51 protein-coding genes (1 of these 51 running past the window's edge) are annotated in these 57,671 nt (G+C 45.2%); 31 read left to right on the forward strand and 20 right to left on the reverse strand.

What is annotated here, in order from left to right; genetic code table 11:
- Positions 1-173: 173 nt before the first annotated feature.
- Positions 174-1,364 (reverse strand): MFS transporter, encoded by a 1,191-nt coding sequence (locus AB4484_RS02880; protein ID WP_372076324.1) that lies wholly within the window; start codon positions 1,362-1,364, stop codon positions 174-176.
- A 281-nt stretch (positions 1,365-1,645) separates the two neighbouring features.
- Between AB4484_RS02880 and AB4484_RS02885 the strand changes: the two genes are divergently transcribed.
- Entirely contained in the window at positions 1,646-2,527 is an 882-nt protein-coding gene (locus tag AB4484_RS02885; RefSeq protein ID WP_372076326.1) for a LysR substrate-binding domain-containing protein, read from the forward strand.
- Between the two features lie 121 nt (positions 2,528-2,648).
- Here the strand turns inward: AB4484_RS02885 and AB4484_RS02890 are convergent, their stop codons facing one another.
- From AB4484_RS02890 to AB4484_RS02905, 4 genes are all read right to left on the reverse strand, one after another.
- A complete protein-coding gene (locus AB4484_RS02890; protein ID WP_333008066.1) occupies positions 2,649-2,939 on the reverse strand; it encodes a putative quinol monooxygenase in 291 nt (96 codons plus the stop codon).
- A 207-nt stretch (positions 2,940-3,146) separates the two neighbouring features.
- Entirely contained in the window at positions 3,147-3,644 is a 498-nt protein-coding gene (locus AB4484_RS02895) for a hypothetical protein (protein ID WP_372076328.1), read from the reverse strand.
- 222 nt (positions 3,645-3,866) lie between these two features.
- The gene (locus tag AB4484_RS02900; protein ID WP_372076330.1) at positions 3,867-4,658 is read right to left on the reverse strand and encodes an oxalate:formate antiporter; all 792 of its coding nucleotides are present in this window, start codon (positions 4,656-4,658) and stop codon (positions 3,867-3,869) included.
- A gap of 152 nt (positions 4,659-4,810) precedes the next feature.
- On the reverse strand, positions 4,811-5,377 hold the full coding sequence (locus AB4484_RS02905) for a dihydrofolate reductase family protein (protein ID WP_372076332.1): 567 nt from the start codon (positions 5,375-5,377) through the stop codon (positions 4,811-4,813).
- A gap of 60 nt (positions 5,378-5,437) precedes the next feature.
- Here AB4484_RS02905 and AB4484_RS02910 point away from each other — a divergent pair, with 60 nt between their 5' ends.
- Positions 5,438-6,001 carry a TetR/AcrR family transcriptional regulator gene (locus tag AB4484_RS02910; protein ID WP_372076334.1) on the forward strand — a complete coding sequence of 188 codons (564 nt, stop codon included), beginning with the start codon at positions 5,438-5,440 and terminating at the stop codon, positions 5,999-6,001.
- Positions 6,002-6,161: 160 nt separating this feature from the next.
- A complete protein-coding gene (locus AB4484_RS02915) occupies positions 6,162-7,694 on the forward strand; it encodes a phospholipase D family protein (RefSeq protein ID WP_248336207.1) in 1,533 nt (510 codons plus the stop codon).
- 99 nt (positions 7,695-7,793) lie between these two features.
- On the opposite strand, the gene nfsA is transcribed toward AB4484_RS02915, so the two are convergent.
- The 3 genes from nfsA to AB4484_RS02930 all read right to left on the reverse strand — a co-directional run bounded on the left by nfsA (position 7,794) and on the right by AB4484_RS02930 (position 11,358).
- Positions 7,794-8,516 (reverse strand): oxygen-insensitive NADPH nitroreductase, encoded by a 723-nt coding sequence (gene nfsA, locus AB4484_RS02920; protein WP_372076336.1) that lies wholly within the window; start codon positions 8,514-8,516, stop codon positions 7,794-7,796.
- 188 nt (positions 8,517-8,704) lie between these two features.
- Positions 8,705-9,817, reverse strand: a complete 1,113-nt coding sequence (locus AB4484_RS02925; protein WP_372076338.1) for an OmpP1/FadL family transporter — start codon at positions 9,815-9,817, stop codon at positions 8,705-8,707.
- A gap of 140 nt (positions 9,818-9,957) precedes the next feature.
- Positions 9,958-11,358 carry a DUF1254 domain-containing protein gene (locus AB4484_RS02930; protein WP_372076340.1) on the reverse strand — a complete coding sequence of 467 codons (1,401 nt, stop codon included), beginning with the start codon at positions 11,356-11,358 and terminating at the stop codon, positions 9,958-9,960.
- Between the two features lie 242 nt (positions 11,359-11,600).
- Between AB4484_RS02930 and AB4484_RS02935 the strand changes: the two genes are divergently transcribed.
- From AB4484_RS02935 to AB4484_RS02960, 6 genes are all read left to right on the forward strand, one after another.
- Positions 11,601-12,752, forward strand: a complete 1,152-nt coding sequence (locus AB4484_RS02935) for an anaerobic sulfatase maturase (protein ID WP_050632751.1) — start codon at positions 11,601-11,603, stop codon at positions 12,750-12,752.
- Positions 12,753-12,769: 17 nt separating this feature from the next.
- Entirely contained in the window at positions 12,770-13,666 is an 897-nt protein-coding gene (locus tag AB4484_RS02940; RefSeq protein ID WP_086968822.1) for a LysR family transcriptional regulator, read from the forward strand.
- A 185-nt stretch (positions 13,667-13,851) separates the two neighbouring features.
- Positions 13,852-15,390: a sulfatase-like hydrolase/transferase gene (locus tag AB4484_RS02945; RefSeq protein ID WP_372076342.1), complete on the forward strand. Its 1,539-nt coding sequence runs from the start codon at positions 13,852-13,854 to the stop codon at positions 15,388-15,390.
- Positions 15,391-15,451: 61 nt separating this feature from the next.
- Complete coding sequence (locus AB4484_RS02950) at positions 15,452-16,129, forward strand: hypothetical protein (RefSeq protein WP_372076344.1); 678 nt, start codon at positions 15,452-15,454, stop codon at positions 16,127-16,129.
- Between the two features lie 12 nt (positions 16,130-16,141).
- Positions 16,142-17,590, forward strand: a complete 1,449-nt coding sequence (locus AB4484_RS02955) for a DUF1254 domain-containing protein (protein ID WP_372076346.1) — start codon at positions 16,142-16,144, stop codon at positions 17,588-17,590.
- A gap of 176 nt (positions 17,591-17,766) precedes the next feature.
- Positions 17,767-19,011 carry an NADH:flavin oxidoreductase/NADH oxidase family protein gene (locus tag AB4484_RS02960; RefSeq protein ID WP_372076347.1) on the forward strand — a complete coding sequence of 415 codons (1,245 nt, stop codon included), beginning with the start codon at positions 17,767-17,769 and terminating at the stop codon, positions 19,009-19,011.
- A gap of 127 nt (positions 19,012-19,138) precedes the next feature.
- On the opposite strand, the gene AB4484_RS02965 is transcribed toward AB4484_RS02960, so the two are convergent.
- The gene (locus tag AB4484_RS02965; protein ID WP_050643423.1) at positions 19,139-19,765 is read right to left on the reverse strand and encodes a TetR/AcrR family transcriptional regulator; all 627 of its coding nucleotides are present in this window, start codon (positions 19,763-19,765) and stop codon (positions 19,139-19,141) included.
- A 124-nt stretch (positions 19,766-19,889) separates the two neighbouring features.
- Complete coding sequence (gene arcC / locus AB4484_RS02970) at positions 19,890-20,798, reverse strand: carbamate kinase (protein ID WP_050647705.1); 909 nt, start codon at positions 20,796-20,798, stop codon at positions 19,890-19,892.
- A 396-nt stretch (positions 20,799-21,194) separates the two neighbouring features.
- On the opposite strand from arcC, the gene AB4484_RS02975 reads away from it, so the two are divergent.
- The 9 genes from AB4484_RS02975 (at position 21,195) to AB4484_RS03015 (ending at position 31,414) form a co-directional block, all read left to right on the forward strand.
- Entirely contained in the window at positions 21,195-22,631 is a 1,437-nt protein-coding gene (locus AB4484_RS02975) for an APC family permease (RefSeq protein ID WP_050620376.1), read from the forward strand.
- A gap of 16 nt (positions 22,632-22,647) precedes the next feature.
- Positions 22,648-23,739: an agmatine deiminase gene (gene aguA, locus AB4484_RS02980; protein ID WP_046223242.1), complete on the forward strand. Its 1,092-nt coding sequence runs from the start codon at positions 22,648-22,650 to the stop codon at positions 23,737-23,739.
- Between the two features lie 170 nt (positions 23,740-23,909).
- A complete protein-coding gene (gene argF / locus AB4484_RS02985) occupies positions 23,910-24,956 on the forward strand; it encodes an ornithine carbamoyltransferase (protein WP_372076350.1) in 1,047 nt (348 codons plus the stop codon).
- Positions 24,957-25,131: 175 nt separating this feature from the next.
- Positions 25,132-26,397, forward strand: a complete 1,266-nt coding sequence (locus tag AB4484_RS02990) for a RidA family protein (RefSeq protein ID WP_248336198.1) — start codon at positions 25,132-25,134, stop codon at positions 26,395-26,397.
- A 177-nt stretch (positions 26,398-26,574) separates the two neighbouring features.
- Positions 26,575-27,558 (forward strand): HAD family phosphatase, encoded by a 984-nt coding sequence (locus tag AB4484_RS02995; RefSeq protein WP_248336197.1) that lies wholly within the window; start codon positions 26,575-26,577, stop codon positions 27,556-27,558.
- A gap of 163 nt (positions 27,559-27,721) precedes the next feature.
- Complete coding sequence (locus tag AB4484_RS03000; RefSeq protein ID WP_061037908.1) at positions 27,722-28,417, forward strand: aspartate/glutamate racemase family protein; 696 nt, start codon at positions 27,722-27,724, stop codon at positions 28,415-28,417.
- Between the two features lie 580 nt (positions 28,418-28,997).
- Positions 28,998-29,870, forward strand: a complete 873-nt coding sequence (locus AB4484_RS03005) for a radical SAM protein (RefSeq protein WP_372076352.1) — start codon at positions 28,998-29,000, stop codon at positions 29,868-29,870.
- Positions 29,871-30,087: 217 nt separating this feature from the next.
- Complete coding sequence (locus AB4484_RS03010) at positions 30,088-30,324, forward strand: YdcH family protein (RefSeq protein ID WP_017067743.1); 237 nt, start codon at positions 30,088-30,090, stop codon at positions 30,322-30,324.
- Positions 30,325-30,517: 193 nt separating this feature from the next.
- Positions 30,518-31,414 (forward strand): LysR family transcriptional regulator, encoded by an 897-nt coding sequence (locus AB4484_RS03015; RefSeq protein ID WP_372076354.1) that lies wholly within the window; start codon positions 30,518-30,520, stop codon positions 31,412-31,414.
- Between the two features lie 103 nt (positions 31,415-31,517).
- Here the strand turns inward: AB4484_RS03015 and AB4484_RS03020 are convergent, their stop codons facing one another.
- The 5 genes from AB4484_RS03020 to AB4484_RS03040 form a co-directional block, all read right to left on the reverse strand.
- The gene (locus AB4484_RS03020) at positions 31,518-32,327 is read right to left on the reverse strand and encodes an SDR family NAD(P)-dependent oxidoreductase (protein WP_372076356.1); all 810 of its coding nucleotides are present in this window, start codon (positions 32,325-32,327) and stop codon (positions 31,518-31,520) included.
- 255 nt (positions 32,328-32,582) lie between these two features.
- Positions 32,583-34,142 (reverse strand): glycerol-3-phosphate dehydrogenase, encoded by a 1,560-nt coding sequence (gene glpD, locus AB4484_RS03025; RefSeq protein ID WP_029224413.1) that lies wholly within the window; start codon positions 34,140-34,142, stop codon positions 32,583-32,585.
- Between the two features lie 270 nt (positions 34,143-34,412).
- Positions 34,413-35,198 (reverse strand): DeoR/GlpR family transcriptional regulator, encoded by a 786-nt coding sequence (locus tag AB4484_RS03030; RefSeq protein ID WP_050651041.1) that lies wholly within the window; start codon positions 35,196-35,198, stop codon positions 34,413-34,415.
- Positions 35,199-35,490: 292 nt separating this feature from the next.
- A complete protein-coding gene (gene glpK, locus AB4484_RS03035) occupies positions 35,491-37,011 on the reverse strand; it encodes a glycerol kinase GlpK (protein ID WP_017064019.1) in 1,521 nt (506 codons plus the stop codon).
- Positions 37,012-37,070: 59 nt separating this feature from the next.
- Positions 37,071-37,925, reverse strand: a complete 855-nt coding sequence (locus tag AB4484_RS03040; RefSeq protein ID WP_012600122.1) for an MIP/aquaporin family protein — start codon at positions 37,923-37,925, stop codon at positions 37,071-37,073.
- Positions 37,926-38,374: 449 nt separating this feature from the next.
- Between AB4484_RS03040 and AB4484_RS03045 the strand changes: the two genes are divergently transcribed.
- The 7 genes from AB4484_RS03045 (at position 38,375) to AB4484_RS03075 (ending at position 47,643) form a co-directional block, all read left to right on the forward strand.
- A complete protein-coding gene (locus tag AB4484_RS03045) occupies positions 38,375-39,043 on the forward strand; it encodes a response regulator transcription factor (protein ID WP_016795398.1) in 669 nt (222 codons plus the stop codon).
- 15 nt (positions 39,044-39,058) lie between these two features.
- Entirely contained in the window at positions 39,059-40,531 is a 1,473-nt protein-coding gene (locus AB4484_RS03050; protein WP_372076359.1) for a sensor histidine kinase, read from the forward strand.
- Complete coding sequence (locus AB4484_RS03055; RefSeq protein WP_372076361.1) at positions 40,528-41,682, forward strand: ABC transporter substrate-binding protein; 1,155 nt, start codon at positions 40,528-40,530, stop codon at positions 41,680-41,682. The genes AB4484_RS03050 and AB4484_RS03055 overlap by 4 nt, the downstream gene beginning before the upstream one ends.
- A gap of 231 nt (positions 41,683-41,913) precedes the next feature.
- Positions 41,914-42,978, forward strand: coding sequence for a 4-oxalomesaconate tautomerase (locus AB4484_RS03060; protein WP_372076363.1), 1,065 nt, complete (start codon positions 41,914-41,916; stop codon positions 42,976-42,978).
- Positions 42,979-43,282: 304 nt separating this feature from the next.
- Entirely contained in the window at positions 43,283-44,461 is a 1,179-nt protein-coding gene (locus AB4484_RS03065) for a tripartite tricarboxylate transporter substrate binding protein (RefSeq protein WP_228012779.1), read from the forward strand.
- A 289-nt stretch (positions 44,462-44,750) separates the two neighbouring features.
- Positions 44,751-46,754, forward strand: a complete 2,004-nt coding sequence (locus AB4484_RS03070) for a tripartite tricarboxylate transporter permease (protein WP_372076365.1) — start codon at positions 44,751-44,753, stop codon at positions 46,752-46,754.
- Positions 46,755-46,770: 16 nt separating this feature from the next.
- Positions 46,771-47,643 carry a universal stress protein gene (locus tag AB4484_RS03075; RefSeq protein WP_372076367.1) on the forward strand — a complete coding sequence of 291 codons (873 nt, stop codon included), beginning with the start codon at positions 46,771-46,773 and terminating at the stop codon, positions 47,641-47,643.
- A gap of 218 nt (positions 47,644-47,861) precedes the next feature.
- Here the strand turns inward: AB4484_RS03075 and AB4484_RS03080 are convergent, their stop codons facing one another.
- Complete coding sequence (locus AB4484_RS03080) at positions 47,862-48,293, reverse strand: PACE efflux transporter (RefSeq protein WP_333912146.1); 432 nt, start codon at positions 48,291-48,293, stop codon at positions 47,862-47,864.
- Positions 48,294-48,423: 130 nt separating this feature from the next.
- On the opposite strand from AB4484_RS03080, the gene AB4484_RS03085 reads away from it, so the two are divergent.
- The gene (locus AB4484_RS03085) at positions 48,424-49,311 is read left to right on the forward strand and encodes a LysR family transcriptional regulator (RefSeq protein WP_372076369.1); all 888 of its coding nucleotides are present in this window, start codon (positions 48,424-48,426) and stop codon (positions 49,309-49,311) included.
- A 126-nt stretch (positions 49,312-49,437) separates the two neighbouring features.
- Here the strand turns inward: AB4484_RS03085 and arsB are convergent, their stop codons facing one another.
- Both arsB and AB4484_RS03095 read right to left on the reverse strand, forming a co-directional pair.
- A complete protein-coding gene (gene arsB / locus AB4484_RS03090) occupies positions 49,438-50,493 on the reverse strand; it encodes an ACR3 family arsenite efflux transporter (RefSeq protein WP_372076371.1) in 1,056 nt (351 codons plus the stop codon).
- Positions 50,494-50,602: 109 nt separating this feature from the next.
- The gene (locus AB4484_RS03095; RefSeq protein WP_048610478.1) at positions 50,603-50,944 is read right to left on the reverse strand and encodes a helix-turn-helix transcriptional regulator; all 342 of its coding nucleotides are present in this window, start codon (positions 50,942-50,944) and stop codon (positions 50,603-50,605) included.
- Positions 50,945-51,266: 322 nt separating this feature from the next.
- Between AB4484_RS03095 and AB4484_RS03100 the strand changes: the two genes are divergently transcribed.
- Positions 51,267-52,064, forward strand: a complete 798-nt coding sequence (locus tag AB4484_RS03100; RefSeq protein WP_372076373.1) for a Cof-type HAD-IIB family hydrolase — start codon at positions 51,267-51,269, stop codon at positions 52,062-52,064.
- A 90-nt stretch (positions 52,065-52,154) separates the two neighbouring features.
- Here the strand turns inward: AB4484_RS03100 and AB4484_RS03105 are convergent, their stop codons facing one another.
- Positions 52,155-53,354 (reverse strand): MFS transporter, encoded by a 1,200-nt coding sequence (locus tag AB4484_RS03105; protein WP_372076375.1) that lies wholly within the window; start codon positions 53,352-53,354, stop codon positions 52,155-52,157.
- A gap of 220 nt (positions 53,355-53,574) precedes the next feature.
- Between AB4484_RS03105 and AB4484_RS03110 the strand changes: the two genes are divergently transcribed.
- On the forward strand, positions 53,575-54,222 hold the full coding sequence (locus tag AB4484_RS03110; RefSeq protein ID WP_372076377.1) for a DsbA family oxidoreductase: 648 nt from the start codon (positions 53,575-53,577) through the stop codon (positions 54,220-54,222).
- Between the two features lie 34 nt (positions 54,223-54,256).
- Complete coding sequence (locus AB4484_RS03115; protein ID WP_372076379.1) at positions 54,257-55,450, forward strand: winged helix-turn-helix domain-containing protein; 1,194 nt, start codon at positions 54,257-54,259, stop codon at positions 55,448-55,450.
- Positions 55,451-55,478: 28 nt separating this feature from the next.
- Here AB4484_RS03115 and AB4484_RS03120 read toward each other — a convergent pair whose 3' ends face one another.
- On the reverse strand, positions 55,479-56,336 hold the full coding sequence (locus AB4484_RS03120) for a LysR substrate-binding domain-containing protein (RefSeq protein ID WP_372076381.1): 858 nt from the start codon (positions 56,334-56,336) through the stop codon (positions 55,479-55,481).
- Positions 56,337-56,442: 106 nt separating this feature from the next.
- Between AB4484_RS03120 and AB4484_RS03125 the strand changes: the two genes are divergently transcribed.
- Together AB4484_RS03125 and AB4484_RS03130 are read left to right on the forward strand one after the other, a co-directional pair.
- Positions 56,443-56,766, forward strand: coding sequence for a putative quinol monooxygenase (locus tag AB4484_RS03125; RefSeq protein WP_372076484.1), 324 nt, complete (start codon positions 56,443-56,445; stop codon positions 56,764-56,766).
- 3 nt (positions 56,767-56,769) lie between these two features.
- On the forward strand, positions 56,770-57,671 hold the 5' portion of the coding sequence (locus AB4484_RS03130; RefSeq protein ID WP_372076382.1) for a Gfo/Idh/MocA family protein. Its footprint extends 73 nt past the window's final position; only the first 902 of its 975 coding nucleotides appear in the window; its start codon is at positions 56,770-56,772; the stop codon falls past the right edge of the window.

The following is a 57,671-nucleotide window of genomic DNA, read 5'->3' on the forward strand; positions in this document are numbered from 1 at the left end:
AACTAATTGATATTAAAAAAATACATTTGATAGTATCCATACTAATTATTTCTGAAGCAATGTTGATTCGCTTATATCAGGTATTAGTGGTGAACTTATCAGTAAGGTGATTTTCAATAAAGAAAAATGGCGAATAGATAGTCTATTCGCCATTTTATTTATTGAGTGACCAACTAGATGTTTTGGATAGGAGAGCCTACTTGTTGACCTCTCTTATCTAACGCACCACTGAATCGAGTCAGAACAAGAGCAATCAAAACGATCACAGCACCTACCCAAGGGGTGTTCATTAATCCAGATTTTGCGACAATCAAACCACCGCCCCATGAGCCTAATGCAATACCGACGTTGAAGGCTGCAATGTTCAATCCAGAAGCGACATCGACGGCGTCTGGTGTGTATTTCTCAGCCAGTTTCACAACATACACTTGTAGCCCCGGAACGTTACCGAATGCAAATGCACCCCAAACCAAAATGGTAGCAACAGCTGCGTAAGGGTTTACTGCGGTAAAGTTGAATACCACCAGTACTGCGGCTAAACCAGAGAAGATAACGGTCAGTGCTTTAATTGGCCCCATCTTGTCGGCCATTTTACCGCCCCAGATGTTACCGACCGCTACTGACACACCGTAGACCAACATGATTAAGCTGATTGAGCTCGAATCAAACCCTGATACATTTTCCAGTATTGGAGCAAGGAACGTAAACGCTGTGAATGTGCCGCCATAACCTAGTGCTGTGATAGAGTAAACCAACAGTAATCGTGGTTGGGTTAGAACCTTTAGCTGTGCCGAAATCTTCGCCGCAGGTGGTTGCTTAAGGTTGCTTGGAACCAAGATAGCGCTACCGATAAGAGCAATAAGACCAAGCAGAGCCACGATCAAGAAGGTTGCTTGCCAGCCAAAGGTTTGGCCGATGTAAGTGCCCAGTGGTACGCCTGTTACCAATGCAACCGTTAAACCCGTAAACATGATCGCAATGGCGCTGGCTGCTTTATCTTTTGAAACCAAACCTGTCGCGATGGTCGATCCAATCGAGAAGAACACACCATGGGCAAGGCCAGTCAAAATTCGTGCGGCGATCAGCGTGTTATAGCCTGGAGCTTGCCACGCCAATAAGTTACCAATGACAAACAATGCCATCACGGTCAGCAACACCGATTTACGATTCCATTTGCCGGTTAATGCCGTTAATACTGGTGCGCCAATAGCAACGCCAAGCGCGTATAAACTGACTAATAGGCCTGCCGATGGCAGAGATACATTCAAGTCGCTCGCCATGGTAGGAATCAAGCCTACGATGACAAATTCTGTGGTTCCGATGGCAAAGGCGCTGAGCGTCAATGCAAGTAATGCTAGTGGCATAATCATCTCTCTTACTGTTCTTTGTTAAATACCGAGCGCGATAAAATGAGGCAGCTTGTGACTGCAATAGGAGCGCTTCGTTTGATGGCGAGGATTATCTAGCAAAATATATTTGTGAAAAATGCCATCATTAACAAATAACCTTTGTGTTATTTGCAATAATTGGAGAGTTAGCCGATCATTGGATTAAGCTGATGAGATCGAAAAGACATAGATGATTTGAGCTGTGATGAGCACAAGCGAGATGACATTAAACAAAATGAAGATAGCGAAGGAGCCTCATGCTAACCCGTTCAGATGATTTAGAAATGGTACTCACCGTTGTCGATGCTGGTGGTTTTTCTGCGGCGGCAGAGACGTTGGATGTGCAAGTCGCCAAGGTATCTCGTTCGGTGAGTAAGGTTGAGTCGCAACTCGGCGTCTCAATATTCAACCGAACAACGAGACGCGTGGAATTGACGGAGGAAGGGCGGCAGTTTGTCGATTCAGTCAGGGTGGGATTACAGATGATTCAGAGCGCGGAAGAAGAAATCGTGTCGCGCGGTGAGTTGCCAAAAGGTCGTTTAAGAGTCGATGCCGCCAGTCCATTCGTATTCCATCAGCTAGTGCCGTTGGTGCAGTCATTCAAAGAGGCTTACCCAGACATTGAGTTGGAACTCACTTCCAACGAAGGCTTCGTTGATCTTCTCGAAAAGAGAACCGATGTTGCGATTCGAATCGGTAAGTTGTCCGATTCAACATTGCACGCTCGCCCGTTAGGAAAAAGTTTACTCCATATTGTGGCGTCACCTGATTATCTCGCTAAGCGTGGGTTACCCACCAAACCTGAAGATTTGAGTTCACATCAAATTGTGGGTTTTGCAGGGAACAAAGTGCTTAACCATTGGCCTTTACCAAACCAAAGTTATGTAGCGCCTACTGTGACAGCCAGTAATGGTGAAACCGTGCGTCAACTAGTCTTAGCTGGAAATGGGATTGCTTGTTTATCGGGGTTTATGGTGCAGGAGGATATGGCAGCAGGGCGACTAATCCCTATTCTGGAACAAGACAAACTTACCAACACAGATCGAGAGCGAGTGAATGCGGTTTACTACAAGTCGTCATCGGTCTCTAAACGTATCTCGGCGTTTATCGATTTTATTCAGCCCCGTTTGAAGCTCTAACTAAGGCAGACTGACGATACCCGCTTAAATAAAAAAGCCCCGCTGACGCGCAGCGGGGCTTTCAAATCGAACTCGATAGCTTGTCAGTGTGCTTTCTAGTAACAGACTACTGAAACTGTACTTAAGCGATCTTAGTCATCTCGTTAAGTGTAAATGACGTAACACTACCGTCGGTTGCTGCCATGTATTCAGCAAGGTGGGTATTACCCATGTGTGTTTGCCAAAGTTCACGCGACGTCCAGTTTTCGTAGAAAGTGAAATGTGCTGGGTTTTCATTGTCTTGGTGAAGGTCGTAGTTGATGCAGCCTTCTTCAGCGCGAGTAATATCAATCAGTTTTAGCAGCTCTGCTTTAACCAATTCAATTTTGTCTTCGTTAGCGACGATGTTTGCGACGATAGTTAGTTGAGTCATGTTCGTACCTATATTATTTTTCACCGAAATGGTGATTTGTCTGTGTATACAGCGCCACTCTTTGTTCATTGAGCTGCAGTCTGTGTCGATGGATAAATAATAGTAGGAATATTTTAAACGATAAACAGTGCTACATTTGAATTATTGTCAAAAAATAATTGATAATAACTTAGGTGTTATGTGCTAATGGGCGTAGGTTAGGAGTGTTTAGAAGCCGCCCGCCCACGCATCAAAATCGTCAATGTTGTCGAGCTCTTCTTTAGTTCTTGGGGCTGGGTAATAAGGCAGAGCCAATCTTTGAGCTGAAGGTTGCAGTTCCCAATCGGGTGTAATCTTGAGTCGGGTTAATTCATCGTTGAGGCGCACAAACATATAGTAGCCGTCGGCATGGGTATTGGCGTAACTTGCGACTGTGGCGATATCGCCAGAGGGTAATTTCACATCTCGACCGAGTGGATAGAGTTGGTGCAATGCGAAACTCACTTTGGGATCTTCAAGTTTGCCTTGCTTAAAGCGTTCTAATCCGATGGCGGTTGAAGTGGTGCGCGGCTTCCACCCTGTGAGGAACAATCCACTCAAGTTATCTTGGAACGGCTTACCCTTTTGATTGCCTTCATTGGTAATGAATTGAACGGTCAGCGTGTCTCCCGATTCTTGCAGAATTTCTAAAAACTGTTCACCAGTGCGATCGACCAAAAGCTTCATAATATCCAATACCATTAAGAATGAGAGACGATAAAGGGTACTACTATAGGTCGGATTTTGATAGGAAAGGCGTTAGTGCAGAGAGATTAATAAGAAGGATTTGAAAGCCAGTGAGGGGGAGCTTTTGGTGCGAAAAAATGAAAACGCCGATAGCTTTCATACTTTCGGCGTTTAATGTGTATTAGTAATTGAACCAGACTGGTTACTGCATTTTCAGTCGCGTTAGCTCAATTCGTCTTGCACGTATTGAAGGCAAAACGACTGAGCATGTTCATCTACAGATACTTGCTCGTTGCTTCTTAATTCTAGGTAAAGCTTTACCGCTTGGTCTAAAGCGGGAATCAACGCATCACGTTCTGGCATTGAAACGGTTTTAGCGAGTTCTTGTGCAAATTCTGGCAAGCGTGCTTCAATTTTTCTCACGCCAGAGGGCGTTAAACCCGCTTGCTTTAGTGTCAGTGGAGACAATACGTTTTGACGCAGGAATGATAAGAATTCAATGGTCTCAAAGTATTCGCCACGAGCAATTTTTGTTGCAGCGTAGTGAGTCCAGATCCAGAAACGATCTTCAATCCATTGCGGGTTTGGCTGAGGGTAATCTGGTTCTGCTGTACAGAATACGTCGCTTAATAAGCTGTCTCGCTCCCACAACACGTGGTTGTTATCGACTCGTGCTGCTGCGTCTGGCAGAGAGACGAATTTGAAATCGACGTGCACTGGCTCAGGGCCGAATATCGACACAATTAAACGTGGTTCACCTACGTGTTCACCCGTGAAGGCTGCGACCTTACCACCGATCTGGTCAAGGATGCCGAATCGTTCTTGCATCACGCTGTTGTAGTCGGCTGGGTTTACCGCAATAACAAAATCTAAGTCGCTGTATTTGTCCATAGAGTCAGAACCAAACGAACCACTTGCGGCAATACCACAGATTCGAGGATCTTGAGACAGGACATCAATCACTTTGATAAGAAGTGCTTTGTGAGGTGCTGGAAGAGTACTTGGGAAGTTCATATTTTACCTATCTTAAAAAGTTAGAACTGCAATACAGTTAGTGCGGTAAAATCAACGCAGCATTATAGAGTGTCAACGTCGGCTTATATTGTCAATAGAATATAAGCCGAATAAGTTTAGAGAACATTAGAAGCTATTATCTGACTGTGTAGCTAACGCTTACGTAAGTAATGCGTTTGCACGATCTCATCAAGGTACGTCGTGACGCCTTTCAACGTAAAGTCGACGGGAGATACTAAGTCACCAAATAACGGGGACCCACCACCAAGCACGACAGGAATGGTCGAGATGATCAGCTCATCAATCAGGTCTTCTTTCATGAAGTTTTGAATGGTGATGCCGCCATCGATGTACAAGTTCTTTAAGCCTTTTTTATTCAAATCCGCGACAATCTGTTTAAGCTCGCCCTTCATCAAAAACACCTTACCTTCAAGCTCTTGAGGTACTTCACTTAAAGTATTGCTCAGTACATAGACTGGCTTGCTGTAAGGCCAATCAATGCCAAAGCTCAACACCATGTCCATTGTATTTCGTCCCATGACCAGTGCATCGATACGATCGGTATGAGCGTTGTAACCCATGTCGTCACCGTCTGGATTTGGAATCGCTTGCAGCCAATCTAAGCCACCTTGTTTGTCCGCAATGTAACCGTCAAGGCTGGTTGCGATGAATACAATATTTGACATTTTTAACTCCGATATCAATGAGAAACTTGGCATCTACACGGTAATAAATTAAAATATTCTACGGTGTAGAAATAAAGTTTAAGAGGTGACGGTATGACTGTCAAGGATCAGAAACGAGGTCGACCAAAGAGTGGATCAAGCCAACTCAGCGCAGAGAGAATTCTCACTATTGCTAAAAGCATGATGCGAGAGAGTGGCAAAGTGCCAAGTGTTCGAGGGTTGGCGACGGAACTCGGGGTCGATGCGATGGCTATATACCATTACTTCAAAAACAAAAACGATCTGCTTGAGGCAATCACAGTTTCTTTGATTGAAGAAGTGGCACAGCCAGAGCTGAATCAAGACTGGCAAGATAACCTATATCGGCTCAGTGTGAGTTACTTGTCGATGCTCAACGAATATAGAGGCTTGTTAGAGACCTTATTGACCATGAAATCCCTCGGGCCAATGGAAGTATTTAGTGAACGCTTTGAAGCGGTGTTGAGCCCGTTAGCGTTAACCGATGAGCAAACCAAAAACGCGTTGGATTTGCTGGTGGATTATTTACACGGCTACGCTTTGGCGTTGAACTGCAACCCAGACCGAACTGAACTCACCATTGAAATGGTCGAAAAGCCGCTGAGTTTATACTGTTTGGCACTCACTCAACTTAAGTGATCTGTAGGCAATTTACTGACCTTTAAATTTATACTGGATAATTACCTATAAATTTCAGGATTTAGCAGTAATAATCAATGAATAGATCGGAATAGCTTGTTCATTGAAAAGCTGTACGAAAAGTTTCTAAAGACGTCATCGTGAAAAGGAAGTCAGATACATGCCTGTGCTCCAACGCATCAGTTTAACGCTAATCTTAATCGCCGTTTTAGGTGGGTGTTCTTCACTTCCTGAAGGCATCGACCACCCGACAGAACCGCCAACCTCTCCTGCACCTAGCACTTTATCGGTTCTAACCAATGAATTTCAGCCTGAAGCTTTAGAGCAAGGCACCACTGCAGTTCGTCTGCAAGAGTCTGGTTGGGATGCCTTGGCACAGCGATTAGCGCTGGTCGAAAGTGCCGAGCACACCATCGACATTCAATACTACATCTGGAACTCTGACGAATCGGGCAGTTACTTAGCCAGTCGTTTGTTAGCCGCGGCCGAGCGCGGTGTGAAGGTTCGTGTAATGCTGGATGATATCAACCTCAACGAACGTGAAGGTTTGCTGTCGGCACTGGATGCGCACCCGAACGTCGAGATTCGTATCTTCAATCCAACACCAACACGCCGTGGCTTCAGTAAATGGCTGAGCTTTGTCGGTGACTTTTCTCGCTTAAATCGCCGTATGCACAATAAGTCGTTTACCGTCGATGGCACTTTGTCTGTGGTTGGCGGCCGTAATATCGGTGATGAATACTTCGACCTTTCTGATGAAATCAATTTCCGAGACCGTGATGTATTAGTCATGGGCTCGGTAGTTAACACCATCCAAACCAGCTTTGTCGAATACTGGAACAGCCGTTGGTCTTACCCTGTCGATATGCTGGGTGATGACGAACAACCTGATCTTTCGAAGATAGATAATATTGTCGTTCCGCATTATCAAAATTACCCTGAATTACCATTAGACCGTGAGGCTGCTGATAGTTTACTGAAAGAGGTGATTGGTGAGATGACATGGGTGAATGCGCGTTTTGTTTACGATCAACCCGTTCCTGATGACTCCGATAATACTGATGAACCGAAAGCGACCGCGATTCTTTTGGGGAAATTAGCGAGCGAATCGAAACAAGAGATCTTGCTGGAATCTGCTTACCTTGTATTCGATGATGGTCAGCTTGAAGAGTGGCAAGTGTTGAACAATAAGGGCGTTGAGATAAAAGCGCTAACGAACTCTATGGCCTCTAACGATCTGGTGACTAATCACTCTGCTTATGCGGGCAGACGTTACGACATGCTGGAGCATGGCATCGATCTGTTTGAGCTAAAACCAGAATCTAAGTTGTGTGAAGCATCGACTCAAGACGTGTCTAAATGTGCGCCTGAGACGGCCTATGGCTTGCACGCTAAATCAGTCGTATTTGATCGTAGCATCGCGAGCATCGGCTCATTTAACTTCAACCTGCGTTCTACCTACCTCAATACGGAATCGGTTTTGATCATCGAGAACAAAGAGATTGCTGAAACGTTAGCTGACACCATTGAGCAAGCGATGAGTGAAGATAATAGCTGGCGCTTGGAACTGGAAGACGGTGATGTGTATTGGTATTCAGGCGATCAACGTTGGGACAGCGAACCTGACACTGGTCAATGGGAACGAATGCAATCAGGTTTCCTACAGTTGTTACCGATTGAGAAATATCTGTAAGCTAGCCGCCTCCGGATAAATAAAAATGTCAGCGTATATTACGCTGACATTTTTGTTTGTACTGTTGTTTGCTGTGGTTTGTTGCAAGCTATTAATGGCTTAACGTTTGGTCAGCTGCTTGCTGTTCAAGTAAGGCAGGATATGCGGGCGAGATTCGCCAGACAGCTTTTGAGTGATCTGTTGTGACCAACTGCTCTGCTTTTGGTTGCTTGAACGGCTTGCGTAGTAGCTTTGCATTGAATCATCGTAGCTGGCAATTTCATCTAGGCTCAGCGGTTGGTATTGGTTTTCGTGCATCACCACATGAGCAGGGAGGCGAGGCTTCACCTCTGGTTGCTGTGCCGGATGACCTAAGCACATTCCGAACAACACGGCGGTGTGCTGTGGCAGTTCTAACAGTTCATCGACTTGTTGTACGCTGTTACGTAACCCGCCAATGTATACGCCACCTAAATCTAGAGACTCAGCAGCCAGCATGCAGTTTTGCGCCATGATGCCAGAATCGACAGCGCCAATCAGGGTCAGTTCAGTAAAGTCGGTTTTCACTTCAGGGTTGATTTGAGCGTGGCGTTGATAGTCGATACAGAACACCAAAAACTCAGCTGCGTTCTCAACGTAAGCTTGATTACCTGCGTATTCAGCTAGCAGTTTACGCTTCTCTGTGTCTGTCACTCTCACAATAGAAACAGCCTGCAGTAAGCTTGATGATGAAGCCGCGAGACCAGCCTGAATAATCACATCAAGTTGTGCTTTTTCAATTGGTTGATTTGTATATTGACGAATGGAGCGGTGCCCCAGAATGGTTTTAATCGTGCTGTTCATAACTCTCAGACAGTCCTTGTGATGATGGCGTAGAGAATCACAATAACGACAATTACCATGAGCGTAAAGGGCGTTAGAGCCTTTCTGGTTGGCAGAATGATATTCATGAATTTAAAAGGATTGCTGTCACAGCCAATCCTTTTTTGTACGGTTTCTTGCTAGAAGCGAATAACGCTTAAGAGTTCGCTTTAATGGCGAAGAGACAAAGTGATGAAGTGAACTCTGTTGGTCGAATAGCTGCCAGAAGGCTGAAATAGTCCTGAGTCAGCATTAATTTCACCATGGCCTAAATCTTGGTATTGGTAGCTCAATCCTAGATGTAAGTCATTGGATATCTTCTTCTCAGCGCCGAATCCGATACGCCACTGTTTATCGAGCGGGAGTAACACATCTCTGTTTTGACTGCTCACAGGGCTCGTGTCACCGCTCAGTCCACTGTACAGCAACCAATCCTCATACGCGTATTCCACACCAACCCCAAGAGAGTAGGTAGTTGAGTATTTGTCATCATAATCTTGCCATGTCTCCATGTTGGAGCTGAGTAGAAGGTTTAAGTCTTCATTTAATGAATGCTTCAACCCTAAGTTTAAGCTTCGAACCCATGTCAGTTCAGAGCTAATTCCAAAAGCGTTGGCGTTATCAAGGGAAAGGTCGTGATCAAATTGGCCCTGATAATTGACACCCAATTGTGTGTTGTCACTGATGTGGTGATTGAGACTCAGGCCAAACCCTAGATCAAGGCTATCTCCTTGAAGCTCTCGACCATTCAATGCTTGAGTTTCAAGCGCAGCGTGCTGCAATATCAAAGAACCACCAAGGGACAGTTGTTCATTGACCTGATATGACAATGACGACGTTAAGTTGAGTGCCGAAATGCTGTTTTCTTTGATCAATAAAGCAGGGTGCGCGCCAACGCCGTGTGAGTATTCAACGCCAATGCCGCCAGCTACGTGCAATGCTGCGCCGACGACCCATTGGTCATTTAACCTTGATGCGTAAGACAGGTGAGGGAGAACATCCGCGCTGCTTCCTGTGGTCGACGCCGAGTTATCGTCACGGACAAAAGTGGTTTCAACATCGAGGTATTGAACGCCGAGAATCCAAGCGCTTTCTTCAATGGCCGATAACCCCGCAGCGTTGGTGATCACGGCGGATGCATCGTTCGCGGTTACGTTCCCTGTGCCGGCCGTACCAACGCTTTTGGTTGTTGCAATCTGAGATAGATTTAACCCTCCCGCATGAGCGAGAGAGCTGACTATCCCTGTTACTAACAGAGACAGTGTGATGAAAGGTGTTTTCAAGAATAGAACCTCATTTTCAGTGTATGAGTTATGTTGCTAGCAGTTTGAGCCATGTATTTAGGGATAGAACGAATTGCCACGAGCGAACAGTAAGAACGCCGTGGCAATTGACTTGATCTACTTAATTGACCTAATTGGGGTTAGAGTTTTTCAACTTGTGGCAGTGGATATTCATTGTCGAGAACGGCTTGAGTTGGCTCATACAGGCGCATGTGAAGATAGAAGTCATCTTGAGGTGCTGGTAGCCAGTTACACGTTGGATCGGACGGTTTTACGTATTGAATGCATATTGGCAAGGTGCCGTCTTCTGCGTATTTCAGCTCATCTTTACGATTGGTTGAGATGGAGTAACGTTGAATGAAGTTCTCAACCATGAACAGGTTTTTAGCGTCGTACATGGTCAAAGACCAAAAGGCGTCAGCGGGTGCATCGGCAGGCATGGTCATTCGATATTGATTGTCTCCCGACAGCTGCTCGCCATTCGAGTCCGTGTATCGATTTGGGTAGAGTGCTCGCTCTGGCACATTCAAACCAGCCGCACGCATATTGATGCTCGCTCGGCTCAGGTAATCATTTCCGTAGCGGCCACCCTCGTACATCATCGACCAGCCATTATTGACATCACCGATGCTTCGACCCGCGTATTGAATGATCTGTTGTGAAGACTCAATCGCGCGCATTAGCCCTTTTTTCTGCGCTGAAGTTAGCGCTTCAGGGTTAAAGGGGGTCGATCCTCCAATACCAATTTGTTGGAATTGATCAACGATGGCAGCATCTTCTGGAATCGGGTTTTTACGTAGTTCACGGTCAATCAATGAATACCACTCTAACCCTTCAGGCCTCGCCATTGGTGGGATGCGACCTGTCGAAGCTTTGAGTTCTACGATGTCATGCTCTGCGCCGAGTTGTTCGAGTGGGTAGCTGAGGAATTTATCGTGAGTAACCAGTGCGTCATTGAGGTCTTGCTCGCCAAACACGCCCGTTCGTTGAATTAACCAAACCATAGGAGTGCGAGACTCTACGACACGATCAATCCCCTCTGGCACTTCGCCAGCCCATCCTTTGTTGATCAAAAGCACTTTGGAACCTTGGTCGCCGACATTCTTCACGTGCAGATCTTCAATCGAATCTGAGTAAGCATCCAATAGCTGAACAATGTAATAACGGTTATCGGTGCGAGGAATATCAATCACCATTGGACCTGATAAATCGAGATCGTAGTGAGCTTGTGAGTAGAGCGTATCGTTGTTGACGGTAGGTACAATTCTATCCTGAGGACCGGATAGAACGCGTGTTTTACCCATCTCATTCAATGGTGCCATGGCGTTGTCCATCGGTGCATCAACAGATGTGGTCGTTTGCCTAACCGCCGCCACGGTTAATGGGCCTGTACCATAGATAAATGCTTGAACACCGAGATTGTAAGCGAGCTCTTCTTCAGGATTAATAGATTGTTGGGCAAGGGATGGCATCGCGATAATACTGGATAAAGAACACACTAAACTGGTCAGTACACTTTTCTTATAGAGGAGCTTTCTCATGGAACACCTTAGATCGTAGGAACAGAATTAGGCATTTATCATATGAGCAAGTGAGATTAAGGAGTGTAATAGCCGATATTAAGGATGTTAATAGTCTATTTTAGCTCTTCAAGTGGTTGTTTTAATTAATATTGATTCAGGGTGGTGAAGCGACTCTACGACGTGTGCAGGTAGGGTGCTTGAGGCGCTATTGTTTGATTGATTTTCGGTTGATATGTTGGCAAAAAAGTACGGGAATCGATATGAACACATCTACTTATCCTTTTAGCTTATTCATTAAAGCAGAAGGGGCTCAATGTAATTTGGATTGTAGCTACTGCTATTATCTCAATAGACAAGATGTCGATAAGAGGTCTTCAATGTCTTTGGACATGATGGAGCAAATTGTCGGTGCTCATATCGACGCGCAGCCCATGAAAGATCAGCAAGTGGACTTTATCTGGCATGGTGGCGAGCCTATGTTAAGAGGGCTCGATTTCTATGAAGCTGCGATGAAAACGCAAGCAAGCAAAGCGACAACCAAGCTCGTCGTGAATACGATGCAGACTAATGGAACCATGATTAACGATCGCTGGGCGAGTTTCTTTGCTAAACACAATTTCATGATGGGCATCAGTATCGACGGGCCTAATATTCTGAATGACATCGCTCGGATCGACAAAAATGGCGAGTCGTCTTTTGAACGCACAATGCGTGGGATGTCTTACCTAAAGAAGCACAATGTTGATTTTAATACGTTAACGGTCGTGAACAATAAAACCTACAAACACGGTAAAACGATCTATCAATTTTTGGTTGAAAATGGCAGTGGTTACATGCAGTTTCAGCCTTGTATTGATCATGAGTTGGACAGGCGAACTGGGCATGATTGGTCGTTAACGGGGGAGCAATGGGGGCAATTTCTTTGTGACTTGTTTGATGCATGGAGTGCCAATGATGTCGGTAAAGTGTATATCCAGTTTTTTGAAAACTGTTTAATGGTGTTGATGGGCTACCAAAGCCAAATGTGCCATCACAGCGCGACTTGCGGGCAGCAATTAATGGTTGAGCATGACGGCAATGTTTACAGTTGTGACCATTATGGGTATCAAGATCATCAATTGGGCACCATGAACAGTGATAAGCTTGCAACCATGGCGAGCTCACCTGAACAAATCGCGTTTGGCACCAACAAATATGAAGAGTTAAACAGCACTTGTCGACGTTGTGATTTTGTTGAACTCTGCCAAGGTGGTTGTCCTAAAAACAGAATAGCAACAACCGAAGATGGCAGTCCGATGAATCATTTGTGCCAAGGGTATGAGATGTTTTTTCGTCACGCATTACCCAAATTATTGCCAATGGTAGAAGCGATGAAAAAAGGGTATTCGCCAGCGTACTTTCCACTTTTCTAAATCACTTGGAGTAGGGCATGACCAAAGACCTAAACTTACTGCGGCTCATTTTGGTGCTTAATGAAACTCGTCAAACGGTGAGTGCAGCCAAAGCCTTGAACGTAAGTCAGCCGACGATCAGTGTCATGCTTCGTAAGCTCAGAGAACAATTTGATGATGAGTTGTTTGTTCGTGATAAAGCAAGGCTTGAACCCACCCCAAAATGCTTGAAGCTCATCGAAACTTTGCCCCTGCTATTAGAACAGCTAGATAACCTTTACATACCCAATGATGAGTGGGGGTTGGAAGATTTAAGAGGGGAGGTTCAAATCATGCTGCCTTCCCCGCTGTTGATCCCAGTGGGTGTGCCACTAATCAAAAAGCTGACCAAAGAAGCGCCGCAAGTGACTTTTCAATGCTCACCTTGGTTAGATAATGGTGTGCAGTCCCTAGAGACCAACCGAATGTGTTGGGGAGTGAGCTATCTTCCTATGGACGTCAATAAAACCCTGACTGAACGCCCAGTTGGTTTTGATAAGTTCATGTTGGTGCTAAGAGCTGACCACCCAATTCAAGGCAACTCCCTTGAGGAAATTCTGAAATACCCACTCTGTATCAATATGATCCCTGGTTACATTCAGCCGTCCAAGACGGAAATGTTGATCAAAAAATACGACTTAGATAAACACATCGGGCTCAGAAGCAACAATATGAATTTGATGCTAGAAGTCGTTAAGGACAGCGACTTCATCTATGTGACATCGTCGAAATGCCGCTATTTGCTTGATCACTCTTATCGTTGTATCGATTTACCGCCGGAACTGTTGAAAGACACCTATCGTCGAGAGTTGGCACTGTTTACTCATCAAGCTAACCGCAATAACCCGTTCACGGATTGGCTTCAAAAAGAAATCACGTCGATTATTCAATCTTAGTATCACGCTACTATTCCCTTTAAATAACTCCCCTTTCTAACAGCCACTATTAAGAATCGTAATAGTGGCTATCAAGCCATTTTTGGCGTCTTTCTTATACCATTTACCTCAACAATGGTTCGCTGAGACATGCACAATTTTCGTTGTGACTTCAGCGATTTACTCATAGTGAATGAGGGTTATAAATGTATAAGTCTTTTGTTAAATCCGCTCTGGCGCTCTCGGTACTGGCGAGCGCCAACGTACATGCAGCGAGCCAACCCAATGTGGTTGCCATCATGCTCGATGATGTGAGCCCAACAGATCTGTCAGCCTACCACCGTGGTTTAGGCGCAGTGGATACGCCGAACATTGATCGAATTGCCGAACGCGGCATGATGGTCAGCGATTACTACGCACAAGGCAGCTCTACCGCGGGGCGTTCTGCCTTTATCACGGGTCAATATCCATTCCGAACAGGCTTAACTTCTGTCGGTCAGCCGGGTTCTTCACTTGGCCTTCAAAAAGAAGATCCAACCCTAGCCGAAATGTTGAAAGACAAAGGCTATGCGACCGTGCATGTCGGTAAAAGTCACTTAGGCGATAACAATAGTCACCTGCCAACGGTGCACGGCTTTGATGAATTCTTCGGTTTCCTTTACCACCTTAATGTTATGGAGATGCCTGAACAGCCTGAATTCCCAACAGACCCTAACTTCAGAGGTCGCCCTCGCAATGTTCTTCACACTGTTGCTACCGAGAGTGTGGACATGCAAGAAGACCCAAGGTTTGGTGTGGTTGGAAAGCAAACGATTGAAGATAAAGGTCCTTTAGGCGCTAAACGCATGCAAACCGTTGATGGCGAATTTTTGGAGTTTGCTACGAATTGGCTTGATAGACATGAAGCAGAGAAAGACGAACAGCCTTACTTCATGTGGTACAACCCGACTCGTATGCACCAAAAAACGCACGTGCGCCCGGAGTACCAAGGCGCGAGCCAAATCAACACTTACTACGATGGCTTGATCGAACTGGATGACCAGATCGGTGTGCTGCTCGATAAGCTTGAAGACTTGGGCGAAATCGACAACACCATCATTCTCTTCACCTCTGACAATGGCGTAAATCTAGATCACTGGCCTGATTCAGGCTCCGCATCATTCAGAGGACAAAAAGGCACGACATGGGATGGCGGTTTCCGTGTGCCTATGCTGATCAGCTGGCCAGATAAAATCCCTCAAGGTGAATACACCGATGGCTTCATGACTTCTGAAGACTGGGTGCCAACCATTATGGCTGCAGTGGGTGAAGGCGACATTAAGCAAGAGTTGCTAGATGGAAAAGAGTTAAACGGCGAGCGTTACCAAGTCCACTTGGATGGTTATAACCAGCTGGATATGTTGACCAAAGGCGAGCCGAGTCAACGTCATGAGTTCTTCTTCTACAACGAGCAAGATTTGAATGCGTTCCGAGTTGATGATTGGAAAGTGCACCTAAAAACCAAAACGGAGTGGATTGCGCCTCCTGAAGAGTGGCCACTAGGAATGCTCATCAACATCAAGGCTGATCCTTACGAGCGTAGCCCTGATACTCGTGGTTGGTTCTTATGGATGAAAGAGAAGTCTTGGGTATTACCAAAGCTGCAAAAATCAGCGGCGGAATATCAGAAGTCACTCAAAGCGTTTCCACCAAGACAGAAAGCCGGTGGTATTGGTATGGCAGACAAATCAGTGGTTGCTGACTAACGCCAAATACGACTCATACAAGGTGTGCTGTAACAAGCGCACCTTACTATCGGACAATAATATGAAGAAACCGTTACGTCTGCTCACGGGCACCTTTTCCACTTTTACACTCTCTATCTTTGCGCTTATCCCCTTTGCATTTTGTGTTTCCGCTCAAGAAGAACCTGCCAGTGACATGGCTGATCCAATGGCTGTTTATACGGGAGGTGAAATTATTGCGGGCAATAAAGGGCTTGGCGCTACCTTCCAGTTTGGCGTGAATCGTGGCGATTGGGGTGTGTTGGGTAAGCTGGAAGGCAAAAACAACTTTGAAAACTATCGAGCACGATTCTTCACACCCAATAAGAAAACGGGTACCGGCTTATTTGTTGATGCTGGACACGACTTCTCCAACGACGATCTAACATCGAACTACGCCTCTATTGGTGTGATGCAAGCATTCAAGTTAAGCGACAAATTTAAACTCTATAGCGCCATAACGTACGGACAAATGTGGGAGGAGGAGAATAAGTTTGAGGACACGCAAATCATCAGCAGTATCAACTATCTAAAGTACGATTTTGCTGAACAATTTTATCTTCTACTCGCCCCTCAATACACCTACGGATTGGATGGTGAGAACACTCGAGATTTCTCTGCTGAAATGCAGCTGGGCTACAAGGTCGATAGTGACAACATCATCATTTTTAGTGGTGATACTGACAACAACACTTGGATCACCTTCCGTACTCGTTTTTAGTTAGGACATTAAATGATGAAAAAAAACATACTTGCGGCAGCACTGGCTTGTGCTTTCATGGTTGCACTTCCGTCTCCGGTACTCGCGAGCCAATCCGTGGACGCGACGAGCGTAGCTGTGGCAACAAAAACAGCAATGGAGATAAAAACGGAAACTCTACCCGTTGAGATGGCGAGTTTAGCGTCGCTCAAAAAGGATCATCAGTTATTGGCACAACTTGCCTACGAGTACGCGTACTCGATAGATGAAGCCTACAAATACTTTTACAAAACCGTCGTTGAGCAAGACTACCCTTTGAATCGATTCCAAAATATTCGAATACTTGCTGACGACACTTACACTGCGCACCCGACGATTAACAATGACACGTTACACTTGATGGGTTGGATGGACCTAGCGGCAGAGCCGGTCATCATTACGATTCCAGACCATGATGACAATCGATACTGGTTGTTCCATACCATGAATATGCAGCACTTTACTGACTCGGCTTTTGGCTCTCCACAGCGAGGCACAAAAGGCGGCAGCTTCATGTATGCAGTTGAAGGGTGGAAAGGTGAAGTGCCTGCGAGTGTCGACCAAGTCATCTATGTCGAGCACCCGTTGGTCAAGATGATGGGTCGAATTATGGACCTTGGCGGTGACGATTCTGCAACTGCTCAAAAGCTAATGGATCAATGGAATATTAGGACGTTGTCGGAATACTTAGGTCAGAAAGGGCCAGATCCTGTTGAGCGCGAGTATCCAGACCCTGAAGACTCTAATTGGGTTGAGCGAACCAATTTCATCCTGTCTGAAGGAACAATGAAGACGCATGGCAAAAAGCTGATTGAACTGTTCGAGTACATTGGCTTAGGAGATGTTGAATTAGGCAAAGCCAATCATCCATTTACGGCAGAGCAGCTTAGTATGATCGAGTCTGGTCAAAAAGACGGACTGGAACGAATCATTAATGCGGGCTTTGATGATTCACGTGACGTGTTAGGCACTCGCGATGAAATGACTAAGGTTCCAAGCTTTCAACACGCCTACGGCACCTTAATGGGCCAATGGGGGTTGCCTGCAAAGCACACTATGTATAGCGGTGACTTCTTTGATAGTGAAGGTGCTGCGCTCGATGGCGGGAAATATGATTACACGGTGACCTTCGACGCGCCACCGCTAGAAGAGGGCGGTTTTTGGTCATACACGGCCTACAGTGGTGAAACTCGATTGATGGAGAAAAACGACTTAAACCGTCATTCCCGTGGAGACAGAACGCTAACGCCTAATGCTGATGGCAGTTACACCATTTACATGAGTAGCGATGTAAAAGGGCATGAAGATGATCCTAACTTCTTACCTATCCCCGATCACCAATGGTATTCAGTGTTACGCATGTACACGCCGGGTGAAGAGGTGAGAACAGATAAATGGAAATCGACACCGTTTACCAAGGTCAAAAAAACCACGATAAAGTGATGCCTTAAATCACCTGATTAAGGTTTTGTTTATTATCGATTAATGCCAGCTGCCATGCCGCTGGCATTTTTTATTGAGCGAAACTTGCTTCGAAATAGGCATTAAATGCTCAGAACTGTCGGATAAAATAGGGCATACTGGACTGAATATACAAATCCAAGAAAGTAACCACGCGCATGAATCCAATCTGCCTCAATGACCCTTTTTCTCTTCCTAATGGTCAAGTGATTAAAAATCGTCTGTTCAAATCGGCAATGAGTGAACAGTTAGGTGATAAACACCATAACCCTAAGCAAGGTTTGGTCACGCTCTATCAGCGTTGGGCTCAAGGAGGAATTGGCTTATCCATGACGGGTAACGTGATGGTCGATAGAGGCGCGCTTGGTGAACCTAAAAACGTTGTGTTGGATGAGCACAGTGACTTAACCGTATTTCGTGAGTGGGCGAGTGCCGGAACACAGAATGGTTCGCAGATATGGATGCAACTGAATCACCCAGGTAAGCAAATTCCTAAATTCTTATGTGATAGCCCGGTTGCGCCTTCGGCTATCTCTTTAGAGCGTGGATTAGAAAAAGGCTTCAATACGCCACGAGCTCTGACTGAAAAAGAAATAATCGCGATTATTGATAAGTTCGCGCTGAGTGCAAAGCTGTCAAAACAAGCGGGTTTTACCGGCGTGCAGATTCACGGTGCTCATGGTTACCTAGTGAATCAGTTTTTGTCTTCGAGACACAATCAACGCCAAGACAAATGGGGTGGCTCACTCGAAAACAGACTTCGTTTCGTGCTTGAGGTTTATCGCGCGATTCGAAAAGAGGTCGGTGAAGATTTCCCTGTCGGAATTAAGCTTAACAGCGCTGACTTTATGAAAGGTGGCTTCACTGAAGAAGAGTCGATGCAGGTTGTGCAAACATTGAGTGATAACGGTATCGACCTGATTGAGATCTCTGGCGGCACCTATGAAAGCCCATCAATGATGGGTTCAAAGAATAAGGCTGAATCAATCAAAGCCAGCACGGTAAAGCGTGAAGCGTATTTTATGGATTACATGGTGAAGGCGAGAAAACTCGTCAGCACACCGCTGGTGGTCACGGGTGGTTTTCGAACCGCGCAAGCAATGAACGAAGCATTAAACACCTCGGCGACCGATTTTATTGGTATTGCACGCACAATGGCGGTTGATCCTGATTTCCCTAATAAGTTAATTGAAGACCCTAACCACGGCATGCCACTAACGGTGCCAACCACAGGAAAACCTGCATTAGACAAGGTGGCGATGGTCGGGCTGGTTTGGTATGAACATCAGATGTGGCGTATCGCCTCTGGCAAGAATGCCGACCCTAAACTAAGCGCATTAAGTGTGGTGGTAAAAACAATTCTCAGCGCCGGCTGGCATGCGTTCAAGAAGCGCAGAGCGTAAGCAGTAATGGATTGTTGAAGCAGAACTTTGAGAAATTGAAGTTCTGCTTTTTTGTTTGGTCAGCGAGTTTAGTCAGGTCATCAAGCGAAAATAGAAAGGCAAGACGTTATCGGGATTACAGCTTCACTTAATGCGTATGCAGCATGTTGGGTTCTGTTCTTTGACAGATATGAGGAATATACAGCTGAAGGTAAGACTCAGTCAGTCGGATAGCTTCATTGGCAAGTTCTGGTGTGATGCAACCATGTTGGCGATAAGATAACGAGTATATTTTATCTGCGACTTGCAGTGAGATAGCGAAGACATTGATGGATTGTGGTAACTGAGGAACATCAAAAAACTGTCGATAAATCGTTTCTACTTCTTTACCAAGGATTAAGTCATTCTCGGTGTCTGCATGACCTAACTCCGTGAACGTATGACGACCTAATATAAGCTTTTTGGCAATAGGGTGATCGTTGTAATAATTAACATACGCTGTTTCAATCATGCGGTTGATGTCAGTCCAATGATTAACATGCTCGGCATCTATACACTTACCTAACAGAGAGTCGAAATCAATAAAAACGTCATCTAATAGATTATGGAATAAGTTCTCTATATTTGGGTAGTGATGATAAACCGTGGATGTTGCCATTCCACACTCTTTAGCAACATCATACATTGAAATATCAGTAGCTTCGCGGCGTTCCATTAGTTGCACAACAGCATCATGAATTCGAATTAACTTTTCTTCGGTGGTTACTTTGCGCATCTAATGATCCTCACTGTTATTTGGAACACAAAAAACATAAAGGGTTTTCAAGCAAAGTTCCAATTGAAATATCAAAACTTAGACTTTATTACCCTTTATTTATATAAAACATTATAACCCAATGTTAGGCGTTAATATGTGTCCCCGTTTTACCTTCTATGATCTCTAGTGCGCTAGATAGATCACCAATGTGTCCGTGTTGTTTTGTTTTTTCAACAAAAAGACAGCATGCGTCTACCTTCGGCCCCATAGAACCAGCTGGGAATGTGTATTTCTTCATTTGTGCGACAGATACGTTTTCAAGCTTCTCTTCCTTTGGAGTTCCCCAATCTAAACAAACATGAGAGCCGTCAGTGAGGATCAGTAAATGTTCTGCGCCGATTTCTTCTGCGATAAGAGCAGCAGTCATGTCTTTGTCGATTACTGCTTCGAAACCCACATAGGCGCCATCTTTTTCGACGACTGGAGCACCGCCACCACCGCCACAAATAATTAGGTGCTCTTTCTCTAACAAGTCTTTGATGGCTTTTATCTCTAGCACTTCTTTTGGCGAAGGAGATGGAACCACACGACGCCAGTGTGCGCCGTCAGGTTTCACAATCCATTGGTTGGCTTCTGCGAGTTGTTTAGCTTGTTCTTCTGTATAGACAGGGCCAATAAACTTGGTTGGGTCGGCGATCGCAGGGTCGTTCTCGTCAATCACAATGCGAGTCAGAATTGTCGTAGTAAAGCGGTCTTGAATCGCAGCGTTCAACCCTTGTTGAATAAGGTATCCAATCATTCCCTGAGTCTCAGCTCCAAGGACATCAAATGGGTAAGGAGGACAATCTTTGTAAGCATTGTTCTGTAATGACAGTAGCCCTACTTGAGGGCCATTTCCGTGCACAACCACTAAACGGTAGTCTTTACTGAGTTCAGCCAAAGAGCTGGCGGTTTGCGCGATGCTCTTTTTTTGGTTTTCACAACTCATCACTTCACCACGTTGTAGTAAAGCGTTCCCACCGACAGCAACAACAATAATAGGCTTCGACATGTTTAATTCTCCAAATAATATTTTGCTCTTGGCAAATAAGTTGGTTTGAATTGTATTTAAATATTGTCGGAGTCGTGGGGATAAAAATCACAATTCGATTTGTGCTTAATATTTGATGTTTTTAGTCGCCTATATGTCACAGAAAGCCTTAATTATCTCTAGATTAACTAGATATGTGATCTTGGTTTTGAAATAGAAAATGTATTTATTAATCGAATGGTTATTGACCAAAATCAAATATTCCGACTTTTAGCATTATAAATCTAATATTTGTTGGGTTTATTTTGTTTTTGCTCCGAACTCGTTTGTGTAAAACCGATATTCAATTTTCATCCCAGTTCACTTCATCGCTTTGCCGTTTAATTAATCCCGAATTAGAGATTAAGGAGCTAAGAGATGAGTAACGAAACGCAAGGAAAAATGGGGGTTACGGGAATTGCACTCTTTACACTATGTGCAGTGTTGGTGGTCGACACATTAACCGCGTCAGCCAGTATTGGTGTCAGTGCCATTGGTTGGTGGGTGTTAATGCTGGTCTTCTTTGTCATTCCATATGGCTTAATTACTTCGGAATTGAGTACCACCTACCCTGGTGAAGGTGGGATATACGATTGGGTAAAACAAGCTTTCAATTTTAAATGGGCAGTGAGAACAACGTGGTTTTACTGGATTAACGTTGGTTTGTGGATGCCTGCGGTATACATCATGTTTGCAGGGATGTTTGCCGAACTCTTTATGCCAGGTCTGTCTTTATGGGGACAAATCGCCATCTGTATATTACTGACGTGGTTAACGGTTTGGATCTGTAATGTGTCTGCCGACATCGGTGTTTGGGTCACGAATATTGGTGCAATATTGAAAATTGTCGTGATCAGCACATTGGGTGTGGGCGGCTTTATCTATGCAATGAAAAACGGCGTTGCCAACGAATTTACGTTGCCAGCTATGATGCCTTCATTGGATTCAGCGGTCTCTTTCTTGCCAGCGATTGTGTTCAACCTAATGGGTTTTGAACTGGTTGCGACCATGACTAAAGAAATGAAAGATGTTCGCGACATGCCTAAGGCCGTCTTCCTTTCTATCGGTATCACCGCTTTCTTATACATCTTCGGTACGGTAGGCATCTTGATGGCGCTTCCTGTTGAAAGCATTGGCTTAGTGTCTGGTCTTATCGATACATTCAAAACACTCTTCGGTGCTGGCGTGTTTGGTACAGCCATGGTGTACATCTTCGGTACTTTCGCTCTGCTAACGCTTATCGGCAACATGGTGAGCTGGACAATGGGTGCGAGCCGAGCAGCAGCTGAAGCCGCTCAAGAAGGTGAACTTCCAGCGCCTGTCGCGAAAGTATCAGAGAAAGGTTCTCCAGTTGGTGCAAACAACATCACAGGCACTGTATCAACGGTCGTCATCCTGTCTTACGCGCTGTTTGCCCAAGGTAATGATGATCTGTTCTGGTCGATATTTGCCTTCTCTAGCTGCATTTTCTTACTGCCTTATCTGTTCATGTTCCCTGCATACCTAAAGCTTCGTGTGGTTGATGGTAAACGTGAACGCCCATTCAAAGTACCTGGTGGTATGGCGGCTCAGTGGGTGATGTCCATTGTTTGTTTCTTCGTCATCCTTCAAGCCGTGATTTTATTTATCTTCCCCGAGGCTCTTGATCTAACCGTTGCTGATTGGGGATACACAGGACCTGTTTTGATTGGCGTGATTGCCACCATCCTTGCTGGTGAATGGATTCTTCTAGGCGCTCTAAAGCGCAAGAAGCAGCAAGGTTCGGACGATAACGACACAGCCGATACGCAAGATAAAAAAGAAGCTCAAGCATAATTTAGGGGACATAACGATGAAAAAATTGATTGAGACTACTCCAAAACATGATGGCTTTAGAATGCCAGGGGAACACGAGCCACACAGCGAGATTTGGATGGCTTGGCCAGAGCGCACCGACAACTGGCGCAATGGCGCAAAACCAGCACAAGCGGTGTTTGCAGACGTTGCTACCAAGATCAGCCATACAACACCAGTCACAATGCTCGCGAGTTCAGATCAATACGATAACGCAGTATCTCGTTTACCAGAGGATATTCGAGTATTGGAAATCTCGACTGATGACTCTTGGATGCGTGATATCGGTGCGACTTATGTTGTTGATGACAGCGGTGAACGCCGAGGAGTGGATTGGGAATTCAATGCATGGGGCGGGTTTGTCGATGGTTTGTATTCACCGTGGAACCGCGACAACCAAGTTGCTCAAAAGATGTGTGAAACCATTCGTGACTCTCGATACCGCGCTCCAATCGTACTCGAAGGCGGTTCAATTCACGTGGATGGCGAAGGCACGCTCTACACAACAGAAGAGTGCTTATTACACGAAAGCCGTAATCCAGACATGAGTAAAGAAGAGCTGACGGAAGTACTTTGCGAACACCTCAATGTTGAAAAGGTAATTTGGCTACCTCGTGGTTTATACAACGATGAAACCAATGGTCACGTCGATAACATCCTTCACGTCGTGAAGCCGGGTGAAGTCGTTTTAACGTGGTGCGATGACAAGAATGATCCTCAATATGAGATCAGCAAAGAAGCCTATGACTACATCACCAGCCAGACCGATGCCAAAGGCCGTCAGATAAAAGTACATAAGCTGCCAATGCCAGGCCCTCTATTCATGACCGAGGAAGAAGCGGCAGGTATCGATATCGCAGACGGAATGGAGCGAGAAGCGGGCGAGCGTTTAGCGGCATCGTATGCCAATTATCTGATTACCAATAACCAAATTGTGTTGCCGCTTTTGGACAAGCGCTACGACAACGATGTTATCGGGATCTTGGAAGGCATTTATCCCGGCTACGAAGTGAACGGCGTCCCGGCTCGAGAAATTTTGTTAGGTGGCGGCAATATCCACTGCATCACCCAACAAGTACCAAGAGTTTAGTCACAACGATAAACCTAATAACAACTAAAGACTGAGAACAGTCGTTAACACCAATATTTAATCCCAAACGTAGCGGTTCTTGAAAGTGATGGCAGGTATTCAAAATCAAATTGCCATGAAAGTGAACTTGAAAGAGCCGCGCACAAAATTATGAAAAATAGGAACTTATTATGAAATTACCTTCTTCTAGCGCAACTGAACTAAACAAAGCAAACCTAGAGCACATGGTTTCCATGAAAGATTTCTCTGTAGAAGAGATGGACAACATGATGGAGCTGATGACTTATCTGAAACAGGCGCGCAAAGACAACGCGATTCCACCACTGTTTAAAGGCAAGTCAGTTGGGATGATCTTCGAAGCGGGCTCGACTCGTACACGTGTTTCTTTCGAGGTAGCGGCAACATTACTGGGTGGTCACGCACTATTCCTATCTCCAAAAGATATTCACTTAGGTGGTAAAGAGTCGATTGATGATACGTCTCGTGTGTTATCACGTATGTGCGACATCATCATGGCTCGTACCAATAGCCCTGAAACACTAGATGGCTTACTGGAAATGTCGACAGTGCCAGTAATCAACGGTCTTGATACTCGTTTCCACCCAACTCAAATGCTAGCGGATCTCTACACGATCAGAGAACACATCACTGATGGACGTAAGCTGTCAGACCTAACTTTAGCATTCATGGGTGACGCGACGGACGTGTGCCGCTCTTTGATGCTGACTTGTGCTAAGTACGGCATGGGCTTCAAGCAAATTGGTCCTAAGAAGTACCACATGGAGCAAGAATGGATCGACATGGCGCTGAACTTCTGTGAAGAGTCTGGTGGCAAGATTGAAATTACTGATGATGTAGAGCGTATCAGTGACTGTGATGTGGTGTACGGCGATAGCTTCTACTGGGTGACGCAAATGGATGAGAAGGAAGAGCGTCTGGCGGCATTCATGCCTAACTATGTGATTACTGAAGAGCTAATGGCGAAGGCTCGCCCCGGCGCAATGTTGCTGCACTGCCTACCTGCGAATGACAAAGAAGAAGTGACTCGCGGCGCACTAGAAAGTGAATACTCAGTGGCGTTCGATGAAGCAGAAAACCGACTCACAGCTCAGATGGCGATTTTGGTGTACTTCACACATAAAGATGCGGTTATCCCAACACAAGAAACCGTTAAGCATCATGAAGAAAAAATCAGCAGCTTCTTAAGCACTCTTTAGGGGTTTATTTGTGAGGGAGTAAAAACCTCCACTGTGATGCTCGAATTAAGCTGAACCAGTATTTATCTCGATTTATTGGTTCGGCTATTTTTGTACCTTTTATTTTGAAATGTCGGTAAACCTGCGGCCAATCGGCTCTATCTGACATCAATACTCGAATAGGAGATATATCGACATGAGTGCCGATATTATTAAAGTTTCAAGAAACACTGAAGATGCACCATTGAGCCCTTTCTCAACACAATCGGTGGCATTCTCACACTACAATAACCTCTCAGCTCAATTACCGATTGATCCAAGAACGGGCGGTTTGATCTTTGGCTCTTTGGAAGATCAAACCAAGCAGTGTTTGTTAAATATTCAAGCGATTGTGGAGAGCGTTGGACACCGTATGCACGATGTTGTGAGAGTCAATATATACCTGAAGAACATTGCGGATATCGACTCGGTTAATGAAATCTATGCGTCCTTTTTCCAACACTACGTACCAACGTGCACGACACTCGCTGTCGCTGATTTACCGCTCGAAGGCGCTCACTTACAAATGGATGCAGTGATCTCGAATGGTGAAGGTACTTATCCTCAAGCGGCTTGTGAGTTAGTTAAAATCGCAAGAAATACTCAACACGCACCAGTCAGTTCTTTTTCAACTCAAACGGTGGCTTTCTCTCACTATAATCACATTTCAGCTCAGCTACCTATTGATCCGAAATCGGGTAGCATCGTCGCTGGTGGAGCAAAAGAGCAAGCGATTCAATGTCTTAAAAACATCAAATCGATACTGGAAAATATTGATGTTCCACTTGATGACATTGTGAAGGTTAATATCCATGTGAGAAGTTTGGATGACCTTGCAGCCATCAATGAAGTGTATACCACTTTCTTTCCAGATTCCGCGATTGCAAGGGCAGTCGGTTACATACCTGCGCGCTCGGTGACGGTGGTTGAAGGCTTAACAATGGGAGCGTTAGTACAGATGGATGCGACTGTGTCACACGGTGATGGCACTCCGCCACAAGCGGTTGAAGATCGACATGGGATTGTAATCAAAGCGAACAATACCAAAGCTGCGCCAATCAGCCCGTTTTCAACGCAAACTGTGGCCTTTTCACACTACAACAATATCTCCGCTCAATTACCGCTGGATCCAAGAATTGGAGCGATTGTTGCGAATGGCGCAAAAGAGCAGGCAATGCAGTGTCTGAATAACATCAAAGAAGTCGTTGAGAGCGTTGGTCATGTCATGGATGACATCGTGAAGTTGAATATTCAATTGAGAGGCATGGCTGATCTAGATGTGCTCAATGACGTTTGCACGCATTATTTTGACGGTCCGTTGCCTGCGCGCACAGTGATCGGTGTCTCTGATATCCCTATGGGTGCTTTGGTGCAAATCGATGCGATTACTTCCAACGGTGAGGGAACTCCACCTAGCCTTTAAGCGTTCTATGTAACATCAAAACAATGAGGGTTGGCTGTGAGGTTAGCCCTCTTTTTACGTCTGTTCCAACAGCAACATAAACAGCGGTTATAGTGTCCATAAGTGGAAAATCAGAGTAGACCAACTAGGATAAATTGAATTAAACCCTACAATTAATTCAACAACATGGTAGTTGCTATGAAGAAAATAACCCTTTTGTCCGTTACGATTTTATCTAGCCTTTCTTTCTCATCTTTTGCTAAAGATTGTGATCCCAATTTGCTGCCTTCTTGGAAAGACAGTGAGAGTAAATCCGCTATCGTCGACTTTGTTGGGCAAGCCACCAAAGCAGAGTCTGATGCGTTCGTGGCGATTGAAGATCGTATTGCCGTGTTCGATAACGACGGTACGCTTTGGTCGGAAAAGCCTTATTACTTCCAATTGGCTTTTGCGTTGGACCGAGTAAAAGAGATGGCTCCAGAACATCCTGAGTGGAAAACAGAAGCACCGTTTAAGTTTGTACTCGAAGATGATATTGAGAGCGTTCTGGGCAGCGGTGAAGAAGGGTTATTGAAAATTATCATGGCGACACATTCTGGTATGACTGTTGGGCAATACCAGCAAGACGTTGAGCAATGGTTGACGGTAGCAAAAGATAAACGCTTCAACAAAGCCTACACAGACCTTACTTATCAGCCAATGAAAGAGATGCTGACCTACCTGCAAGATCATGAATTTAAGACTTATATTGTGTCGGGCGGAGGCGTTGACTTCATGCGGGCATGGGCTCCACAAGCTTACAATATTCCTACAGAGCAAATCATCGGTAGTGCGCTTAAATACAACTACAGCTACAACGATGGCAAACCGACTGTTACCAAAGACTCGTCGATTTTGACCATTGATGACAAAGCCGGAAAGGTCACTAACATTCAACATATTATCGGTAAGAAACCTATTCTAGCGGTGGGTAATTCAGACGGTGACCAAGCGATGATGCAATGGGCAACGAGCCAACCTAATTCAATGGCAATGATTGTTCATCACACTGACGCTGAGCGCGAGTGGAAGTACGATAGTAAGTCTCATGTTGGTAAGTTGGATAAAGCGCTAGATGAGGCGAATTCCAGAGAGGATTGGACGCTGATCGACATGAAATCCGATTGGTGTGAGGTGTACTAACGCCTAATTGATTCTTGATTTTTGATTCATAAAAGCTCGGATTTTTGATTCGAGCTTTTTTGCGAAATAGCGAAGGCTTTGTCTCATTTTAAGCAAGAATGTACTATAAATTTTCAATGCATGACGGTTTAATCGGATAGTCAGAAATTAAAGGAATAGAGAAATGAAAACGATAGGTTTGCTTGGCGGCATGAGTTGGGAGTCGACAGTGAGCTACTACAAATCCATCAACGAGGGCGTTAAAGCGACCCTTGGTGGGCTCAATTCTGCAAAGGTTTGTATGTTCAGCGTGAACTTCCATGAGATGGAAAAGCTTCAACATCAAGGTCGCTGGGCTGAGACGGCGGATATCTTATCGGAAGCGGCTTTATCGGTAGAGAAGGGCGGCGCTGATTTCATTCTGATTTGTACCAATACCATGCATAAGGTCGTTCCTGAGATCGAAGAGAAAATCACGATTCCTATCTTACATATCGCAGATACCACGGCGCAGAAGCTGCTTGAACATGGCGTAAAGAAAGTCGGATTACTTGGTACGGCTTTCACGATGGAACAAGATTTCTATAAAGGACGCCTGATTAACAAATTTGGTATCGATGTGGTGATTCCTGATGAGAGTGACCGAGAGAAAGTCCACAACATCATTTATCAAGAGCTGTGTCGAGGCGAAGTAAAAGAAGAATCTCGAGCTGTATACCGTCAAATCATTGAGAAGCTAGGCCAACAAGGTGCAGAGGCTGTGATTCTGGGGTGCACTGAAATCGCCCTCCTGATTCAGCAGCAACACACTGATGTTCCCTTGTTTGATACCACAGCCATTCATGCAGAAGCGGCTGTACGTTTGGCGACGAGTGACTAACTTCTAGCTCTTGTTCTTAGCTCTTATTCTTAGCTCCATAGCAGTCCTCTTTTAGTTTTTGTGCGATTTTTATTCAGTTGAGTGAAAGTTTTTTGTACAAAAGCAGGTCGTTAATTAATGAAGCGATGCTTTGTTCATTAACCAAGGCTTTATCGGCAGGTAAGGCTTTAGTTAATGGCTGAGGTATCCGCGCTTTTAAGCACTATGCTTTAGTCATGACCAAAAGAGGATTTATTATGAAATGGCTTATCTTATCTGTGACGTTATTGTTTGTGGCGGGATGCCAATCAACAGGCTCTGAAACATCTTCACATGATCAAATGAATAAAGTGGATACGAGTGGCTGTAGTAGCTAATCTCTTTTTGTGGAAACACCTTTTCAGCTGCTCCGATAGCTACCCCCATAAAAGCTCCAATAAAGAGTTATCCCCTATAAAGCCTTGTGTTCTAACAAGGCTTTTATTTTATACAAAATCTAAAAACTGATTCGACTATATTGCGAATTATCAATGAATACTGGTGTTGATAAACTCTGTTTTATTCAAGCACGCTCTCGTGCTTATAGACCGGAGAAACCAATATGAATTACGAGGGAAAAGTATATCGTCCATGGACAGAGGCGAAGAGCATTCTGATTCAAACCACTTTAGGTTGCAGTATCAACACGTGCACGTTCTGTAATATGTTCAGCGATAAACGATTCAAGGTTCGTGATATTGAGGATGTGTTTAAAGATATCGAAGAAGTTCGCCTGATTTATCCTTATGTTGAATCGATTTTTCTTATCGATGGCAACGTGATGGCCGCCCGCACGGATTATCTCCTTAAGATTTTGGATAAGCTTCGTCATACCTTTCCAGAAAGCAGAAAAGTATCGCTCTATAGTGGTTTGAACGATTTCCGTCGTAAAAGCTTGAGCGAACTTAAAGAGCTTAAAAGTGCTGGTCTCACTATGGCTTATGCGGGGTTGGAGTCAGGCGATGCGGTTGTACTCGACAACATCAAAAAGCGCATGACACCAGAACAAGCGATCGAAGGCATGGCATTAGCCAAAGAAGCCGGCATTGAAACCTTACTTTCGTTTATCTTCGGCCTTGGTGGGCGCGATCGATCACGTGAACATATTGTCGAGACCACAAGATTACTGAACATCATGAAGCCTGAGCAGATAGCGCCAATGGCGTTAGCGATTCAGCCAGGAACCGTGATGGAACAAGAAGTAAAAGACGGTAAGTTCGTTATGCCGACGCAACTTCAGATCTTAGAAGAAGAAAAGTATCTGCTTGAGAATCTAAACATCGACACTTTCTATTGGGGCGACCATGGTAATAACATCGTGACTCAGAAAGGTTTCCTGCTTGATTCAAGAGAGCAATTTTTGGCTAAGGTGAACCGTGCGATAGCATCAAACCCAATGGCTAAAGATAGTGTTATTCAGACGTTTGCTTGGTAGCGTTTAGTTAAAAACGATATTCGCCATAAACCTACTTCTTTTACTGAGACAATTCAAAATCAGTAAAGCCATTTTCTTGGTGGATGTTGTAAATTTGTGAATCTGAATTGTCTATATTCTATGCTGTGTACTGGATCTCATTTGTTATTTGACTCCCTTGCTAAGGTTAATAATGAATGCGTAATACCAATCACTTTACTCAACTTAAGAGGTTTCTATGCTAGGTGAAAATCATTCTCTTGTTCACGAATTTCCTGAAATGAAAGATAAAATTGCTGAGCTTGTTAAAACTGACGATGGCTTTGCAGCAGACATGAAGACGTACGACAACCTTGATAAAGAGATTCGTAAGCTTGAGCTGAAAGATTCACCCATTGATGACGGCTCGATGCACCAACTGAAACATGATCGTTCTGTACTGAAAGATGCACTGCATGCACGTTTAACTGGCTAGTGAGCTAGTAATTTTGCTGATTAGCTAAATGGCGAATTGCAGACTTAGACAAAAAAACTCCTTCGGGAGTTTTTTTCGTTTTGGTTCAATAACATCTTCACAATTCAACTGAGTTAATACGTTGTATTGTTATGTGAATGACGCATAATGAGGGTTACTGGTACACGATTTTTAAGATTTTATTGGTAATCTCATGAATATTGAACACCTCAAATTGTTTGTTCGTTTAGCTTCCACACATAACATCAGCATGGCTGGGCAAGAGCTTGGTTTGTCTCCTGCTGTTGCAAGCTCGCACATCAGTAAATTGGAAGACAATTTAGGCGTTCGCTTGATCCACAGAACCACTCGTAAGGTCTCTTTAACCGAAGAGGGGGAAGCATTTTTGCCTCATGCTGAAGAAGTATTATCGAGTGTCGATGCTGCCAAATCGGCGGTCGGTGTGGGCTGTGACTCTCCAACCGGAACGCTACGAGTTACCGCATCGGCGTCTTTTGGACGTTTGCATCTTGTTCCTGCTTTGCCTGGATTCTTAGAGCGCTACCCTGGGTTAAAAGTCGATCTCAGGCTATCAGATTCGATGGTAGATGTTGTTGAGGGTGGCTTTGATATCGCAATTCGTATCTCAGAGCTGAAGGACTCAACACTGATTGCCCGAAAACTTGCGACAGACAAACGCATTGTGTGTGCATCGCCTGATTACTTAATCAAATACGGTAAGCCAGCCATACCTCAAGATCTCAATGATCATCAGTGTATTAGCTTGATTGGTTTAGAAAACTGGACCTTCAATACCGAAAGCGGGCCTAAGACGATTAAGGCATCGGGATCGTTCAGGGCAGATAACGGAGAAGCACTACGTGACGCAGCCTCAGGTGGTATGGGTATCACGGTGACGTCGAATTGGTGTGCGTATGAGCAACTGAAAAGTGGTCAACTGATTCAAATATTAGAAGATTACCCATTAACCTCAGAGCCTGCGATTTGGGCTGTGTACCCAAGCACAAGGTTACTTGCGCCAAAGGTGAGAGCCTTCATTGACTACTTCTCTGAGTATTATGGCAACCCGCCGTATTGGGAGCAAACGTAGAGACAAACGTTGTACGAAAGCCCTGTGTTTCTAATTAAATACATTAGAAACACAGGGCTTTTTTATTGAGATTTGTAAATCAACTCAACATGAGTCGTCGTGATTAAGAAAGCGTCGCTTTGATGATCTCTTCAATTTTAGCGACAACTTGCTGTGATTTATCACCGTAAATCGCATCTGGGTGTGGGTTCGCAAATGTGTTGTTGTCGTTATCAAAGTATTGACCGCCTGCTTGTGCAAACTCATCAGACAATGATGCGCGAACCAGAATATCAGAACCTATGCTTAGGTCGCCGCCTGCAATACCGTAAGCGTCTTTCACCATCTTGCTGCCTAGTAACGAAGCTGGGTTAACCGCAACCACCATTGGCCCTGTAGAGCCTAACTCTTTTGCCATCTCACGAGTCCACATAGTGATCGCAAGCTTGCTTTGTGCGTAAGCGTCACCGTCTGACATTGGTTTCTTGCCTTCTAGCGCTTCGATGTTCACTGCTGCTTGCGCCGCTGAAGACAGGTTCACCACTCGGCTAGATGCATCGAGCACTGGTAGCAGACGTTTAGTCAGATGGTATGGTGAAATGGTATTCACAACAAAACGAACATCTAAACCGTCTTTAGTGATTGTGTTCGGAGTGTTGAACACACCTGCGTTGTTTATCAGTACATCAATCTTATCGTGCTCAGCAATTATTTCGTCAGCCAACGCATCCACATCAGCCAGAACAGACAAGTCTGCCACGTAACTTTGAATTTTAGCTTCAGCAGAGATAGCCACAAGTTGCTGCTCTACGTCTTTGAGTTTGCTTGGGTTACGTCCATGCAATAAAACGTGGTGGCCTTGTTGAATAAGTACTTTTGCCGTTTCGAAGCCGATACCATCGGTAGAGCCTGTGATCAGAATAACTTTTTGCATGGAATAGATTCCTTATTAAAGCGCTGACATGGTGAGCGTTTTTAAATGTGTTGTTTCGTTGAGATAAAGAATAGCAACCTTTTGTGAAGTTGATAATCAACCGGATTAATAAAACACTATTTAGTTTTTGTTGAAAATAGAGGTGTGAACAAAGTCTCAGGCTGAGCGGAATAGCAGACAATAAAAAAGCTTAGCGCGGGGGTCGCTAAGCTTCGTTGTTAAGTATGTTCTTGAACCATGTTTAAGCTGGTAGGGTTAGCCTACTTGAGAAAAGCTCACTACCTTGCTTTGTAGCTTCTCTTTCAGGTAATCCGTCACCGCTTGCTGCTCGGATTCGCTCATGTACAGGCCAAGTTTGGTTCTGCGCCACAAGATGTCTTCGTCAGTCATCGCCATCTCTTCATTGATCAAGTAATCGATTTCAACTTGATAAACGCCATGCGCTTCGCTTGAGAACTGGATGCCAAGGTCAGCTTCGCTGTTTGCTCCTTCCAGTAGCTTCCACGTGTAAGTACCAAATTGAGTCACGTAGCGAAGCAATAGCGCTTCAGATGCCCAAGGGTATTTAGTGTGGATCATCTTCGCAAGCTGCTCTCTGCTGCAACTAAAGTTACCGCCTGGAAGCGTGTCGTTCGCTGTCCATGGTGCACCCATGTTGGTTAGGTGTGGCTCAAGCTTCTTAAGCGCCGCTTCGCCGAGCTTACGATAAGTGGTTAACTTGCCACCGAAGATCGAAAGCAGTGGTGCTTGATCAAGCTCTGCGTCCAATTCCAATGTGTAGTCTCGAGTGATCGCTTGTGGGGAATCAGATTCGTCGTCACAAAGTGGTCTTACGCCACTGTATGTCCAAACCACGTCCTCACGGCCAAGCTGTTTAACAAAGTGCTGGTTAACGATATCAATCAAGTAATCCACTTCGACATCATCAATTGCGACGTTACGTGGGTCGCCTTTGTATTCAAGGTCGGTGGTGCCGATGATCGAGAACTTATCTAGGTAAGGGATCATGAACACAATGCGATTGTCTTTGTTTTGCAGAATGTACGCTTGTGGTTCGTCATGAATGCGTGGCACAACAATGTGCGAGCCTTTGATCAGACGAATATTACGAGGCGAAGCCTGCTCTAATCCATCATCGAAGAACTGCTTAACCCAAGGGCCAGCCGCGTTAACCAGTGCTTTCGCTTTACGTTCAAAGCGTTGGTTTGTCATCACATCGAGGATCGTCACATGCCAAATACCACCTTCACGGTGCGCTTTTTCAACACGGCAGTAGTTACGTACTTCTGCGTTGTTTTCTTTTGCTGCTAATACGTTGAGCAACACCATACGCGCATCATCCACCCAGCAATCTGAGTATTCGAAGCCCGTCTTCATTTCTGGTTTCAGTAGGCCCGATTTCGCTAGGTTGACTGTCTTGCTTCCCGGAAGAGTGGTGCGCTTACCCAAGTTATCGTAAAGGAATAGGCCACAGCGAATCATCCAAGCTGGGCGTAAAAATGGTCGATGAGGCAAACGGAAACGCATTGGTTGAGCAACATGAGGCGCTTTTCTTAACAAGACTTCACGTTCAGCGAGTGCTTCCGAAACTAAACGAAATTCGTAATGTTCAAGGTAGCGTAGGCCACCGTGGATAAGCTTTGAGCTGGCAGAAGACGTTGCAGATGCAAAATCATTTGCTTCGTATAAGCCAACGTTTAGACCACGACCTGATGCGTCTGCCGCGATGCCTGCACCGTTGATGCCGCCGCCAATCACGATCAAGTCTAAAGTGGAAGATGTACTGTTGTTTGAATTATTTTGTTGAGCACTCATGGTTTTGACCTCTTTCTGAGCGAACGAGCATTTTAGAACATAATTGAATCCTATATGAACTTTCGTTTGTGGTCATTTATTATTTTCGTTTATGCGCGTTTTATGTGATTTGGGCATAAAAAAACCTCTGCTTATGAAAGCAGAGGTTCAAATAAGACTAATTCGAGCATAGAAGCGACAGTGACAGCGAGCAAGTTTTACTTTATTAACTTTTCTATAAAGAATGGTGATTCGTTTAAGAAAGTGGCGTCACTGAGCTCTTGTTTTGATTTATTCGCTCATAGAACGAGCGGTATCGATCACTTCTAATGGTATTGCCGAATCTTTAAGGATGTTGAGAATCTCTTCCGGTGGCTGCTTATTAGTAAACACCATGTGCGCTTGAGAGATATTGCCGAGCTTAACCATCGCGTTACGGCCAAACTTAGTGTGGTCGACGGCTAAGAAGATGCTGCGACTGTTTTCGATGATGGCTTGTTTCACACGAACTTCGTGGTAATCAAAATCGAGTAGTGAGCCATCAAAGTCGATGCCGCTGATACCTAAGATGCCGAAATCGAGGCGGAACTGCTTTACAAAATCAAGTGTCGCTTCGCCAACAATACCGCCGTCGCGGTTTCTCACTTCGCCACCCGCCAAGATAACCTTTATCTCTGGATTCGGAAGAAGGATGCTCGCCACGTTAATGTTGTTGGTGACAACTCGTAATTGTTTGTGATTTTTATTGAGCGCGCGTGCTACCGATTCTGGCGTGGTGCCGATATCAACGAACAGGGTTGCACCATCTGGGATGTGCTTAACCAGTTCGTCGGCGATCACGTCTTTTTCGTTGAAGTTAAGCGCTTTACGCGTGTTATAAGAGGTATTTTCCGAGCTTAAAGGAATGGTTGCACCACCATGATAGCGACGAATTTTGTTGCTATCGGCAAGTTCATTGAGGTCTCGTCTGATGGTTTGTGGGCTGACATCGAACTTTTCAACGAGCTCTTCGGTGCTCACATATCCTTGTGTTTTTACCAGATCTACAATCTGCTGGTGTCTTGGTATCTGCTTCACTTAACTTACCACTCCCTGCGCGCAAAGGGCTCTAGCGCGTCAAAATCGAAAATATAAACTCACGCTATTGTGCTCGAATTGATGAAAAGAGAGAAGTAATGATGGTAAGGAATCATGTCTAAACCGCAAAAACGCTGGTCAAAACGTGGAATTTGAGCCTGAAACGCAAAAAAGAGCACAAAAGAGTGCTCTTTTTAGTTTCGTTTGCTGAGGTTCGAGCAATCTAGTCGATTAGATTACTCGAGTTCCTAGGTCAACGATTAATGATTAACGATGAGCTGAATACTCAGTATTACTCTTCGTCGTCATCGTGCAGCTCAGACCAAACCTGTGCACACTTGATTGCACGCTTCCAGCCTTTGTAACGGCGGTTACGCTTTTCTTCGTCGTGGTGTGGCATGAACGTGCGGTTAAGAACGGCTTTGTCTTGAAGCTCGTCAATGCTGTCCCAGAAACCAACCGCTAGGCCAGCAAGGTAAGCGGCACCAAGAGCCGTTACTTCTGTTACTTCAGGACGATGAACTTCAGTATCAAGCACGTCTGATTGGAATTGCATTAGGAAGTTGTTCGCTACTGCGCCGCCATCAACACGTAGGTTTGCTAGCTTGATGCCAGAGTCCGCTTGCATCGCATCTAGCACGTCACGAGTTTGGTAAGCAATGCCTTCCAAGGTTGCACGGATGATGTGGTTAGAGTTAACACCACGAGTCAGGCCAACAATCGTACCGCGAGCGTAAGCATCCCAGTATGGTGCGCCTAGGCCAGTGAATGCAGGAACCACGTAAACACCGTTTGAAGAGTCCACTTTGGTTGCGAAGTACTCTGAGTCTTCTGCGCCAGCCAGTAGTTTCATTTCATCACGTAGCCATTGGATTGATGCGCCGCCCATGAATACTGCACCTTCAAGTGCGTATGCAGGTTCGCCTTTAGGACCACATGCCAGTGTTGTTAGTAGGCCGTTTTTAGATGTGACTTTCTCTTGGCCTGTGTTCATTAGAAGGAAACAACCAGTACCATAAGTGTTCTTAGCTTGGCCTGCTTCTACACACATTTGACCGTAAAGTGCAGCTTGTTGGTCACCCGCAATACCCGCGATTGGAATACGAGTACCGCCTTTACCACCAAGGTTCGTTTGACCGTAAACCTCAGAAGAACGCTTCACTTCTGGCATCATTGATGACGGGATACCCATTTCATCAAGTAGCTTTTGATCCCAGCATAGGTCGTTGATGTTGAACAACATAGTACGTGACGCGTTAGTGTAATCCGTAACGTGAACACGCCCTTGAGTCATCTTCCAAACCAACCAAGTATCAACGGTACCGAACAGTAGTTTGCCAGCTTCAGCGTCTTCGCGAGCGCCTTCAACGTTGTCTAGAATCCATTTTACTTTGGTACCTGAGAAATACGGGTCAAGGACTAAGCCTGTATTGTCACGTACGTAGTCTTCTAGGCCACGTGCTTTTAGGTCTTCACAGATGTCTGCTGTACGGCGACACTGCCATACGATGGCGTTATAAACCGGCTTACCTGTCTCTTTGTTCCAAACAATGGTGGTTTCACGTTGGTTAGTGATACCGATGCCCGCTAGCTCATCGCTGCGGATGCCTGCTTTAGCAAGCGCTTCAACCAATGTAGAGCTTTGCGTCGCCCAGATTTCCATTGGATCATGCTCAACCCAACCGGCTTTAGGATAAATCTGAGTAAATTCGCGTTGAGAAGAGCTTACGATGTTTGCATCGTGGTCGAGGATTACAGCGCGAGAGCTTGTGGTGCCTTGGTCTAGGGCAACAATGTATTTTTGCTCGGTCATGGTAAGAATCCTTTTTCTTTTGTTATTTATATTTTAGTAAATGTAGGGGCGCTTAGTGATTAAGCTTGAGCTTGTTCAGCTTCTTGTTCTGTTTCACATTGGTTTGGAATTGTGCAGCCTTGGCCTTCAACTGGTAGGTAAGCACCGATAACACGTGGGTACAACCAGCCACCAAAACATGCACCCGCAATTGGAGCAAGGATTGGTACGATGAAGTAAGGAATATCACGAGCACCTGTTAGTGCGAAATCCCAACCTGCAAAGTAAGCGAACAGTTTTGGTCCGAAATCACGAGCAGGGTTCATTGCAAAGCCAGTCAGTGGACCTAAAGAGCCACCGATAACTGCGATAAGAATACCGATCAGTAAAGGGTTCATTGCACCGCGAGATGCGCCATTGTTCTCATCACCTAACGCTAAGATGGCAAACATCAACACTGCAGTAATCACGAATTCCACAGCAAAAGCGCCGAAGAAAGAGAGTGAAGCATGTGGGTAAGTCGAGAAGATACCAGCAGTTGATAGTGCGTCTTGGCTGCTACGAACGAAGTTGTGTGCAATTTCGTAGTCAGTAAATAGGTTGCTGTACAGGCTGTAAACCAGTGCTGCAGAGCAGAATGCGCCAAGCAGTTGCGAAATGATGTAAGGCAGCACTTTCGCTTTATCAAAGCCATGGAACATGGCTAGTGCAATCGTCACCGCTGGGTTGATGTGAGCGCCTGACACGCCGGCAGTACAGTAAATTGCAATCGCAACACCGAAGCCCCAGATGATGCTGATTTCCCATTGTCCGAATGTTGCACCGGTTAGTACCAGTGCAGCCACACAGCCAACGCCGAAGAATATGAGTAATCCTGTACCGATAAATTCAGCCAAGCATTGCCCAAATAAAGAAGGGTGTTTGTTTGTTGTCATGTTCGAGTCCTTTTTAGTTTTGCTTATCTAGCACGTGCATTGTGCATAAATTTGCGAACTCGAAAATAAACGAACATAAAAAGTGAGCGTTTGAGCATGAAATTGTTAATTAAAGTCACTTGAAATGTTAATCCGAACACTTTTGCTCGGAAAAGACGCTCGCATGAACGTCATTGTTCGAATGGATGTGTTTCGAGGTCGCTAAAACTACCTGTATGTAAACGGATGCACAACTGGTACGAGGAGTTTATGTTTGGATTTGTGATGCTACTTCGTGAGTGGTGGATTATTAGACGTAGCTTGATGATATTTAACACACTTTACCTTGTGTACTGAACAGAATGTTCTAAATGTGATGTGGTACTGTGCTTTGTTTTATTATTGTTACTTTTGTTATTGAAATTGCCACCATACTTGAGAACAATCGTCTTCTTTATACGGGGGATAAGATGCGAATATTGGTAGTTGAAGATGATCGCTTGATCAGTGAAGCAATAGAACAGCGCTTTATCGACCTAGGTCATGGTGTTGATTGTGCCTACGATGGGGCGGTCGCGTTCGCCATGATCAGCCACACCGATTTTGATTTAGTGATTCTCGATCTAAACCTGCCCAATAAATCGGGTGAGCAGATCATCAAACGTATTCGCCAGTCGTCTGATACCCCCGTTCTCATTCTTACCGCGCGCAGTGAAGTGTTTGACCGAATTCAACTTTTGGATCTGGGCGCTGATGATTATCTTACTAAGCCTTTTGATTTTGGTGAGTTGGAAGCTCGCTGTCGCGCGATCGTTCGACGTCGTCAAGGCAGCGATCAGAACACAGTGACGTTTGGTGACATTGAGTTTGACAGTGCAGGGTGCATTGTAAAAGTGAAGGGCGAGGTCATTGAGCTTAAACAGCGTGAATATCGCTTATTAGAAATTTTCCTGAACCACCTCAATCGTGTGATGAGCAAAGAAGAGATCATCGACCACTTATATAACTTCGATAACCCACCCAATACTAATGCGATTGAAACCTACGTTGGTCGCTTGAGGAAGGCGCTAGCCAATAGCAATGTTGAGATCAAAACCCTGCGTGGCCTTGGTTATGTGCTCAATAAAGTCGAAGACTGAGCTTAGGAGTATTAGGTGACGGCACTGACCCAATCTGTCCGCTTTCGTTTTCGAACAAAATCGCTGAGATTCCAATTATTGTTCTCTGCGACCTGTCTATTGTGCCTGATTAGTTTGCTGACTTTGGTTGCGGTAAAGCGCTACGCCTATCAAACCACTCAGATGTTTTATGATCGCCAGTTGAATAACGCGGCTCTGCAGATCATAGAGCAGGTTCGTTTTAATGGTTTAACATTCAGTGTCGACATCCCCACCGCAGCCTTTAAATCGCTGGCTGATTCCCCTAGAGATAAGGTTTTCTATCTGGTTGCTAGTTCTTCGAATTCATCGGAGTCGGGTTACATCACGGGTTATAAAGAATTGCTTGATGATCAGTTAGTGCGTGACCAAATCGAGCAATATCAGATTAAGCTCGAACCAGAGGCTGCTTATTTTTACTTAACCTTTAAAGATGACTGGGTGCGTTTGTCTTTGGTCAGTCGCATCATGAATACCCGTGAAGGGCCGCAAAACATTTACGTGCTTGTGGGGCAAACCACACAAGCAAGGCAAGTATGGGAGAAACAGCTCGCGGACCACGCGGTAAAGCTACTACTTGCGGTGATGTTAAGTGCACTATTGGTCATCTTTGTGTTGATTGTAAAGGTGCTTAAGCCGGTCAATGAAATCAACAATAAGATGGAGAGGCGATCGAATCTCGACTTGACCCCTATTAATCTCGATGCGCCGGAAGAGGTCGAGCATTTGGTCGATACCATCAATGTGTTTATGTCTCAACTCGATAAGAACTTAACCAACCTTAAGAACTTTACCGGCGAAGCTGCGCATCAATTAAAGACGCCAATCGCTGGCATTAAAGCTCAAATCGAACTGGCCAAAAGCAAAGCAAATGACAACCAGACACTTGATTACTTAGACAAAGTCACAGGCGCGTGTGAAGTGCTTGAGCGTACCGTGGAGCAGCTGTTGAGCCACGCGACGATTCGCCATCGCTACCAAAGTATTGAGCCCACAGAGATTGATTTTAATGAGCTAGTGAAGCAAACCAGCCGTGGTTTAGCGATGAATGCATTGAACAAAGACATCGAACTGAGCTACATCGAATCACTCAAGTTTCACATCCGAGGCGACAGCTTCGCATTAACTCAGATGCTGACTAATCTCATCGAAAATGCCATCAAGTATTCACCGAAAGGCAGCACGATCGAAGTTGAGTTGGTGCAACAAGGAAGTAAAGCCGTGCTGTACGTTCGTGATTTTGGGCCCGGTATTGATGAGCAAGATAAACCCCATGTGTTCGAGATGTTTTATCGTAGCCCAAATGCACTAAGCCAAGGCACAGGTTTAGGGATGAGTATTGCTTTGGATGTTGCTCAAAAATCTAATGCGATTCTGAGCTTAGAAGACACAAACCCAAATGAAACGGATAACGGTGGTCTTACGGTGAAAATCCAGTTCCCGCATACTTATTGGTGGGAGGTTTTATGATCAAGTTCTGTCTATCTTGGGTAACAGGACTGAGCTCGACTGTGTTGTTATCAGGCGCTTTGTTTGTTACGGGTGCCACCGCGCAAGCTAATCAAGCTAGTGGTCAACAAGGTTCTGCTCATCAAGACCCTGTCCACCAAGACAAGAGCAACCAAGGTGATGGAAACGAAGATGCGTTGGTGATCTATGGGGCGGCTTATTTATCAGAAATGAAACCACTGCTCGATGACTTCCAACGTCGAAATCCAGATATTACGGTGCGCTATCAAGCGATGAGCAGCAATGTATTAGATGCTCATATTCGAGACCAAAAACCGGATCAGCCTGACATCACCATCAGTTCGGTGATGGATTTACAATTGCGACTTGTTAATGATGGTTATGCGCTGCCTTACCAAATCAATGTGCCGGGTTATGGCTCTCAATCGGGTATTGTTCCGCACTGGAGCCAATGGCGAAATGAGCTGTTTGGCTTTAGCTATGAACCTGCTGTGATTGTGTTTAATCAAGCTTTCCTTGAAGGCAAAGAAGTCCCGCTTAGTCGTGTTGAGTTGCTGAGTTTTATTCGTCAGCATAGTGATGAGCTGGAGGGGAAGATAGGGTTGTTTGATATTCGAGATGTGGGTATTGGTTATTTACTTTGGTCTTTTGAACGAGCACAAACCAGTAACTACGGGCAGTTTTTAGAGCTGTTTAATCTTCATCAGGCGCGCACCTTTGATAGCTCCGCCTCGATGCTCAAGGCGTTGACCAATGGTGATATCTCGATTGCCTACAACATCATGGGCTCGTATGCGAACTCATGGGAATCAAAGCACAAAGATGTAGTGATTGTGGCTGCGAATGATTACACCCCTGTGGTTATTCGAACGGCATTTATCAACAAAACCACCCCGCGGCCAGCACAAGCACAAGCCTTTATCGATTATCTGTTTTCCTATTCAGGACAGAAGCTAATGGCAAAAGAAACCAACATGCCTCCAGTGCGTATCGATATTAAAAGTGCAAAGTCTGCGGTTGTCTTACGTGAGCAGTTTGCGAACCAACTTAAGCCTTTGCCATTAGATGTCAGCTTGTTGATCTTCTCAGATCAAAGCAAAAAATCGTTAGTGATTACGGAATGGGAGAGTGCCTTAAAAAGCTACGACTAGCCTTATTCTTATTTCAGTTCAGTTTAGTTTAGGTCAGGTTAGGTCAGTTTTAGCCTCGGTATTAACCCTCTGTTATTCTGCCTTTGAACCGACTGAGCCAAATGTTGGTTTGTCTGCCCCTGCTAAATGTCACCGAGTCAGCTGCATGACAGTTTCGTTTTTTACTCTTGAAGTCCACAAATGAGCATGGATTTGCTCTTTCACTTCAAGAGTAAGAGGTTGAAAACGGTCATGAATGAGAATATTTCCTGCATGTTGATCCGCGGCGGCACATCGAAAGGTGCATACTTCCTAGCCAGTGATTTACCTGAAAGTGAGCAAGAAAGAGATGAACTGCTCGTGCGTATTATGGGCTCTGGTGAGGGACAGCAAATTAATGGTATTGGTGGCGGAACAACGTTGACTAGCAAGGTCGCCATTGTTTCTAAATCTTCAGAAGAAGGTACCGACTTAGAGTACTTATTTGCTCAAGTTGGCGTTGAAGAAAAAGAAGTCGATACTCGCCCCTCATGCGGCAATATTCTCTCTGGAATTGTGGCGTTCGCCAGTGAAAATAATTTGGTTAAGTTAAGCAGTCCATCGACCATGTTGCGTGTCAGAAACATCAACACCAACACCATTATCGAAGTTTCAGCGGAAAGCCCAAATGGTCATTTACGTTATGACGGTGATGTGCGTGTGGACGGCGTTCCCGGGACGGGCTCTCCTGTTTTGCTCAATTTCTTAGATGTAGGAGGCTCCAAAACAGGCAAGCTATTTCCTACAGGTAAGGTGCGTGATGAGGTCGACGGCATTGAGTTGACGTGTTTAGACGCGGCGGTGCCTATGGTACACATTAATGCTCAAGAACTTGGTTTAACGGGTAATGAAACCAAGCAACAGCTCGATGAAAATGCTCCCCTATTAGAACGTATAGAGTCTATCCGATTAGCGGCAGGCCGATTAATGGGTATGGGCGATGTGACGGGAAGTGTGGTGCCTAAGGTCTCCTTGTTATCACCACCCACGTATGGTGGACACATTACCTCTCGATACTTTGTGCCACAAAACTGCCACGCAAGTCATGCTGTTACCGGAGGGATTTGTGTGGCGGCGGCTTGCATGATCCCGGGCACAGTCGCCCATGAAGTGTGCCAAGGCATTAACTCTGAAACGGTCGTTATTGAGCACCCTAGTGGACAAATCCAAGTCAATATTAAAGTAGAGCCGGGGGAAGTTGAGCCTGCAGTTCGTCAAGCGGCTTTGGTGCGCACCGCTCGCCCACTGTTCAAAGGTCAGGTTTACCCGACATTCTAATCTAATCTGCTTTATTAGCTATTTCATGTCGCTAGCCTTTGGGCTGGCGATTTTTTATTCTCACCTTCATATTCTTTTTAGCTTTAAACACTTTCCTCCAAGCCTCGTAAAACCTAGAGATTTACTGCACCAATTAGGCGCGCTGTGCTCTGTTTTTGTGCCTGAAAGGGCGATCTTTGTAACACTTTTGTTATCAAAATGGAGCGTGTCAGTTGGGTGACAGGTTCGGCGACTAATTTGTCAGAAACCACAAAAAACAGTCCAGCTGCAGGCAACACGCAGTAAATGGATATTAGGAGGCACGATGCTGAACGTACAACTACCCGGCAATACACAACTATCTACTAAGGGTTCGTTATTCTCGAACGGTTCTTTTCTTATGACTCAAAAATTGTCTAAGTTAAAAGTTTGCCAATCACTCTTGGTCACGCTACTTGGTGTGGGGGCATTATCTCATCACGCACAAGCCGAAGAGGTTTCGTTTAAAGGTGAGCGTGTCGAGTTTGTTATGCCTTACAAAGAGGGCGGCGGTACTGATACATGGGGGCGTTTCTATGCACCTTACTTGTCTCAATCGTTACCGGGCAATCCAGTAGTAGTGGTGAAAAACATTCCGGGTGGCGGTTCAACAAAAGGCGCTAACCAATTTGCTCGCCGTGCGAAAGACAACGGCCTCAACATCTTTGCAAGCTCGGCATCAACCCAATATCCCTATCTTCTTCAAGATCGCCGAGTTCGTTACGACTACAACGATTGGAGCGTGATTCTCGCATCCCCAACTGGCGGCGTTGTGTATGTTTCGCCTAAAACAGGCATCGAGAACGTACAAGATCTTTTCGATAAGAAAGACCAAATCAAGTTTCAATACGCAAGCCAAGGTGCGACCTCGATTGACTTGGTACCACTGTTAGCCATGGATCTACTTGGTTTGGAGGTACAAGCAATTTTCGGCATGCAAGGGCGTGGCGCTGGTCGACTGGCGTTCGAGCGCGGCGAAGTGAACATCGATTCTCAAACTAGCTCATCTTACATCGACAAAGTGACGCCACTAGTCAATGAAGGCAAAGCGATTCCATTGTTTAGCTTCGGTGTATTGGGTGAAGACGGTAAGTTGAAACGTGACCCTAACTTCCCTGAGCTTCCGCACTTCGCTGAGGTTTACCAAATGTTCCACCCAGAAGAAGCTGAAACTCAAGGCTACGCAGTGTGGCGTTCATTCTTCATGGCTGGATTTGCTGCTCAAAAGATGATTTTTGTGCCTAAGTCGACACCAGAAGAGACAGTTGCAGCATGGCGCGCATCGGCTTCTGAGTTGGTATCTCAACCCGACTTTCAAAAACGTGCAGTCGAAGTCTTGGGTGATTACCCGCAATTGACTGGCGAACAAGCACAGTTAGCGCTAAATGCCGCTTTGTCGCTTGATGAAAGCAACCTTGAATGGGTCAGAAACTGGCTTACCACAAACTACAACACTCGTTTCTAAACAGGCTATCCAGAAGCCCAAGAAAACATGAGTCTTAACAACGCTCAGTACTAACTGGCAGTGAGACCGCGGCGCAAGATCGTGGCTCACGCCTTTTCATCTCATTTTTATATTGTTACGTAATTTCAATATCGTACGTAACTGTTATATCGCTACGTAAAAAAGTAAGCGCCAAACTCCAATAGCATGTGGCTTATACGGATTAAACCGTAGGGTTTTTGACATCCATGGATAGGTAAGCGGTGGTAAACGAAGCGAAAGTGAGTCTCATGATAGAAAGGATTCAACGATGTTTAACGAACTCTTTGCTGCACTGGAAACCATATTAAGCGTCCAGCACATCACCTTTATGTTAGGTGGTGTGTTACTGGGTCTCGCGATTGGTATCTTTCCGGGGCTTGGCGGTATTGCCGGCTTATCACTACTGCTTCCATTCCTGTATGGCATGGATCCAATCTCAGCCTTGGCGATGCTTATCGGCTTGGTTGCGGTTATTCCAACGTCTGACACTTTTACCTCTGTATTAATGGGTATTCCGGGTTCAAGTGGCTCGCAAGCAACCGTGCTTGATGGCTTCCCTATGGCGAAAAAAGGCGAGGCGGCGCGTGCGTTATCTGCTGCATTTACGTCATCTTTATTCGGTGGCCTGTTTGGCGCGGTGATACTGACCGGTTTTGTGCTGATCGCTCGACCTGTGATCCTCGCTTTTGGTTCTGGTGAGTTGTTCATGTTGACCTTATTAGGTTTGAGCATGGTCGGCGCGCTGGCAGGTAAGAGCTTGGTAAAAGGCTTGTCGGCGTGTGGCATGGGCGTATTGCTTGGCAGTGTCGGTAGTGCTCCTGCAACTGGCGAATATCGAATGACCTTTGACAACTTCTACCTAATGGATGGCATTCCTCTGGTTGTCGTTGGCTTAGGTATTTTTGCGCTTCCTGAGATTATTGATCTGCTTCGTCAAAATAAGCCAATCGCCAATGCTAGTAAACTTGGCAAGGGTTGGTCTGCGGGCGTTCGTGACTTCTTGGAAAACAAATGGCTCGCAGTGCGCTGTAGCGTGATCGGCTGTATTGTCGGTGCACTTCCCGGCCTTGGTGGCAGCGTAGTGGACTGGATCGCTTATGGTCATGCGGTGCAAACGACCAAGAAAGATCCTGAATTCGGTAAAGGCGATGTGCGTGGTGTAATTGCCCCTGAATCGTCGAATAATGCGAAAGAGGGCGGTGGTTTAGTCCCTACGCTGTTATTTGGTATTCCGGGTTCTGGCAGCATGGCGGTATTCCTCGGTGGCATGGTGTTGGTGGGCTTAGAACCGGGCCCTGCGATGGTGAGTACTGACCTCGATATCACTTACACCATAGTATGGTCTTTGGCACTTGCGAACGTGTTCGGTGCTGGCGCTTGTATGCTGATTTCACCTTGGGTGGCTAGGCTGACCACGGTTCGTTATACGTTGCTTGCTCCATTCATGGTGATGGTGATTTGTTTTGCTGCATTCCAAGCAACACGCGACCTTGGCGACTTAGTCACGCTATTAAGTATCGGTACGCTGGGTGTGCTGATGAAGCGTTTCGACTGGCCTCGCCCAGCGTTCTTGATTGGTTTTGTACTGGCGAATGGTATGGAAACCTACCTGTATCAAGCTGTGCAGTTTGATGGTGCTGCGTTCTTACTCCGCCCTGGCGTGATGATCATTGGTGCGCTGACGGTCTTCTCCCTGTTCTTCATGTGGCGTCAAAGCGTCAAGAAAAACAAGCAAAGTGAAGTACAAGCCACTTCGACCGAAACGGTTCAACCTTCAGTGAGAATCAGTAACCGTAAGCCTCAAGTTATCTTCGCTGCTTTGGTCAATATCGCGTTTATGTATGGCATTTATGACGGCTACCAACAGAGCTTCTTAGGTGGTGTGTTCACTATTATCATTGCCAGCATTATGTGGGTGTTATCCGCTGTGGTGCTATTCCAACTGCTGACCAAACCAGAAGGTGATGCTGTCTATTTCGATAATGAGTATGAGCAAGGGTACGCCTTTGATACCAACAGTATCAGTATGATGCACTACCTGTACTGGCTAGGCGCGTTGATCCTTGGTTGCTACTTTGTCGGCTATGTGATTTCTATCAGTGCGTTCTTCTGCCTTTTCTTGATGAGTAAAGCAGGGCTGAGCTTGATGCGTTCAGCATCGGTTACCGTTGCAGCTACCGGTTTCTTACTGGGTTTGACTCACCTAATGGTATTGGATTTACCGATTGGCTTGCTACAAGAAACCGTTAATCTGCCTTGGCCAATTGGATAATAGAGGGAAAGAAATTATGACGATTCGAACGATTATTATGCCTTTCGCTTCTACGGCAAACTCCGCTGAAAGGTTAGAAGGCGCGCTGAGTATTGCACAATATTTTGGTGCACATTTGGATGTGTTACACGCTCAAATTAGCCCACAACAGTTGATGCCAGAAGAGCGCCAACTGTTACCGAGTAAGTGGTTAAGCCGCATCGACCAGCTGGTGAGTAACTACGTTGCAGAAGACATGAACCAGTCTGAGCTTGAGTTCACTACCTTGTGCGACAAGCTCGAAGTACCGCTGTGTGACAGTGATAACCTAGTGATGAATGAGGCCAATAAACACGTGAGTGCTCAATGGCATAATCTTACGGGTTATCGAGCGGATGTAGTATCTGAGCGCGGCAAGGTGTCTGACTTAATCATTATCCCTAAACCGCTAAATGGCAAAAGTAGCGTGAGTTTTGACGTAGCGATAGAACATGGCAGTCGCCCCATCTTACTGATGCCACGTGAGCAAAAAAGCTTTAACCCAGAATGCATAATGATTGCTTGGAATGGCGATGATCTGGGTGCGAGGGCTGTGAAAGCTGCGATGCCACTGCTTAGAAAAGCAAAGACCATCGTGGTGGTAACCAGTGAACGTTCACTTAACAAAAAGCCTAACCAACAAGATTTAAAGCGCTACTTGGGGCTGCATAACATTGAAGTGGAGTGTATTTCGTTTAAAGAGGGCAGAATCAAAACGCCTCAAGCGATCCTTGCTCATGCCGAGCAGTTTCATGCTGACTTGATAGTGGCTGGCGCGCTTGCTCATAAGAAGATGCATCAACAGATGTTGGGTGGCGTTACCAGAAGGTTATTGAGTAAAACCAACGTGCCTCTGTTCATGGTGAGCTAATAAATCGGTGAGTGATTGGTTTCCCTACATCACTCACTGATTCATCGAAACTTAACTGCTGTCATGTCAGGCGCATGACAGCTTAGATTGTTAGAGTAAACTCATGGGCTAACTGATATGTGACCCGTCCGTCTATGCTTATGTGGTCATCGTATTTATTCTCCTTTTTACGATGACAGATTACCAGTTAGCCCCTTTTTATTTCAATGTGTGCAGCTCTAAACCAGAGCTGCCACTTTTCCTTTCGCTACCAATTGATCTCGAACCGAGTCATAAGCCCAGTTGAACGCAATCGCGTAAAGCACGAAGAAAATCACTAGGCCGATGTCCATGATCAGTACGGTTAGGAAATCGAGTTGTAGAACCCACATCAAGACAGGTAGAGTCACTGTCATTAAGCCAAGCTCAAAACCTAACCCGTGCAGGACACGTGTTTTCGTGGTTCTTTTGCTTCGGTCTGTTCCGTAAATTTTGTCGTAGCCATAGTTGTAAACGTAGTTCCAAGCCATCGCTATCAATGATATTGCGAGCGCTAAGCCTGCCATTTCACCTGCGCCATTTCCTGTAACATAGGTTGCAAGCCCTGCCATCAAAACCAAAGCAACCAATTCAAATAGCACCATGTGCAACATGCGTTCTTTATGTGACATTTTTCTAACTCTCTTTACGATTAAATAGCCGCCGATGGGCTAATGACTTGGCTAGATAATATCTACTTAAGTGATAATATAAAGATAGTTAGCATCAAATATGGTGATAGTAAGTTTTGGGAGAAACCGAATGTACAACATTGAACAGCTGAAAATGTTTGTGTATGCCGTTGAATTAGGGTCATTTTCTGCCAGTGCTCGTCAATTGGGTAAGGTGCAGTCGGCGGTGAGCCAAGGCATCAGTAATCTTGAAATAGATTTTAATGTTGAGCTTTTTGATCGTTCGACTCGAAAGCCTTCACTAACCAAAGCGGGCGAGCAGTTATTTAAACAGGTGAAAGCAATCGTGCTTCAGGTTGAAGATCTGAATGTGACGGTTAGTGCGATGGGTAGCGGAGAAGAGGGGCTCATCAAAATTGCATTAGATGATTCATTGCTGGTTCCGAACCTATCTAAGATCCTTAGTCAGTTCAGTCATCAATTCCCTGCGACGGAAGTTGAATTGGTTGCGTGTACCACGACAGAGGTCAATCCGTTGATTATCGAAGAGAGAGCCGACATTGGATTGATGTTTACCAATTTGGCTTTTGATGTCGGTTCTGAGCCATGCTTTATCGGCCACCTACCGTTTATTGCTGTGTGTCATCCAAGTCATTCACTCGCAAAAACAGGTGTCGCGAAACTCCCTGATTTGCTCCCACATCGTCAGTTAGTGTTGAGGGGAGACAAGGGGAAGGTGATGGATCAGTTTCCGATGATTGCCGGTAAAGTGTGGTGGTCAAACAGCTTTATTGTTATCAAAGAGATGGTACTCGGGAGTGATATTGGCTGGGCATACTTACCTAAACACCTTGTCGAAGAGGAGCTGAATAAGCAGCGTTTAGTGGAGATTAATGTTTCATTCGATCACAAAACATGGTCGCCGCCCGTTGATCTTGTTCTGTCTAAAACACGCTCTAAAGGACCTGCGTTACTCTGGCTTGAACAAGCATTGAAAGGCCTATTAGACGAAACGTAAGCTGGACGAGACATAAATTGGTTCAAACTGAATAAAGAAAAGGCTCACCGTTTAACGTGTGAGCCTTTCTGTTTGATGTGATGCTGCTTTTTGTTAGCTGTAACTCTAGATGCTAGATGCTAGATGCTAGACGCTAGATTTAACCGTCTGACCGTTGTAGTACTTGTCTTTCATCTTAAGCGCCACGTTCACTAGGTAAATCAACACAGGTACTTCAATCAGTGGACCGATAACACCGGCAAACGCTTGGTCTGAGTTGATACCGAATACTGAGATAGCAACGGCAATCGCTAGCTCGAAGTTGTTCCCTGTCGCTGTGAATGCAATTGATGCGTTCTTGTCATATTCAATACCCATCTTCTTACCAATGAAGAAGCTGATGAAGAACATCGCGGTGAAGTAGATAGTCAATGGAACCGCAATCAACAATACGTCCATTGGCAGTTCAACAATCATCTCGCCTTTTAGGCTGAACATCAGAACGATAGTTGCCAATAGAGCAATCAGTGTGATTGGAGAGATACGTGGAATAAACACGTCGTTGTACCACTGCTCGCCTTTCATCGACACAAGGATCTTACGGCTTAGGAAGCCCGCTAAGAATGGGATACCAAGATAGATAAGTACACTGTGTGCAATGTCGATCATCGAGATATCAACCAACATACCTTCGTAACCAAATACTGGCGGAAGAACGCTGATGAACAACCACGCCATAAAGCTGTAGCTCACCACTTGGAATGCACTGTTTAGAGCAACCAATGCCGCGCCGTACTCTTTGTTACCGCCGCCGATGTCGTTCCAAACCAGAACCATCGCCACACAACGAGCAAGACCAATCAGAATTACGCCGACCATGTAACCTGGGTGGTCACCCAAGAAAGTCAGTGCCAATACAAACATCAGAATTGGGCCAACAAGCCAGTTCATGATCAAAGATAGCTTGATCGCTTTCTTATCTTTTACCACGGTGCCTAGCAGGTTGTAGTTAACCTTAGCCAGAGGTGGGTACATCATTAAGATAAGGCCAATCGCAAGTGGAATGTTGGTGGTACCAACAGACATAGATTCGTTCCACTGTTCGATCTGTGGGAATAGGGTGCCAAGCAATACACCAAGGCCCATGGCAATAAAGATCCACAGTGTTAAGTAGCGATCTAGAAAACCTAACTTTGGTTTCATGATAATCTCTCTTTGTTGATATCGTAAATCGTCGAAAAACGATTGATTGTGGCAAAAAAACACGCTTAAAAGTAAAGGCTATCAAAGCCGATCATTCAAGCGTGAACTTCTATTTTAAAATACTGTTAAATACCGATTCGAAGCGTTGAATATTGTCGCGGTCGATGCGGTAACACATCTTCGGCGGAATCGACTCAGCCGTAATAAAACCTGAGGCTTTCAATATTCTTAAGTGCTCTGATACGGTTGATTGAGCTAAACCCAACTCACTCACCAGATCACTGTTCAAGCAGCCGCCCGATTTTTCTAAAGCGGACAAGATACTAAGTATGCGAATTCTCGCTGGATGAGCGAGTGCTTTTGCTAACGCAGCCATCTCTTTTTCTGCTTCAGCATTACTCGGCGGAAGAGGTAGAGAACAGCTATCTGTTGCTTGGCATGTTGCAGTCATACTTAGTGGGCTCACTTACTACTAATCGTTAAAAGACGATTGATAGTAAGCCTATTTTTTTTATTGGTCAACGCGAAATTTAAAAGTCGACTTAAATTGGCATATTAAATTATTCGTTTTAGTTAAGCTGATACTCGCTTTCTTATTTGTTTTCACACCCTTATCGCGCATAAACAAGATCTTAGATTTAAACAAAGAAATCGACCGAAAAGCGTTGCATTCATTGGCTACTCTAACGATATAATCGAATGCAGAACCGTTACACAAGATAACGAAAAATCATAATTTACACTTTAATTTTTACTTATAGGTAAGCCCTGAAATGCCACAACAGAACATCAAATTTATCGCTGCTGATATGGACGGCACTCTGCTTAATGAACATGGAAAGTTAGACCCAGAATTTTTCAATCTTTATGAGCGCTTAGAAGCTCAAGACATCATTTTTGCTGCGGCATCGGGTCGTCAGTACTACAGCTTGATGGAAACTTTTGCTCCAGTTAAAGATCGCATGATGTTCGTTGCTGAAAACGGCACATTGGTGATGCACAAAGGCCAAGAGTTTTACAGCTGCTTGCTTGATACCGATGCCATTAAAGAGATCATTAAAGAAGCTCGAGCTATTGAAGGCGCGCATGTGGTGCTATGTGGTAAGAAATCGGCGTACATTGAAACCAAAGATGAGCGTGCTCTAGCGGAGATCTCTAAGTACTACCACCGCCGTGAGCAAGTAGAAGACTTACTGGCGGTAGAAGACGATTTCATCAAGGTCGCTATCTGTCACTTCGAGGGTTCACAAGAGAAAGTGAACCCAAGCATTAATGCCAAGTTTGGTGAGAACTACCAAGTGGTTGTCAGTGCGAAAATTTGGTTGGATGTGATGAACGCTGAGGCATCAAAAGGTGCGGCGATTAAACACCTACAAAACACATTAGGCTTCACTTACGAACAGACCATGAGTTTTGGTGATTACCTAAATGACTTGGAAATGCTTAAAGAGAGCTACCACTCTTACGCGATGGAAAACGCACATCCTAAGCTGAAAGAGATTGCTCGTTTTGGCGCGCCAAGTAACGTCGATGCGGGTGTGTTCCAAGTGCTAGAGAAGCTGCTAGCGTAACGCTCTTTAGCTCCAACAGGTTTTGATGAAAGCCAACTCGGTAATAGGAGTTGGCTTTTTTGTTGCTGAGCCTGAAATTTATAATCCGTCTTAACATTGATTGGCCAACGTGCATTCAGGTTTGATTTGTTTACCAAGTTTACTCATCCAAAATGTAGCAGCTAGAACCACAATTCCTGCAATGGTAAAACCATACACAATGGCATCTGCGTGCGCCAATACCGCAATCAACACATAGCTTAGGCTTTGTGTAAGTGTGGCGAATAGGGCTAGCCCTCCATCCACTCTTCCTCGCTGTTTCATTGCCACCGCGTGGTGCATCCAATTGGTACGTGCGATTCTATTGAGCGCGTTGAATGCCCCGAAGATGAATGTCAGCACAATGATATATGCTGGGTTTTCTACTTGGCTCATGAGCAGTAAAGAGACGGCGATAATCACCATGGCTATTTGGATGATTGTTTTGTGGGAAGCGGATTTTAGAATTAATGGTAAAGACACGCCAATGATCAGTGCACCCATGCCGAGTGAGATGTTGTATAGCGCGAGCCAATCTCCGGTCACATTGAGCTCTGAAAACCAGATAGGAACCAATCGACTTAAAAAAGTCATCATCGGATATGAGAGACAAGAAACAATCAGGAATCCGTAGAATTGTGGCGACTGAGCAAATACATCCTTAATCTCGATTAGCTGCTGCTTGAAAGGTGTGTTTACGCTGTCCTTGATTCGTCTTCTGTACGGTGTCATTAGGTAGCTGATAGCTGAAATGGTCGAAGCAATGCCTGCAAAAATCGCAAACTCATTGATGCTCCATTGTTCTAGTAGCACAACGCCCAAAGCCCCTGCACCTAATGTTGTCGACTGCAGAATAATTTCTTGGTGGCTAGAGATTTTGGCGTATTCGTGGTGATCGTAATTTTCTTGTGTAAAGGCGTTGTTGGTGTGCCATGCAAGGCTACTCGAGACCCAAAAGATCAGTTGAGCTGCGCCTAACACCATCATTGAACCAAATCCGAGCCAGTACATAGCAGCGACAATAAATGCGGTTGAAGCTTGAATTATCTGCGCGATGATCAGAATGTGTTTACGAGAATGGCGGTCGATCAACGCAGAAAAATACGGGGTTACTAGAAAAGTTGTAACGGTACAAAGCAGGGCGGTCAGCGCGACAAAAGTCCCCATGTTAGGTGTCGCTAGCATTAACCAAGGCAGTGCTAACATAAACAGCCCTGAGCTGATGCCATCAAAGAAGCGTCCGGTAAGGTAGGGTGGTGTTTTTCTCTTCATATCGTTATCTCATAGTCTCTGTTTTGCATAACTCTACAACTTAAAGTTAACTTTAAGTCAAAGGTTAATTGAGAGAAGTTGGAGTTATTCTGGAGGGAAGATATCGATATTTGAACGATTGTTCAGTTTGTTGTAATCTGTTGTAGAACGATAATCTAGTAGGAAAGGTGAGTATTCACTTTGTATTGAATACGCCTTATCAACGATATTTGGAATGACGATGAGCAAGAAACTTCAACTCGATATTATTTCTGACGTAATGTGCCCTTGGTGCGTGGTCGGCTACAAAAATCTAGAGCAAGCCGTTTCAGAGCTTGCCTTAGAACAACAGATTGAACTTGAATGGCAGCCGTTTGAGCTTAATCCTGATATGCCGCAAGAGGGCGAAAACCTACGTGACCATATCATGAGAAAATACGGTTCTAGCGCAGAAGAGAGTCAACGTTCACGTGAACAGCTTGCGGCTCGTGGCAAAGCGGTTGGTTTCGATTTTAACTTCTATGACAACATGAGAATGGTGAATTCACGCCACCTGCATGTGCTACTGGATTTTGCACTAGCGCACGGTAAACAGACTGAGTTAAAGCTACGCTTCTTTGCTGCTCACTTCACAGAGCAGAAAGACCTGTCTGACCTTGAAGTCATGGCACAAGAACTTGAAGCGGTTGGGCTAAACTCAACGAAGGCACTGAAACGCCTAAAGAACACCGACAACTTGAAGCAAATTGAAGCGCAAGAGTTTGAATGGCAACGCATGGGGATCTCTGCGGTTCCTACTGTAGTGTTCAATCGTAAGAGTGCTGTGACAGGCGCGCAGACGGTAGAAACCTACAAGCAGATTCTTCAAGAGATTATTGCGGAATCATAAACGGATCATTGCTATCAATTAGAGTCTGAATTACATGGAATCATTGTCACTCGCTCAAGCGCAAAAAATGGTATTGCTTTCACAAAAATTGCCACCTAAGAAGCAACGTAATAGTGGCGCTTTGGCGAACACGTTGTCTGCGATTGAAAACCTTGGCTATGTGCAAATTGATACCATTTCTGTGATTCAGCGAGCACACCATCATACGTTGTGGAATCGCAATCAAGGCTACCAGCTTGATCATCTCGACAAACTGTTAGAGCGTCGAGAAGTCTTTGAATATTGGTCGCATGCTGCCGCGTATTTACCCATGCGAGACTACCGTTTCAGCCTACATCGAAAGAATGGGTTTGCGAGCGGTAAGCTTAAGCATTGGTATAAAAAGGATGACGCACTGATGGCTCATGTTCTCAAACGTATTGAGAATGAAGGGCCGTTGATGGCGAAAGATTTTGAAGGGGATAGGCCAAACCCCGGCGGTTGGGGCGGGAAACCGGCCAAGCAAGCATTAGAAACCTTGTTCATGCAAGGCGACTTAATGGTGCCAAGCCGAGTGAATTTTCATAAGGTGTATGACCTAACCGAGCGAGTTTTGCCGAGCGGAATTGATACCTCTGAGCCGACAGAACAAGAGTACATCGAGCATTTGATAACACGTTACTTAGAGGCTAACGGAGTTGGAATAGCGTCGGAAATGAGCTACCTGCTCAAGAACACAAAGCCTCTGATTCAGAAAACACTCCAAAAGATGCTTGAAGATAAGCAGGTTCTGAAAGTAGATATTCAAGGCTCTGATTACTATGTCCTGCCAGGTGCTTTTGATCTGCTGAATCTGCCCCTTTCCAGAACCAAGCTAAAGATACTGTCTCCGTTTGATAACTTGCTGATTCAACGAAAGCGAATGCAATCATTGTTCAACTTTGACTACCTCCTAGAGTGCTATGTGCCTGAGGCCAAGCGTCAGTTTGGTTACTTTAGTTTGCCGATTCTGTGGCAAGGTAAGCTGGTGGCGCGAATGGATTGCAAGGTCGACAGGAAGACCCGTTTACTCAATATTCGCAACTTGGTTGTTGAAGACAGAGTTAAAACCCATGAGTCATTGATTCACGCTTTATGCGAAGAACTAAAGCACTTCATGGTGTTCAATCAATGTGATGAGATGATCGTCTATAACACCACACCTTCTGATCTTGGTAAACGCTTGATGAGCCATTGGCAAACCGTCTAGCGGTCTTTGTTGTTTAGAAAGTGCTCAGTTACTCGGAAAGATAGGCTAATAAAAACTCGACAAAGGTTCGGTTCTTCAAGGACAGTTGTTTGGTTTTGTAGAGCAAGTGAATCGGCTTTGGTAACGGCGCCATGCCGGGTAGGATTTCCAATAGCGCACCACGATCAATCTCTTCTGCGACTAAGATAGCCGGCTGCAACAACACGCCCACACCTTGTAGGGCGGCATATCGCAACACATCCCCATTATTCGACATCAAGCGCACACATTTTTTGTTCGGTGTGGCGTGAGGGGCTTGGCTGCTGTAACTGAACCCAAGCGATGGATGCTGCGCCAAGTCTTCTAATACTCTGATTTTAGCATACTGGTTTAGGTAATCGGGCGCCGCGCAATAACACATCTCATAATCCCCCAAATACCTTGCGACCAAGCTTGAATCGGACAGGTCGCCAATTCGCACAATCAGGTCAATGTCGGATGAATAAGGGTCGACAAGGTCATTATTCAACATCAGCTCAACGTTGATGGTTGGGTGATGTGCGAGAAATTTAGCCACGATAGGGGCAAGTACCTTGTTCCCATAGGTGACAGGGCAGTTAATTTTTACCGTGCCTTGCGGTTGATTTTCCAAGGTTTGAATCAGGTTCTCTGCATTGCTGATGTCTTCGAGAATTCGCTTACACTCACGATAGTAAAGCTGCCCTGAGTCGGTTAACGATTGCTTACGCGTGGTGCGGTGGATCAGCTGAGAGTTCAGACTGGTTTCTAAGGAATGGACATGCTTACTGATCATGGTCGCCGACAGGTTGAAGTGGTTTGCGGCGCTACGAAAGCTGCCTTGTTCCACCACGTAGACGAAGACTTTCATGCTGGTTAACTTATCCATTGAACACTCTTGGTTGATAAACAATAAACAAAAGGTGAGTTTATCAATTATTAGGGGGTAATTATATTAATGGCAAACCGATAATTAACTAAAATAAGAGCGTGAAATACCTCAAATGAACGAAACCATCTTTGTTACTGCCGAACTTAAGATCAAAACTAACATAGAGCGATCTGTTGCGATCGGAGCTATCGAACAGTTTTGTTTAGACATGCAAAGCGAGCCAGGCTGCCTACAAGCGATTGCAACCTATGATCAAAGCCAAAGCGATCGTGTGATTTTGCTTGAGCAATATGTAAACCGCGAGGCGATCAATCAGCACTTTGTGATGCCTCATACCCAAGCGTTTATTGAGCGTGATATTACGGAATTAGTGCAAGCATTTGAAACGCAACGTGGACCTATCAAAGCGCAAGAGCAGGAGATCTAAGACATGAAATGGGGAATCCTAGGAACCAGCTTTATCTCAGGCGTAATGGCGGATGCGATTAAAGGCGATGCTCAAAGCGAGCTGTATGCCGTTGCTGGTCGTACTGAAAAAACACTTAACGAGTTTGCTGCTCAATACCAACCAACACGAACCTTCAACAGCTATGAAGCCTTGATCGAAGATGAGTCGGTCGACATTATCTACATTGCTCTGCCAAACCATGTCCATCATGAGTATGTGATTAAAGCGGCTCAAAAAGGCAAAGCGATTTTGTGTGAGAAGTCTCTGTCGGTAGATATGGAAAAAACCGAGCAAGCTTTACAAGCCGTGAAAGAAGCGGGCGTATTCTTTGCAGAAGGTCTGATGTATTTAAACCATCCACTTATTGCTAAGCTTCATCAAGAATTAGCAACCGGTGAGATTGGCGAAGTGCGCTCAATCCAAGGTTCCTACGTTGCGGCGATTGATCAGTTCGTGAACCCTGCAAGTAAAGGCGCGTTGTACAACCTTGGCTGCTACCCAATGTCGCTGATTCACTCTGTCGCGCAGCAGCAGTTCGGTGAGAGTGTGTTCGATGATGTGCAGATCTCGGCAATCGGTCGACGAGGCGAAGATGGGAATATCTGTGAATCGTCGGCGATGATGCGTTTCAACGACCGTTTTACCGCGCAAATCCACACCGCTGAAGATCACGGTTTAAAGCATGGCTTCACGATCCTAGGCAGCAAAGGCTGTATTACGCTAGATACTAACCCTTGGTTACCGACGGCAGAAAATACGTTTACGGTAGAGATCTATGAGACGTCGACACGTGAAGTGAACGTCGAAGCGCAAGGCGATGGCTTCCATTATCAAGTGCGTAATATCCGCCAAGCGGTTGAGCAAGGTGACACACAACTTGCTGC

It is taken from the genome of Vibrio sp. 10N.261.46.A3, assembly GCF_041472995.1.
Taxonomy (GTDB): Bacteria; Pseudomonadota; Gammaproteobacteria; order Enterobacterales; family Vibrionaceae; genus Vibrio; species Vibrio coralliirubri.

Coding starts and splice junctions, on each gene's coding strand:
- AB4484_RS02880 (WP_372076324.1), bottom strand. CDS start 1,364: ATGCCACTAGCATTACTTGCATTGACGCTCAGCGCCTTTGCCATCGGA.
- AB4484_RS02885 (WP_372076326.1), top strand. CDS start 1,646: ATGCTAACCCGTTCAGATGATTTAGAAATGGTACTCACCGTTGTCGAT.
- AB4484_RS02890 (WP_333008066.1), bottom strand. CDS start 2,939: ATGACTCAACTAACTATCGTCGCAAACATCGTCGCTAACGAAGACAAA.
- AB4484_RS02895 (WP_372076328.1), bottom strand. CDS start 3,644: ATGAAGCTTTTGGTCGATCGCACTGGTGAACAGTTTTTAGAAATTCTG.
- AB4484_RS02900 (WP_372076330.1), bottom strand. CDS start 4,658: ATGAACTTCCCAAGTACTCTTCCAGCACCTCACAAAGCACTTCTTATC.
- AB4484_RS02905 (WP_372076332.1), bottom strand. CDS start 5,377: ATGCCAAGTTTCTCATTGATATCGGAGTTAAAAATGTCAAATATTGTA.
- AB4484_RS02910 (WP_372076334.1), top strand. CDS start 5,438: ATGACTGTCAAGGATCAGAAACGAGGTCGACCAAAGAGTGGATCAAGC.
- AB4484_RS02915 (WP_248336207.1), top strand. CDS start 6,162: ATGCCTGTGCTCCAACGCATCAGTTTAACGCTAATCTTAATCGCCGTT.
- nfsA (WP_372076336.1), bottom strand. CDS start 8,516: ATGAACAGCACGATTAAAACCATTCTGGGGCACCGCTCCATTCGTCAA.
- AB4484_RS02930 (WP_372076340.1), bottom strand. CDS start 11,358: ATGAGAAAGCTCCTCTATAAGAAAAGTGTACTGACCAGTTTAGTGTGT.
- AB4484_RS02935 (WP_050632751.1), top strand. CDS start 11,601: ATGAACACATCTACTTATCCTTTTAGCTTATTCATTAAAGCAGAAGGG.
- AB4484_RS02940 (WP_086968822.1), top strand. CDS start 12,770: ATGACCAAAGACCTAAACTTACTGCGGCTCATTTTGGTGCTTAATGAA.
- AB4484_RS02945 (WP_372076342.1), top strand. CDS start 13,852: ATGTATAAGTCTTTTGTTAAATCCGCTCTGGCGCTCTCGGTACTGGCG.
- AB4484_RS02950 (WP_372076344.1), top strand. CDS start 15,452: ATGAAGAAACCGTTACGTCTGCTCACGGGCACCTTTTCCACTTTTACA.
- AB4484_RS02955 (WP_372076346.1), top strand. CDS start 16,142: ATGATGAAAAAAAACATACTTGCGGCAGCACTGGCTTGTGCTTTCATG.
- AB4484_RS02960 (WP_372076347.1), top strand. CDS start 17,767: ATGAATCCAATCTGCCTCAATGACCCTTTTTCTCTTCCTAATGGTCAA.
- AB4484_RS02965 (WP_050643423.1), bottom strand. CDS start 19,765: ATGCGCAAAGTAACCACCGAAGAAAAGTTAATTCGAATTCATGATGCT.
- arcC (WP_050647705.1), bottom strand. CDS start 20,798: ATGTCGAAGCCTATTATTGTTGTTGCTGTCGGTGGGAACGCTTTACTA.
- AB4484_RS02975 (WP_050620376.1), top strand. CDS start 21,195: ATGAGTAACGAAACGCAAGGAAAAATGGGGGTTACGGGAATTGCACTC.
- aguA (WP_046223242.1), top strand. CDS start 22,648: ATGAAAAAATTGATTGAGACTACTCCAAAACATGATGGCTTTAGAATG.
- argF (WP_372076350.1), top strand. CDS start 23,910: ATGAAATTACCTTCTTCTAGCGCAACTGAACTAAACAAAGCAAACCTA.
- AB4484_RS02990 (WP_248336198.1), top strand. CDS start 25,132: ATGAGTGCCGATATTATTAAAGTTTCAAGAAACACTGAAGATGCACCA.
- AB4484_RS02995 (WP_248336197.1), top strand. CDS start 26,575: ATGAAGAAAATAACCCTTTTGTCCGTTACGATTTTATCTAGCCTTTCT.
- AB4484_RS03000 (WP_061037908.1), top strand. CDS start 27,722: ATGAAAACGATAGGTTTGCTTGGCGGCATGAGTTGGGAGTCGACAGTG.
- AB4484_RS03005 (WP_372076352.1), top strand. CDS start 28,998: ATGAATTACGAGGGAAAAGTATATCGTCCATGGACAGAGGCGAAGAGC.
- AB4484_RS03010 (WP_017067743.1), top strand. CDS start 30,088: ATGCTAGGTGAAAATCATTCTCTTGTTCACGAATTTCCTGAAATGAAA.
- AB4484_RS03015 (WP_372076354.1), top strand. CDS start 30,518: ATGAATATTGAACACCTCAAATTGTTTGTTCGTTTAGCTTCCACACAT.
- AB4484_RS03020 (WP_372076356.1), bottom strand. CDS start 32,327: ATGCAAAAAGTTATTCTGATCACAGGCTCTACCGATGGTATCGGCTTC.
- glpD (WP_029224413.1), bottom strand. CDS start 34,142: ATGAGTGCTCAACAAAATAATTCAAACAACAGTACATCTTCCACTTTA.
- glpK (WP_017064019.1), bottom strand. CDS start 37,011: ATGACCGAGCAAAAATACATTGTTGCCCTAGACCAAGGCACCACAAGC.
- AB4484_RS03040 (WP_012600122.1), bottom strand. CDS start 37,925: ATGACAACAAACAAACACCCTTCTTTATTTGGGCAATGCTTGGCTGAA.
- AB4484_RS03045 (WP_016795398.1), top strand. CDS start 38,375: ATGCGAATATTGGTAGTTGAAGATGATCGCTTGATCAGTGAAGCAATA.
- AB4484_RS03055 (WP_372076361.1), top strand. CDS start 40,528: ATGATCAAGTTCTGTCTATCTTGGGTAACAGGACTGAGCTCGACTGTG.
- AB4484_RS03060 (WP_372076363.1), top strand. CDS start 41,914: ATGAATGAGAATATTTCCTGCATGTTGATCCGCGGCGGCACATCGAAA.
- AB4484_RS03065 (WP_228012779.1), top strand. CDS start 43,283: ATGCTGAACGTACAACTACCCGGCAATACACAACTATCTACTAAGGGT.
- AB4484_RS03070 (WP_372076365.1), top strand. CDS start 44,751: ATGTTTAACGAACTCTTTGCTGCACTGGAAACCATATTAAGCGTCCAG.
- AB4484_RS03075 (WP_372076367.1), top strand. CDS start 46,771: ATGACGATTCGAACGATTATTATGCCTTTCGCTTCTACGGCAAACTCC.
- AB4484_RS03080 (WP_333912146.1), bottom strand. CDS start 48,293: ATGTCACATAAAGAACGCATGTTGCACATGGTGCTATTTGAATTGGTT.
- AB4484_RS03085 (WP_372076369.1), top strand. CDS start 48,424: ATGTACAACATTGAACAGCTGAAAATGTTTGTGTATGCCGTTGAATTA.
- arsB (WP_372076371.1), bottom strand. CDS start 50,493: ATGAAACCAAAGTTAGGTTTTCTAGATCGCTACTTAACACTGTGGATC.
- AB4484_RS03095 (WP_048610478.1), bottom strand. CDS start 50,944: ATGACTGCAACATGCCAAGCAACAGATAGCTGTTCTCTACCTCTTCCG.
- AB4484_RS03100 (WP_372076373.1), top strand. CDS start 51,267: ATGCCACAACAGAACATCAAATTTATCGCTGCTGATATGGACGGCACT.
- AB4484_RS03105 (WP_372076375.1), bottom strand. CDS start 53,354: ATGAAGAGAAAAACACCACCCTACCTTACCGGACGCTTCTTTGATGGC.
- AB4484_RS03110 (WP_372076377.1), top strand. CDS start 53,575: ATGAGCAAGAAACTTCAACTCGATATTATTTCTGACGTAATGTGCCCT.
- AB4484_RS03115 (WP_372076379.1), top strand. CDS start 54,257: ATGGAATCATTGTCACTCGCTCAAGCGCAAAAAATGGTATTGCTTTCA.
- AB4484_RS03120 (WP_372076381.1), bottom strand. CDS start 56,336: ATGGATAAGTTAACCAGCATGAAAGTCTTCGTCTACGTGGTGGAACAA.